This is a genomic window from Arthrobacter sp. E70 (assembly GCF_058266945.1).
This window is the reverse complement of record NZ_JBYQFR010000016.1, coordinates 1-56,192: the sequence shown is the minus strand read 5'-3', so window position 1 is coordinate 56,192 and position 56,192 is coordinate 1. Positions and strand designations below refer to the sequence as shown.

Sequence of the window (56,192 nt, the reverse complement as noted above, 5' to 3'; positions counted from 1 at the left end):
GCCAGGGCCGGCTGGTGATGGAAGGCCAGGACCCGTACCGGGTGGGCATCTCCACTCTGAGCAACTGGTTCTCACTCGGGGCCGATCCCGCCTGGGCCGAAGCCCGGACGCCGTACGGGCCGTACTTCCTCTGGCTGGCCAGGGCGGTGGTCGGGATCACCGGCGCCCAGCCTGATGCTTCCGTGCTGCTGTTCCGCCTCCTGGCCGGAATCGGCGTCGTACTCTGCATCATCTTTATCCCCAAGCTGGCGGAGCTGCATGGCATCAACGGCGCACGGGCGCTGTGGATCTCCGTGGCCAACCCGCTGTTCCTGATCAGCTTCATCGCCAGCGCGCACAACGACGCACTCATGGTGGGACTCGCCGTCGCCGGTGTCTACGCTGCGGCCACGCGCCGGCATCTGCTGGGCATCCTCCTGGTGACGGCGTCCATCGGCATCAAACCCATCACCGTGCTGCTGCTGCCGTTCATCGGCCTCATGTGGGCCGGCCCGTCGGCCTCCTGGCTGCGGAGGTTCCTGATGTGGGGTGCGACGGCGGGCATCAGCTTTGGCGTCCTGGCGCTCAGCGGAGTGCCATACAACCTGGGCATGGGCTGGACCTGGGCGATCATGGACCCGACCCCCGGCTACACGGGCTACTCGCCGTCGGGTTTCCTGGGCCAGCAGGTGGAGGTCCTGGCCAACGTCCTGGGCCTGCCCGGCGGGACCCTTGCCACGTGGCTGCGCACCGGCATGAAGTGGACGGCCATCGGGCTGGTGCTGCTGCTGATGTTCCGCGGCGACTACTCCCGCGTGGTGCGCCGCATGGCGTTGGCGTTCACCGCCGTCGTGATGCTTTCACCGATCATCCAGCCCTGGTACATCCTGTGGTTCCTGCCGTTCCTGGCCGTAACCGGGATCCGGGACGACTGGCAGATCCGTTCCCTGTACGTGGGGGTGACGTTCTTCGTGGTGTTCGGAGCCCAGGACCAGCTCTCCGTCTGGTCCTTTGTGGAACTGCCGGTGGACGCGTCCTCCTTGGCGTTCTTCACCGCCCTGGCGTTCACGTTCTACCTGCTGGTCCTTGACGTGCACACCCGCAAGCTGCTCATCGAGGGCAAGCCGCTGGACCTGGCCCGCAGGGGCTGGCGCTGGGCGGCGGAACACGCCGCGGCCCGCCGGGCAGATGCGGCGCGCCGCGCTGATGCCGCGCCGTCCGCCGTCGACCGCTCCGACAGCCGCTAGGCTCCCGCCGGAACCTGCGCCGGCGCCTTCCGGCCCAGCTCCGCCGTTCGCTTCACCGACCACCAGAGCAGCACCACCAGCAGGACATTGCGGGTGGTCAGGATGGCGGCCATGACCGGGTGGGCATGGATGAGCGGGGTGTAGAACAGCGGGTAGATCACGAACGTGGTCATCGCGATGCCCATCAGCAGGGCCGCCGGGACCTTCCAGCGTTCCCAGTCGTGCGTGAGGCCGGCGATAATCACCGGCGCAAGCCAGATAATGAACTGCGGCGAGCCCACCTTGTTGAACACGATGAACGCGGTGACCATCATCAGGGCACCTTCGAGGAAGAGTTCCTCGCGCTCGGCTCCGCGGCGCATCGCCCGGAACAGCAGGAAGGCCGCAATGGCAGCGGCGAGGACCAGCAGCGGCTGCATCAGGAATGCGGCGGTGCTGGCGCCCGGACCGTACACCTCGGTGGAGTTGATGGCCGTGTTGTCCGCCATCTTCGAGCCCGCGATGTGGAACACGCTCAGCCACACCCAGGGGGTGGAGAACGTGGCCTCAAGCTGCATGCCGCGCTCGCCCTGGTTCAGCAGGAAGTCCATGATGTGCGGCAGGCCGCCGGACAGCCACGTGCCCAGGGCCACGACGGCGGTGACGGCCGCCCCAGCGAGCACCACCTGGATGCGCCGGTGGCTGGCAATGACGATGGGCACCAGGACCGCGGCGGGCCACACCTTGATCCAGGTGGCGATGCTCAGCAGGGTGCCGGCCACCACGGGCCGCTCGGCGGCGTACAGCAGCGCGATCAGTACGATCGGGGCGGTGATGCCCTCCACGCGGGCGAAGCTGAGGTAGCCCATGAAGACGGTGAAGAACAGCCACCACCAGGCCGGTGCAACGCCCGCTACCTTTCGCGGGCCCCGGGTCAGGTAGAGCAGGCCGACGGCGTTGAGCGCGGTAATGATCAGGAACCAGACCAGCAGGTAGAGGCTGGGCCCGGCGATGTTCGCGAGGAAGATGGGGATCTGCGCCAGCACCGGGTAGACCCAGGGGCTGATCTTGCCGGTCAGGTCCGCCGGGTTGTAGCCGGCCGTGGCCCACTGCCGGTACTGCTCGGTGTCGCTGAACGTGTCGCCGTTCAGGAAGAAGGAGGCCATCCAGCCCAGGAAGTACAGATGGACGACGGCGAAGCCCCACCAGACGCTGGACGGGCGGGCAAACCAGTCCACCACTTTTGCCGGGAGCAGTTTGGTACGGACCGTCACCAGGCGGTCAAAGAACCTCGTGGAAATCTCAGGACTCCTTGAGCGCGGGGGCGGGAGCGGCGGTCTTCTTGCCCAGCGAGTACAGGCGCCGGACGCTCCACAGGAACAGCACCACCAGCAGGACGTTGCGGATGGTCAGCACCAGCGCCATCCACGGGTTGTTGTGGCTGAGGGCGTCGTAGAACAGCGGGTAGATGAAGTACGTGGCCACGGCGATGGCGATCAGCATCAGCGCTGGTACGCGCCATTCACGCCAGCTGTGAGCCAGCCCCACGGCCACGGCGGGGCCAAGCCACACCATGAACTGGGGGGAGCCAACCTTGTTGAAGACCACGAACGCGGTGGCCAGGGTCAGGGCGCCGGCCAGGAGCAGCTCGGTGCGGTCCACGCCGCCGGCCACCTTGTGCTGCTTGCCGTTGTGCAGCGCCCAGAAGGTCAGCCCGGCCACCAGCAGGGCGGCCAGGACCAGCAGCGGCTGCATCAGGACCGACATGGTCGCCGTGCCGGGACCGTCCACCTGCATGGAGTTGATGTCCGTGTTCATGTACATCCGGGAGCCGCCCACGTTCAGGACGGAAAGCCAGAGCCAAGGGGTGGTGAAGGTAGCCTCAAGCTGCATGCCGCGGTCGCCCTGCTGCGTGAGGAAATTCAACAGCTTGGGGACGCTGCCCAGTGCCGCTGCCAGCGCGACGACGCCCGCCGTCGTCGCGATTCCTGCCAACACCACCAGCAGCCGGTTCTTCACGACGGCGAAGAGGGCCAGCATGATGGCCGCAGGCCAGACCTTCACCCAAGTGCCGATGGCGAGCAGGACGGAGGCGATGAAGGGGCGTCCCACGCCGTAGGCCAGGGCCACCAGGACCAGCGGGGCGGTCAGGCCGTCCACGCGGGCGAATCCCAGCCAGCCCATCAGGAAGGTGAAGGCAAGCCACCACCAGCCGGCGGGGATGGCGTTGGCGTTCCGGCCGCGTTCCGTCAGCTTCAGCAGCGCCCAGCCGTTGAGGAGCGTGGTCATGAGGACCCAGAGGAAGAAGAACGGTCCCGGGCCGGCCAGTCCCGCGATGGCCATCGGGATCAGCGCCAGGATGGGGTAGACCCAGGGGCTGGGGCCGCCCCGGAGGTTCGCATCATTGAAGCCGGCCATGGCCCAGTCGCGGTAGATGAACGTGTCGCTGAAGGCCTCGCCGCGCAGGGAGAGCGACGCCGCAAAAATGAGGAAGACGAGGTGCACCACGATGAAGCCGCCCAGCAGGCCGCGCCCGGTGTTCAGTGCGCCACGTACCTTGTTGGGGAGGATGACGTTGCGGATCCGGGTCAGATTGCCGAAGAAAGCGTCGGTGGAGATGGCGGAATCCTTGTCAGGTCGTTGCACAGTCAGCGGGCGCGCAAATGGCTCAGGTCATGCCGCGAAGCGGGTTTGCAGGGGCATTGGAGGGCCGGCATATCGGCTTCCGCTCCCTGTTCAACTCTAATTGACGGCGCCTAACCGCCCGTAATTGACAGGACAAAGTGAAGGCGCCCGACGCTGACCTGCGGTTTTTATCTAAAGTTGCTGGCCCTTAAATGCTCAGGCACCATGGTCCGAGGCACTGAAATGCCTTACCGCCTAAGCAGCCAGGGGGAGCGCGTGGCGGCGTACTGCCCACCCACCCCTGAAAGAAACAAGGCAAGACCATGAATTTTCCGCTGACCCTCACCGTATCCGATCGCCAAAGCATGGACAGCGAGCTCGACGCCGCCGTCTCCGCCGCCAAAGCCCACGCCCTGATCGGCAAGCGCCATGGCATCCTGGTGACCCGCCACGGCGCCAACAAGTTCACGGTGGACCTCAGCGACGCTGTGCCCTTCGGTCTCACCCGCGAACACCAGGCCTGGTAGGCCGCTGCTTCCGGCCTAACTGCCGGAGCTGTTACCTTCCCCGGACACCCGCCCGCTGCGCTGTTGCAGCCGGTCGATGTGCTTTGATGCCTCCGCCTTGCTGAGGTCCGCGGGAAGTTCCTCCCCTGCCTCCCGGGCCAGCGTGTCAAGGTAGCTGCGCTGCGCCGCCGTCATCGGCTCATCGCCGGTAACCCAGTCTTCCGGGTCGCGGTTGAGTCCTGCGTCCGGCTCAGGGGTAGGGCTGCCGAGTGTTTCCTGGTTGCTGTCGCTCATGGCACGAGTCTAGGACGGACCTCCGACATTCCGCAGGGGCTGTCCGGGCGGGGCCGCCCGCCCGGACAGCCCGGGCGTCACTTCATGGACTTCTCCGCGGCCGATGCCCCGTCATTGCTGCCTGCCTTGCGCCACAGGGGCTGCAGCGACTCGAGTTCCTCTGCGGTGGCATTCCGGAACGGCGGAACTGCGGGCGCCGGCACCTCGGGGCGGCTGCCCGCGCGCCGCGTGGCGAGGAGGCTCGCGCCGATGGAAATGCCCAGGATTGCGGTGATGACCGCGAGGGAAACCGGCGTCGGGATGTAGTAGACCTCAATCTTCAGGGCCATTTTCACGCCCACCCAGATCAGCACCAGCGCCAGGCCGGCTTTCAGGTACACGAACCGGTGGATGAGGTCCGCCAGCAGGAAGTACATGGCCCGCAGACCGAGGATCGCGAACGCGTTGGCGGTGAAGACCAGGAAGACCTCGTCCGTGACCGCAAAGATGGCAGGAATCGAGTCGACGGCAAAGATGATGTCCGTGACCTCCACCAGCACCAGGACCGCCAGCAGGGGAGTAGCCAGCAGCGCGCCGTTCTTCCGGACGAGGAAACGCTGGCCGTGGAAAGCGTCAGTCATGGGAACGTGCCGCCGGAACAGCCGCAGCGCCCGTGATTTCGCCGGGTCGATGTGCTCGTCCCGCTGCCTGAGCATCCGGTACCCGGTGAAAAGCAGGAACGCCGCGAACAGGTAAAGAACCCAGTCGGCGCTGGCGATGATGGCTGCGCCGGCCGCGATGAACAGGCCGCGGAACACCAGCGCCCCCAGTACGCCGAAGAAGAGGACCCTGTGCTGGTACTCGCGGGGAACGGCAAAGAACGTGAAGATGATGGCCCAGACAAAGACATTGTCCACGGCAAGCGACTTCTCAATGAGGTATCCGGCGAAGTACTGCTGCCCGAATTCAGCGCCGTAGAGGCTCCAGACAAGACCGCCGAAGGCGACTCCGAAGAGCACCCAGACTGCAGACCATGCTGCGGCCTCGCGTACGGTGATGACGTGTGCACGCCGGTGGGCGAGAAGGTCGAGGGTAAGCATCAGGAGGATGAATCCGATGACTGCGAACCACATCCAAAGGGGGACGTTCAAGGGGGCACCTGCTTCCAGTCAGTAACTACCAACTGGAGGTCTCTCCCGGCCATCGACTGGCCCGCCCACCGGAAGGCTCAGGGGCCTTCGTACTGACGATGGGCTGGAGTGGGGGATACTCCCCTCCGTATGACTAGGGTACAGAATCTTCCCTGCCCTGGGGAGGGGCACGTGAGTGCCAGCCTCCGGGATAGCGCTTGCCCATTGACGTAATGCACGTCACCTTCTATATTTGATGAATCGATTCAAGAGCTGACGCTCCCGGCCTGCCCCGGGCCATGTGGGCGCAGACGTAGCCTCGAACGCTGCTGAACCAGCGGTTCCGGTTCCTTGCCAATGAAGACGAAGGACACAAGCACATGAGCACCACCACACCCCGCATCCCGGCCCGCCGGGAAGCGGGCACCGGTTCGCGGGATCCGAGGAAGGCTGCGATGAGCGGCTGGATCGGCAGCGCCCTTGAGTACTACGACTTTGCGCTGTACTCGCTCGCCGCGACGCTGATCTTCCCCGCCATCTTCTTCCCGTCGGAGAACCCCACCGTCGGTATCATCGCCTCTCTGGCCACCTACGCCGTCGGCTACGTATCCCGGCCGGTCGGCGCCGTCGTCCTGGGTGCCTATGGTGACCGGCACGGGCGCAAGAAGGTGCTCGTGTTCGCCATGCTCCTCATGGGCTTTGCCACCTTCGCGGTCGGATTCCTGCCCACCTATGGGCAGGTGGGCATTCTCGCCCCCGCGCTCCTGGTGATCCTCCGCCTGATCCAGGGCTTCGCCGTTGCCGGCGAGCTTGGCGGCGCCAGCGCGATGATCGTTGAGCACTCGCCCGACGCCCGGCGCGGCTTCTTCGCGAGCTTCAGCCTGCAGGGCACCCAGGTGGGGTCGATCCTGGCCACCGCCGTCCTGCTCCCGCTCGCCGCCATTCTTCCGGCCGACCAGTTCGGCACCTGGGGATGGCGCATCCCGTTCCTGCTCAGCGCCGTCGTGATCTTGGCCGGGTACTTCATCCGGCGCCGTGTGCAGGAGCCGCCCGCCTACGTGGCACAGTCCGGGACCGCCCAAGCCACACGCCGCTTCCCGCTCGTCGACCTCCTCCGGACGCGTCCCGGCGTCCTGGTCCGCTGCATCCTGATGACCTTCACGAACGTCATCGGCATGGCGACCCTCATTTTCGGTGTCTCCTACGCCACCCAGAAGGGCTACGGCAACGGCTTCTCCAGCAGCGAGTTCCTCTGGGTCACCCTGGTGGCCAACATCGCGGCCGTCGTGACGATCCCCCTGTTCGGTGCGCTGTCCGACAGGATCGGCCGGCGCACGCTCATGGCTGGCGGCGGCGTCGTCGGCGGCCTGCTGGTAGGCGGGTACCTGTGGGCCATCGAGCAGGGGAGCCTGCCACTCGTCTTCGCCTGCGTCGTGGTCGTGCAGGGCATCTTCTTCCAGATGTGGAACGCCACCTTCGCCACGTTCTTCCAGGAGCAGTTCCCCATGCGCATCCGCGTGACCGGCTTCGCGGTGTCGCAAAACATCGGGCTCATGATCGCGTCGTTCTTCCCGAGCATCTTCACTGCGATCGCGCCTCCGGGCTCCAGCAACGTTCCACTGACCATTGGCCTGACCACGCTCGGCATCTGCCTCGTCTCGGCGGTGGCCACCTTGATGTCCCCGGACACCAAGGGCAAGTCGCTTGCGGACCTCGAGGTGCAGAAGGCGGGCGCTGGCGCCTAACAGGTTAGGGAGAGCCACAAAGGAACGGGACAGCATTGCTGTCCCGTTCCTTTGGTGCGTGCACGGTGGCTACCTGTATATATGTATACAAGTATGATGGCTCCGGAGGTACATCATGCCGGAAGCACGCACCCGGAACACGGGCGCACACGTTGTCTACGCCGAACTGAAGCGCAAGATCCTGAGCCTGGAACTGAAGCCGGGGGAGCGGATTTACGAACCTGCCATGGCGGCGGCGCTGCAGGTCAGCCGCACGCCGCTGCGCGAGGCCATCCGGCGTCTGATATCGGAGGGCCTCCTGGAGCAGCAGCCCACGGGCGGAGTGCTGGTACCCGGGCTGGATGAGGCAGCGATTTCAGAACTCTACGAGGTCCGCGCGGCGATGGAATCCCTCATGGCGCGCAGCGCCTGCATCAAAGCGACGCCGGCGGACATCGAAGCACTTGAAGGAATCCTCGAACGCAACACCGCCCTGGTCAAATTTGCCGACGAGGCCATGAGGCAGGGCATGGCGCTGCACGCAAAGGTCGCCGCGATCGCCGGAAACTCCTGGGCCCGCCGCTTCCACGAGCAGATTTCCAGCCACATGGAGCGGTACCGGCACTTCACCAACAGCACCCAGGAGCGCAGGGACCAGGCCCTGGCCCAGCACCGGTCCCTGGTCGAAGCCCTGGCCGCCGGCGACCCGGAAAGGGCCGCCAAACTGGCCTTCGACCACGTCATGGGCGCGCGCGATGCTGCGGTCCGTGCCATGTCCGGCAACACCGCGGACAGCAACAGCGTGGCCAGTTCATGATCGGTGAACTCGGGCGCCGCTCGGCCACGGCCCTCCTCATCCATTCCGCCCTGATACAGGCCGTCACCTTCCTGGTCCGGCCAGCCGCCACGTACCGCGCGCTCGAGCTGGACGTCCCGGGGTTCGCCCTCGGCCTGCTGGCGGCCAGCTACGCCGTCTTTCCCCTGTTGCTCGCCGTCCCCACGGGCGCCCTGGTGGACCGCCTGGGTGAGCGTCGGCTCATGGCCGCCGGGTCCGCCGTCGTCCTTGGCTGCTCCGCCTTCCTGCTGCTGTGGGGTTCATCGATCACCGCACTGGTCGTCGGCACCGCGCTGCTGGGCGCAGGGCAGCTGGCGTGCGTGGTGGGGCAGCAGGCGGTGGTGGCCAACAATGCGGCCTCATCCCGGATGGACTCCGCCTTCGGCTACCTGACCTTCGCCGCTTCCCTGGGGCAGGCGCTCGGGCCTCTGGCGATTTCGCTGGTGGGAGGGGCCTCGGTGCGTCCCGATACGCAGGCGATCTTCCTGCTCTCCGTCGTCATGGGCCTGGTGCTGTTTGCCACCACTTTCCTTGTGTCGGCCCAGGTCAGCGGTGGGCAGAAGAAGGCCGTGGCGGCTGTGGGCAAGGGCAGCGCCGTGTCACTGCTGAAGGCCCCCGGCGTCGCCCGGGCACTGGCCACCAGTGCTACCGTCCTGGCGGTGGTGGACCTGACCGTGGTCTACCTCCCCGCGCTCGGTGCTGACCGCGGGTACACCGCGGCAACGGTCGGCGCCATGCTGACCGTCCGCGCCGTCTTCTCCATGGTTTCCCGGCTCCTGCTGGGCCGGGTGTCCCGCAGGATCGGCCGGATGAGGCTGCTGGTGGTGAGCCTTGTCCTGTCCACCGTGGCGCTGGGCGTGGCAGCGATCCCCATGCCGGCGGGGCTGCTGTTCGTGGTCATGGCCGTACTTGGGCTGGGGCTCGGCATCGGCCAGCCCTTGACCATGTCCTGGCTATCCGCACAGGCCCCTGCCGGGCAGCGCGGGCGGGCGCTTGCCCTCCGGCTCGCGGGGAACCGGGTGGGCCAGGTGGTCCTGCCGAGCGCCATCGGTGGTGTCGCTGCCGGACTTGGTGCAGGGGGCGTCTTCCTCGCCTCGGCGGCCGTGGTGGGCGGTACGCTCCTGCTGCTTCGCGGCGTGCAGCTGGACTGAATCGCGTTTTCACGCCGAAGAGGTGGGGTCAGTAAACGGAGCCCTCGAGCAGTTCGGAGAGCCGGCTGGCGGCACGGCGCAGTTCCGGAACGTTGGCTTTGATTTTCTCCTCGGTCGTCGCCTCCGCCGGGCAGTTCAACGCCATTGATTCGTTGGCGCGGCCGGCTCTGTTCGTCAATGCCACCCCTACGGAGAGCACGCCAACCACGCGCTCATTCGCGGAATAGGCGTAGTCACAACCAGGCTCGGGCAGCCGGGACTTCAGTTCCTCAACCGTGAATCCGGGCTCCTCGTGACCGGAGGCGATAGCGGCCGCTACCACCTGCTGGAGTTCGGCATCAGGGGCGCCGGCGATCAGGATCTTTCCGGCCGCGCCACGCGTCAGCGGCAGGCGCTTACCCAGGGGCAGGTCATACTGCATGGGCGCTTTGCCTTGAACCCGTGCTACCAGGATCCGCTCAAACCCGAGGCGGGTGTGCAGGGAAACAGACATTCCGGTCTGGGCCGCGAGCTGCTGCAGAACCGGCCGTCCCGCGACCGCCAAGGGATCGTTTTCCAGGAAACTCTTTGCCGCCGGCAGGACTGCGGGACCGATCCGGTATGACTTGTCCGTCTGGCTTACCATCCCGAAATCCTGCAGCACCCGCAGGATCCGCAGCGTTGTGGGCAGGCTCATGCCGCAATTCCGCGCGAGGTCGCTGAGCCGCTGCGGCCGTTCCGCCCTCTGCAGTTCGGCAAAGACCTCCATTGCCCTTGAGAGGGAGCGCATGTTCGAGGACTTCACGCCCTCTTCTGCCGGACCGGGCGTGGTGGAAGTCGTCTTCGCCATCCTTTCATTCTATGTAAGTTCCTTGCGCTTGACAGCACCTGTGTCTCCTGTCACTATTTCTCAGTACGCAATATAGTTTCATTGTATGAAACGCAATGACGCGCAGTGAAAAGGAACCCCCAATGACAACGGAGTCAGTCGCGACGAAACCCGGGAGCACCGTACGGGTGGCCCCCACCGTGCTGGCAGGAATCGGCGCGTTTGCTGCCGTCGGCACCTACGTCCTGGTCAGTTCAGTCAGCCTCGGACTGTGGACGTCGCTCGGGCCGGGTCCGGGCTTGTTCCCCTTCGCCATGGGGGCCGTCCTCGTGGCCATGGCGCTCCTCTGGCTGCTCCAGGAACTCCGCAACCCCAGCGAAACCGCACCCGGAATCGACCGCGGATTGGTGGTCGGCGTCGTCGCCAGCCTCGTGATCCTTGCAGCCGTCATGGACCTGCTCGGCTTCCAGCTGAGCATGTTCGCGTTCCTGCTGTACCACCTGAAAATTCGCGGGCGCAGGACCTGGGTCTCCGCGCTGATCATCGCGGTGGCCGGAAGCTTCGGAGCGTTCTATGCCTTCAATTACGGCCTGAACGTCGCGCTGCCGGTGTCCGCCCTGCCCTTCCTTAACGCGATCGGACTCTAGACGTGGATACCCTCAACGAACTCCTCAACGGCTTCGCGGCCGCCATGACCTGGCAGAACCTGCTGTTCGCCTTCCTCGGCTGCCTGCTGGGCACCATCATCGGCGTGCTGCCCGGCATCGGGCCGGTTGCAGGCGTTGCCCTGCTCATCCCGCTCACCCTGAACATGGACGCCACCGGGGCGATCATCATGCTGTGTGCCATTTTCTACGGCACCGCCTACGGGGGAACCATCACCAGCGTGCTGCTGAACACCCCCGGAGAAGCGGCCTCCGCGATCACCACCATTGACGGCTACGCCATGACCAAGATCGGCAAGGCCGGCGCCGCCTTGACGATTGCCGCCGTCGGATCCTTTGTTGGTGGAACCATAGCCACCCTGGGCCTTGTGGCCGCAGCCAAACCGCTGGGTGAACTCGGCCTGCTGGTGGGGCCACCGGAGTTCTTCGCGCTGATGGTGGTGGGTATCTCGCTCCTGGTGGCGCTGGCCGGGAAATCGATGGTCAAGGCCGTCATCTCGGGTGCCCTGGGCCTGCTGATTTCCATGGTGGGCATCGACCCTGTGGCCGGCGCCCCGCGCTTCACCTTCGGAATGGACCGACTCCTGGACGGCGTCAGCTTCGTGGCCGTGATCGTGGGCGTCTTCGGCCTCTCCGAACTTTTGTCCTACCGCAAGGGCGACCAGCCGGCAGCGGTGCACGCGCCCAACCTGCGCTCGCTGCTGCCCACCGGCAGGGAATGGCTCCGCAGCGCCCCGGCGATGGCCCGCGGAACCGGCATCGGCTTCGGCCTGGGCCTCATCCCGGGCATGACCGGCTCCGTGTCCTCCCTGTTGTCCTACGGGGCGGAAAAGAAGTTCTCCCGCAACCGCCACGAACTGGGCAAGGGCGCCATCGAAGGCGTGGCAGGCCCCGAGACGGCCAACAACGCCCACGCCAACGCGGCCCTGATCCCGCTGTTCACCCTCGGCATCCCGGCCTCACCCACCATCGCCGTGCTGATGGGCGCCTTCCTGCAGCAGGGCCTCACCCCGGGACCCACCCTCTTCACCGAGAACTCCGAGATCGCCTGGGCAATCATCGCCAGCCTCTTCATCGGCAACCTGATCCTGCTGCTGCTCAATGTCCCGCTCGTGGGGCTCTGGACCTCCATCCTCCGCGTCCCGTCGTCGATCCTGACCGCCCTGATCCTGCTCTTCATGGTCATCGGCGCCTACACCATCAACTTCAGCGTCTTCGATGTCTTCGTGATGATCGGCTTCGGCCTCCTCGGCCTGGCCCTCCGGCACCTGGACATCCCGCTGGCACCCATGGTGCTCACGCTGGTCCTCGGCCCGCTGATGGAACGGTCCCTGCGCGAGTCCCTCGAGATATCCCAGGGCGACTTCAGCATCTTCACCAGCCGTCCCATCTCCGCGGTCCTGATCGGCCTGGGCCTGCTCATCGTCTTCAGCCCGCTGCTGAAGCTCCGCAAGCCCAAAGCCCTAAACGAAGACCCCGAAACCTAAACCCAACCCGGATCCCCACCTTCACATCCCCGCCTTCAAAGGAGAAGAACCATGAAAACCCGTATGCGCCTCGCCGCCGCCCTCGCCGCGGCATCCCTGATCGGACTGACCGGCTGCGGTGCCAACGCCGGAGCCACCGGAGCAGCCGGCGCGGCCGGCAGCGACTTCCCAAAGAAGGGCAAGTCGATCGACCTCATCGTGGCCTTCGGATCCGGCGGCGCCGTGGACACGGCAGCACGGCTCATCCAGCCGGTCCTCGAAAAGGAACTCGGCACCAATGTGGAGGTCATCAACAAGCCCGGCGCCGGCGGGCAGATCGGCTACACCCAGCTCACCAGTGCCAAGCCGGACGGCTACACGATTGGTGCCACCGGTTCGCCGTCCGTTGTGGTCTCGCCCCTGGATCCGTCCCGCGGCGCCAAGTACACCCGCGAAAGCTTCCAGCCCCTGGGCCGGCAGGTCATCGACCCCACCGTCATTGCCGTCCAGCCGGACAGCCCGTACCAGACGCTCAAGGACCTCCTCGACGCGGCCAAGGCCAATCCCAAGTCCATGACCGCCAGCACCACCGGGCTGCAGACCGGTGAACACTTCGCCCTGGCCCAGATCCAGGAAAAAACCGGTTCGGAGTTCGCGCCGGTCCACTTCTCGGAGGGGGCCTCACAAGCCACTACCGCCTTCCTGGGCAAGCACGTGGAGGTCCTGGTGGCCAACGTGAGTGACGTGAACGACCTCAACAAGCAGGGCAAGGCGCGGGTGCTGGGCGTCATGTCCGAGGAGCGTGCCCCCTCCCTGCCGGACGTCCCCACCTTCAAGGAGTCCGGCTACGACATGACGGCGGGAACAGCCCGCGGCTACTCCGCGCCGGCCGGCCTGCCCGACGACGTGGCCAAGAAGCTCGAAGCCGCCATCCAGAAGGCCATCGAGGACCCCGCCGTGGTGCAGAAGATGAAGGACCTTGGCCTGCAGACCAGCTACCTGAACAGCGCCGACTACCAGACCTTCTGGGCAGGCCAGGAAGGGGACTTCAAGAAGGTCCTTCCGCTGGTCCAGAAAAAAGACTGACCCCGCCCACCTGAACGGAAAGATTTATCATGACGACTCCAGCCCTTGACGCCACGGACGCGGACTTTGCACGTCCCCAACGGGACATCATCGAACGTCTTGCCAAGCTGCCCGCAGCCAACATCGGCGATGCCATGGACCGCCTCGGCGTCGCGGACTCCGCCATCCAGGCCGTCTGGCCCGGTGCAAAGTTGGCCGGGCCGGCGTTCACCGTGTGGACCCGCCCGGGCGACAACAAGGGCATCCACCAGGCCCTGCAGCAGGTCCGTCCCGGAGACGTCATCGTGGTGGCCGGCGGCGGCGATGAATCCCGCGCCCTCCTCGGCGAACTGATCGGCGAGCGTGCCATTAACCTCGGCGTGGCCGGCTTCGCCCTTGACGGAGCAGCGCGCGACGCCGAGGCGCTGGGCGAGATTGGTATGCCGGTCTTCGCGCGGGCTACTTCGCCCGCCGGTCCCTACAAGGACGGCCCGTTCAGGCTGGGAACGGCCGTCGCCTTCGGCGGGGTTCCCGTCCTGCCGGGCGATGTCATTGTCGGTGATTCGGACGGCGTGGTGGTCATCCCGCGGGAGCGGGCCGCCGCCGTCGCCGAGGCTGCCGAAGCAGTCTTCGAGGACGAGACAAACCGCCGCCAGGCCATCGTCGCCGCCCGCAATTGAACCTGAACAGTTCTAGAGAAGGAACAGAGCAAACCATGACAGCGTGCACCGTCATCGGCCTCGGCGAAGCCGGAGCCACCTACGCCGCCGCCCTGACCGCGGCAGGCCACACGGTCACCGGCTTCGACCCGGTGGCCCCCACCACCCCGGACGGTGTCGCCCGGGCAGCAACCGCAGCGGAAGCCTGTGAAGGCGCGGACATCGTCCTCGTCATGACCGGTGCTGCCGCCGCCCGCAGCGTGGCGGAGGAGTGCTTGCCGGTCCTCGGCGCCGGCAGCGTCTACGCCGACTTCACCTCGTCGTCGCCCGGCGTCATGCAGGAGCTCGGGCAGCTTCCCAGCAAAGCCGGCTTCGCCGACGTCGCCATCCTTGGCCCGGTGTCGGCTCTGGGGGAAAAGACGCCGCTGATGGTCAGCGGCCCGGGAGCGCAGGCTGTAGCAGATTTGCTGCGCCCGCTGGGTGTCGACGTCGAGATCACCGCAGGAGGGCCGGGCGCGGCCATGGCTCACAAGCTGCTCCGCAGTGTCCTGATGAAAGGCCTGGCAGCCGTGGTCGTCGAAGCCGTCAACGCCGGAAAAGCAGCAGGACTGGAAGAATGGATCCGCGGCCAGATCGCCAGCCAGCTCGCCGGCGACGGCCAGGCCGTCATCGACCGCTTCCTGACCGGCACCCCCAAGCACGCGCTCCGCCGGTCACGGGAGATGCAGGAGACTGCCGCCTACCTTTCCGAGCTCGGGGTGCACTCGGAAATGACCGCAGCGTCTGCCGCCGCACATGCGCGCATCGCTGAGCAGGACTCCGCGCCGGTGTTGCGCTGACCGCAAGGTCGGACAGAATCAATGAAGAGGACTGTTTTGGCTAACCGCGCAAAGAACCGCACCGCAACGTCAGGAGCATGGACATGACCGGCGTCTGGGCCCTGGGGGCATACCTGGCCGCCATCCTGCTCTGGACTACTCTGATCAAGCGCAGCGTGGGGGAAGCCATGATCCTGGGATTCCTGGTGGTGCTCCCGTTCACGGGTGCCGCCGCCGCCCAGGTCGGCTGGTCGGCGCTCTATTCGGCGGCGACCGACGAAATTGTGTACGCCACCATGGCATTCGTGTTCATGGGCTACCTGCTGGACAAGGGCGGCGTCCTGGACCGGCTGATCGACCTGCTGAACTCGCTCATCGGCGGGGTCAAAGGGGGCCCGGCCTGGGTTTCCACGGTGGCCTCCGCAGGCCTCGGCGGTGTGGTGCACAACCAGGCCGCCATCGCCGCCACAGTGGGCTCGGTGACCATCCCGTGGATGGAAAAGTCCAAACTGGACAAGCCGGCCGCGGCCACCCTGGTGGCTGGCAACGCCGGGATGGGCATCACGTTCCCGTTCAGCGCCTCCATGTTCGTCCTGGTGGGCTCCGCCACGGTGGGGCCCCTGCTGGACATCAACGCGCTGGTGCTCCCCCTGTTGTTCGGCGGCCTCTGGTGCTTCCTGCACCGCCTCATCATCACCTGGCTGCTGATCCGCAAGAGCGGGATGTCGCCGCTCGATCCGGCCCACCGGCTCTCTGTCCGGGCCGCCTTTGGGCAGGGCTGGGCCACACTCCTGCTGTTCGTCGTCGTCGCCATCCCCCTGGTCATCACCTCCGGCTTCCTCACGCCGGTACTCTCGGACTGGACCGGCGGCGACGTCAGCAAGTCCGTCAGCGTGATCGTCTGGATTCCCGTGGTCCTTCTCATCACAGGCGCGCTGCTGGGCCGGAAGCAACTGCCGCGCACCGGCCGCGACTGGGGCAACCTGCTGCAGGGCTCGGCCCCGCGGTTCGGAATCGTCGGCGTCACGGTGCTCTTTGCCTTCGCCGGAGCCAACGCCCTCGCCGCCACGGGCCTCCCCAAGCAAATGACGGCCCTGCTGAACGGGATGAACCTCCCCCTCTGGCTGCTCGCCATCCTCATCGGGCTGATCGTCATCGCCGTTGCAGCCCCCCTTTCGGCCACGGCAACCATGGCTGCCGTTGGCACGGTCGGCGTAGCAGCCCTTGTCGCGGCCGGCGTTCCGGCCACCACCGCCGCCGTCGCCGTCCTGGTCTTTTCTTCCTGCGAGGCAGCGGTCCCACCCGGCGGTGCACCGCTGTATGTGGCCTGCGGCATCGCGGACGTCAATCCCATCAAGACCTTTGCCCGCCTGCTCACGCATTACGCCCTGCCCCTGCTGGTCATCGGCGTGCTGATCATTCTTGGCATCCTGCCAATCTAAGGAATCACCCATGAACACACTTCGACGGGTTACCGAACACGTCTTCGTGATCACCCTCGGGGCACTTCTCCTCGGCGGCGTGCTGTTTGTTGCCGGACAGGCCGTCGGCCTCGTGGCCGGTCGGGGCGAGTGGCTCCAGTTCTTCAACGAAGTCATCAAACCGCCCGTCTGCATCGCGGCCTCGATCTGCGCTGTGGCCGGGTTCCTGCTCAGCTACAAGCGCCCACAAAAACAGGCGACGCAGCACCAGGAAGCCACCACGCGATGACCGGGCACGCACCGTTTCCGAGCTTCGCCGATCTACTGACGCGCGACGGCGCCCTGGCGGGAACATCCTGGGGGCTGTTTCCGGAACCCGAACGCGGCATGCCGTCCTTCATCACGCCCGCTGCCATCCTGGAAGCCAGGAACAGCATCCGGACGGGGACTGTCTTCGGCCTCGACTACCCCGCGGACGCATTCGACCCCGGGATGTCCCTCAAACGAAGCGCCCCACGGCACACCATCTACTCCTCCCACCCGGCCCACCGCGATGACTACCTTGACGGGTACTACCTGCAGGGCTCCACGCAGATTGACGGACTCAGGCACCGGAGGGCGGATGACGTCGGGTTTTACAACGGCACCGCGGATGACCGGATCACTGAAGGCACTCCGGACCTGGGGATCCAGGAATGGGCGGAACACCCCATCGCGGGCCGGGGCGTCCTGGTGGACCTGGACGGCTTCCGGAACAGCCTGGGGGAGCCCATCGACCACGCAGCCGGGGAACCCCTGACCCTGGACCTGGTCCAGGCCGCCATGGAATCCCAGTCCCTCACTGCCCTCCCCGGAGACATCCTTATGCTCCACACCGGGTGGTGCGAGTGGTTCCTTGCCCTTGATCCCGCGGAGAAGCAACGCATCCGCGAGAGCCGCAAGGCATCGGGCGTGGCCCAGTCGCGGGATTTTGTCGGCTGGGCATGGGACAACCGGTTTGCGGTGGTCGCGGCCGACAACTTCGCCTTTGAATGCCTCCCGGCCACTCCCGAAAGCCCCTACCAGAGTTCGGCTCCCAACGACCACGGGATGATGCACCAGCAACTCCTGGCGAAACTCGGCCTGCCCCTTGGGGAATTGTGGAAACTTGGGCCCCTTGCGCGGCACATGCGGACAACCGGCAGCTGGGATTCTTTCGTCACCATCAAGCCGCTGAACATCACCGGAGGCACCGGCTCCCCGGCCAACGCCACCGCCGTCGTTTGAAGGAGCACAGGATGACCAAGGTAATTGTCGTAGGAGTGGACGGCACCGAGAGTGCCCAGCGTGCTGCGGAAACAGCTGCGGACCTGGCCTCGGCCCTGGGAACCACGCTGCATGTGGTGACCGCGTTCCCAGGGGACCGCGCCGAAGTCCTCGGCCTGGGCAATGACGACAGGGCGTTTTCGGAAGAGCGGTACGCGGAAAAGGTGGCACGGGAGTCGGCAGATGGCATCCGGTCGGGCCAGCTTCAAGTGGAGCACTTCGCGGTCCGCGGCGCGGCAGCCAAAGCCTTGATCCAGCACGCGGAGGAACACAACGCCCATATGATCGTCGTGGGCAGCCGGCGTATGAGCGGGATCGGCCGGGTCCTGGGCAGTGTTGCGAACAGCGTGGCGCACAGTGCACCGTGCGAAGTTTATATAGCCAAGACTGATTAGCGGCGGCCGAGCTACGGCAGCCTCGACGGCCGGAGCAGGCTCGGCTCTCCCGCCCGGGCGGGGTCCAGCAGCACCGGGCTGACCAGCACGGCCGGCCCGTGGTGCAGGACGCCGCTGGAGAGGGCCCGGCAGCGGATGCCGCCCCGGCCGCGCATCGCGGGGTGCGCGCCGGGGGCAAGCATCTCGTTCATCCACGCACACGGCTGGGCGTGCCGGCCGCCATGGAATTCCACCAGCGAGCCGCGGGACTCCAGCGAAAAGTCCTGCCCCAGCAGAGGGGCCAGCTGGGCCCCGCGGAGCACCACGTTCCGCCGCGTCAGCAGCGGATCGAAGGGCGCGGCGCCCAGCTCGGCCGCGATGGCCTCGAGGGATTCGACGGCGAACAGGGTCACCGCCGCGTCCATATGCGCCGCCTTGCCGAAGAACCGGTCGCCCACGATGCCTTTGCCCGCCACCACCTCCGCCTGTTCTGCATCGGTTGTGGGAACGTCGGCGGCACCGTCCCGGGCGCGGCCGAAGTAGGCGTGCGCCGGGGAGACCAGCAGGTGCAGGATCTCGACGTCGTACCGGTAGTTTTCGGGCATACCCCTACAGTAAGCGCGGACTCAGGCGCCCACATATGCCGCCAGGTGCTGCCCGGTGAGCGTGGACCGCCCCGCCACCAGCTCAGCCGGCGTGCCCTCGAAAACGATGCTGCCGCCGTCGTGCCCTGCCCCCGGGCCGATGTCGATGATCCAGTCGCCGTGCGCCATCACCGCCTGGTGGTGCTCGATGACGATGACCGACTTCCCGGAGTCAACCAGCCGGTCCAGCAGGCCCAGCAGCTGTTCGACGTCGGCCAGGTGCAGGCCAACGGTGGGCTCGTCCAGGATGTAGACGTCCCCGGCCTCGGCCATCTGGGTGGCCAGCTTGAGCCGCTGGCGCTCGCCGCCGGACAGCGTGGTCAGCGGCTGGCCCAGGGTGATGTAGCCGAGCCCCACGTCCGCCAGGCGTTCGAGGACCTTGTGCGCCGCGGGCGTCTTGGCCTCGCCTTCGGCAAAGTAGGCCAGCGCCGCTTCCACCGACATGTCCAGGACATCGGCGATGTTCTGGCCGCCCAGGGTGTACTCGAGAACGGCGGCCTGGAACCGGCGCCCCTCGCAGTCCTCGCAGGTGGACTCGACCGTGGCCATAACGCCGAGCTCGGTGAAAATCACGCCCGCCCCGTTGCAGGTGGGGCAGGCGCCCTCGGAGTTGGAGCTGAAAAGGGCCGGCTTGACGCCGTTGGCCTTGGCAAAAGCTTTCCGGATAGGCTCCAGCAGCCCGGTGTAGGTGGCCGGGTTGCTGCGCCGGGACCCTTTGATGGCGCCCTGGTCGATCACGATCACGCCCTCCCGGCTGGCCAGCGAGCCATGGATCAGGGAGCTCTTTCCGGAGCCGGCCACGCCGGTGACGACGCAGAGCACGCCCAGCGGCACATCCACGTCCACGTCGCGCAGGTTGTTGGTCGACGCCCCGCGGACCTCCAGCGCCCCGGTGGCCTTGCGGACGGAGTCCTTCAGCCGCGCCCGGTCGTCCAGGTGGCGTCCGGTGATGGTGCCGCTGGAACGCAGCCCGTCGACGTCGCCCTCAAAGACAATCTCGCCGCCGCCGGTTCCGGCGCCCGGGCCCAGGTCGACGACGTGGTCCGCAATGGCGATCATCTCCGGCTTGTGCTCCACCACGAGGACGGTGTTGCCTTTGTCCCGCAGCTGCAGCAGGAGCGTGTTCATCCGCTCGATGTCGTGCGGGTGCAGGCCGATGCTGGGCTCATCGAAGACATAGGTGACATCGGTGAGGGAGGAGCCCAGGTGCCGGATCATCTTGGTCCGCTGCGCCTCGCCGCCGGACAGGGTGCCGGCCGGGCGGTCCAGGGAGAGGTAGCCGAGGCCGATTTCGGCAAAGGAATCCAGCAGGTCCCGCAGCCCGGCGAGCAGCGGACGGACGGAGGGCTCGTCGAGGTCGCGGATCCACTGCGCCAGGTCGGAAATCTGCATGGTGCACAGGTCCGCGATGTTCTTACCGTTGATCCGCGAGTTGAGCACCTCCGGCGTGAGCCGGGTTCCGCCGCAGTCCGGGCAAACGGCGAACGTGACGGCGCGCTCCACGAAACGCTTCACGTGCGGCTGCATCGCCTCCACGTCCTTGGACAGCATGGACTTCTGGATCTTCGGGATGATGCCCTCGAACGTCAGGTTGACGCCCTCCACCTTGATCTTGGTGGGCTCGGCGTAGAGCATCGTGTCCAGCTGCTTCGCCGTGAAGTTGGCGATCGGCTTGTCCATCGGCAGGCCCATCCCCTCGAAGAGGCGGCCGTACCAGCCGTCCATGGAATAGCCGGGGACGGTGAGGGCGCCCTCGTTCAGGGATTTCGAGTCGTCATACAGCGCCGCCCGGTCGATGTCGCTGATGTTGCCCATGCCCTCGCAGCGCGGGCACATGCCGCCCAGGTACGTCACCTGCCGGACCACGTTCTTCTCCACCCGGCCGCCCTTTTCCGTGCTCATGATGCCGCTGGCTTTGCGGGTGGGTACGTTGAAGGAGAAGGCGGTGGGCGGACCCACATACGGCTTGCCCAGGCGGCTGAACAGGATCCGCAGCATGGCGTTGGCATCAGTGGCGGTGCCCACCGTGGAGCGCGGGTTGGCCCCCATCCGTTCCTGGTCCACGATGATGGCCGTGGTCAGGCCCTCCAGCCGGTCCACGTCCGGGCGGGCCAGGCTGGGCATGAAGCCCTGGACAAAGGCACTGTAGGTTTCGTTGATCATGCGCTGCGACTCGGCGGCGATGGTGGCGAACACCAGGGAGCTCTTGCCGGAGCCGGACACGCCCGTGAAGGCGGTGAGACGGCGCTTGGGCAGCTCCAGGCTGATGTCCTTGAGGTTGTTCTCGCGCGCGCCCTGGACCCGGATCAGGTCATGGCTATCGGCAATGTGCACCTGCGTGGTCTCAATGTCTGCGTCCGTGCTCATGAAACTCCCCCTCCTGGTGGCGGCACCTAAGGCGGGCTGCGCTCGCAGCCTGCCGTCGGCGTCGTCCGTTATATACGTTGCTGTTTATATGCCTACGGCTGCTGGTTGATGCGGACGGTGTTGCCGGCCGGGTCGCGGAAGGCGCAGTCCCGGATGCCGTAGGGCTGGTCGATGGGCTCCTGGACCACGTCTGCCCCGGTGGCCTCCACCTTGGCAAACGCGGCGTCGACGTCGGGGGAGGAAAGGACGATGGTGGCGTAGGTGCCCTTGGCCATCATTTCGGTGATGGTGCGGCGCTCGTCCTCCGTGATTCCGGGGTCCACGGCGGGCGGGTGCAGGACGATGGAAACGTCCTTCTGACCGGCGGGCCCGACGGTGATCCACCGCATGGTGCCGCGGCCCACGTCGTTGCGGATCTCGAAGCCGAGGGCGTCACGGTAGAACGCCAGCGAGGCGTCCGGATCGGTGGCGGGGAGGAAGGTTGAGGAGATGGTGATGTTGTTCATGCCAGTCATGCTAGTAACGGCTCATGGGCGGGCGCTTCTCGATTCCTGACCGGTCTGGTGATCTGCTTCGCCACGCACGCCGGGATCCCCGCCGTGGCCTCCGCGGCTTCCTGTTTGTAGACGCTCGGCGGCATGCCCACCAGTTCGCTGAAGCGGGTGCTGAAGGTGCCCAGCGAGGAACAGCCGACGGCGAAGCACACCTCCGTGACGCTGAGGTCGCCTTTGCGGAGGAGCGCCATGGCGCGTTCGATGCGGCGGGTCATGAGGTAGCTGTAGGGGGATTCGCCATAGGCGAGTTTGAACCGCCGGCTGAAGTGGCCGGCGGACATGTGAACGTCCCTGGCCAGCGACTCGACGTCCAGCGGCTGGGCGTACTCCCGGTCCATCCGGTCCTTGACGCGCCGGAGCTCGGTGAGCTCGCGCAGGTAGGGGTCTGGAGCTGTCGTGGAAGTCACATCTCAGATCGTGCTACGCGGCGAAGGTGATGTCCAGAGCGCGATATGATTGGCCTGCCGGACAGCAGTCCTCGCCCGAACAGGGCTCGAGTAAACGCAGCATCCGGCACACCAACTCTTAAATCACCTGCAAAACCCCTGCCCAATTGCTGTGCGCGGGTAACACCTTGAAAGGACGCCATGGAACTGCTGTGGGAAATCGCCGGCTGGGCTGGAGCGGTTGCGATTCTCAGTGCATACCTGGCCGTTTCCATGGGGTGGCTGAAGGCTGGGAAGGGCTTCCAGGCGGCCAACCTGTTCGGCTCCGTGGCGTTCATCATCAACGGAACCCTGCACCACGCCTGGCCGTCTGTGGTTACCAATGTCGCCTGGTTCCTCATCTCGGCTGTTGCGCTGGTGCGCATGCGTTCCGAGGAGACGCCCGCACAGCCTGCTGTCGAAACCACGCACGTACAGTACCCGGGTGTTCCTGACTCCACCGGCCAGCTTGCCGTCGTCGAGGCACTGACCGACGCCATGCCTGTCGTGGCGTCTGCGCCTTCCCTGGCGGATACGCACAGCCTCGCGGTTTAGCGCACCTTCGCCGGAGTTACTGATACTCCCGGTGCTCTGCTGACGACGCGCTGTTTATCCTATTGACAGGACAAAGTGCCGCCCGTACCTTTTTTAGAGCGCTCCACTTCTTGTTCGGGGCCTTTTCAAAGGAGAGAACTGCATGCGGCTGGGCGTCTACAACGCAATCCTGCACGACCGTCCCCTGGCGGAAGCCCTGAAAGTCATTGCCGATCTCGGCCTGGCCGGCATTGAGATCAACACAGGTGGCTTCCTTCCCGCCGTGCACGTGCCGAACTTTGACGAGATCCTGACCAGCGACGCTGCACGGGATGAGTACCTCGCTCTGTTCGAGGGCACTGGAGTTTCCATTGCCGGCCTGAACTGCAATGGCAACCCGTTGCACCCCAACCGGGAGATCGGGGAAAAGCACGCCGAGGACATTCGACGCTCACTCCGGCTGGCGCACCGACTGGGCCAAGATCGCGTGGTCACCATGTCCGGACTGCCGGGCGGTGAACCCGGCGCCACCGTGCCCAACTGGATCGTCAATGCCTGGAACTCGGCCGCCCTGGACGTCTTGGACTACCAGTGGGAAATCGCCGCAAAGTTCTGGAAGGAGATCGACCAGCTGGCCCGGGAACTGGACGTCAAGGTGGCCTTGGAGCTGCACCCGCAGAACCTGGTCTTCAATACCGCAGACGTGCGGAAGCTGATCGAGCTCACCGGCGCCACCCATGTGGGCGTGGAACTGGACGCTTCCCACCTGTTCTGGCAGCAGATGGACCCGGTGGCCGTGGTCCGCGAGCTCGGCCCGCTGGTGTTCCAGGCCGCTGCCAAGGACGTGCGCATCAACAAGGCGAACGCCGCGCTCTACGGCGTGCTGGACAACAGCTTCCGCCGCCTCTCCCAGGACGAGGACCGCACCAACCTGGGCGGCGACGAATGGGTCAACGAATGGCCCAAGGATTCCGCCTGGGACTTCGTGGCCTTGGGCCGCGGCCACGACACCGCGTACTGGACGGAGTTCCTGCGGGCCCTGTACGAGGTGGATCCGGAAATGCTGGTCAACATCGAGCACGAGGACGTTTCCCTGGGCCGGATCGAGGGCCTGCAGGTGGCGGCGAAGGTGCTCCGTGATGCTGACTCGGCGCTGCGCGCATCCCTTGTGGGGCGATAGCAGCAGGTCCCCCGGCCCTTTGTAGTCTGTAGGGGTGACCGAGAGCCCTGAGCGGATGAACCTTGCGCAGCACGGGGATGTCAGCTTCGCCACCGCCGAGGACGGAACCGAGTTGGCGTGGCGGTCGGAAGGTGCGGGGGAGCCATTGCTCCTCCTCGCCGGGCAGGCCACGGGAATGGCCGGATGGGGGCCGACGGCTGACGCGCTCGCCGCGCATTTCCGGGTAATCCGCTTCGATCACCGAGGCATTGGGGCCAGTGGCAAAGGGCTGGCGGAGCGGTACACCACCAGGCTCCTGGCTGCCGACGCGCGGAGCGTGCTGCAGGCGGCGGGCGTGGACTCGGCGCACGTCTACGGCCACTCCATGGGTGGCCGCGTCGGGCAATGGCTCGCCATCGACCATCCCGGCAGTGTCCGGGCCCTGGTCCTGGCTGGGACCAGCCCCGGCAGGTCGGGCCAGGGCGCGGACGCGGACGCCATCAGCGCGCTGCTCAGCGGAGACCCGGCGTGCCTGTCCCCGTTCTTCTTCGACGCCGCGTGGGCGGAGCAGCACCCTGAAGCGGTGCAGGCCTTCTTCGCTTCGAAGTCTTCCGCCTGGGCCAAGTCGCGCCACTTCGCGGCCAGCAACGACCACGACGCACTGGCGCACCTGCCGTCCATCACTGCGCCGACGTTGATCCTTCACGGAACCGGGGACCGGTTGTCCCCCCTCGATAATGCCCGGATGCTGCAGCGAAACATCCCGCATTCCACGCTGGTCAAGGTCCCGGGCGCCGGCCACGGACTGCATCTGGACCATCCGGCAACAGTCCAGTGGATTCTGGATTTCATCCAGAAACGTGTCATAACCGGAAAAGCGCTTCAGTGACTCTTCATTACGCGGCTGCCGTGTTGCCCTCGTCACATCCATTTGCTTCTGCGGGCCACTCCTGACCAACCTTGCATCACATCTTTTTTCAGCGCTTGTCAGCGCGTGCCCAATGGAGGGACACCACCTATGACTGACGTTCTCTGGTTTTCTGACCTCGGCCTGTCCGACCTTGACCAGGTTGGCGGCAAGAACGCATCGCTCGGAGAAATGGTCCGGAATCTTGCCTCAGCAGGGGTTAAAGTACCGGGCGGTTTCGCCACCACAGCAGACGCTTACCGACGGTTCCTTGGCGAGTCCGGCCTCGACAGCCGGATTGAAGGAATCCTCGACGGCCTGGACAGCGGCGATGTGGCCGCTTTGACCGTGGCAGGTAAGCAGATCCGCGACCTGATCCGCGACACCCCCTTCCAGCCCGGCTTCGAGGAGCAGATCCGGTCCGCCTATGAGCGGCTGACTGCCGAGCATGGCGGGGACGTGTCCTGGGCGGTGCGCTCCAGCGCCACGGCCGAGGACCTGCCTGATGCTTCCTTCGCGGGGCAGCAGGAGACGTTCCTGAACATCCGCGGCGTGGAGAACATCCTGTTCGCCATCAAGGATGTCTTTGCCTCGCTCTACAACGACCGGGCCATCGCCTACCGCGTGCACCACGGGTTCACCCACTCGGAAGTTGCACTCTCGGCGGGCATCCAGCGCATGGTGCGCTCCGACGTCGGCGCTTCCGGTGTCATGTTCACCATGGACACCGAATCCGGCTTCAACGACGCCGTCTTCATCACCTCGTCCTACGGCCTCGGCGAGGCCGTGGTCCAGGGCGCCGTGAACCCGGACGAGTTCTACGTGCACAAGCCGGCCTTGGCGGCCGGCCGTCCCGCCGTGCTCAAGCGCGGCCTGGGCGAGAAGGCCGTCCAGATGACCTACACGGACTCCAGCGAGGTGGGCAGGACCGTGGACTTCGTCCCCGTCCCGCAGGACCTGCGCCGCCGCTTCAGCCTGACCGACGCCGAAGTCGAGCAGCTTGCCCGCCACGCGCTGGCCATCGAGGCGCACTACGGCCGTCCGATGGACATCGAATGGGGCAAGGACGGCGTGGACGGGGAGCTGTACATCCTGCAGGCCCGTCCCGAGACCGTGGAGTCGCGGAAGGTGTCCGGCAAGATCTCCCGCTACACCCTCAGCGAGCGTTCGGCCGTCCTGGCCGAGGGTCGTGCCATTGGCCAGCGCATCGGCGCCGGGCAGGTTCGCGTGCTCACCTCAATCGACCAGATGGCCTCGTTCCAGACCGGCGACGTCCTGGTGGCGAACATGACGGACCCGGACTGGGAACCGATCATGAAGAAGGCCGCTGCGATCGTGACCGACCGCGGCGGACGCACCTGCCACGCGGCGATCATTGCCCGCGAGCTTGGCATCCCGGCCGTCGTGGGCACCGGCAACGCATCCCGAGTGCTGGCTGACGGCACCCCGGTCACGGTCTCCTGCGCCGAGGGCGAGGCGGGCTTCGTCTACGAAGGCCTGCTGGACTACACGCTGCAGGAGACCAGCCTGGACACCATGCCGCCGGCACCGGTGAAGATCATGATGAACGTGGGGACGCCGGAGCAGGCCTTCAGCTTCGCCAAGCTGCCGCACCACGGTGTTGGCCTGGCCCGCCTGGAGTTCATCATCAACCGCCAAATCGGCATCCATCCCAACGCCCTGCTGGCCGTGGCTGGCGAGATCGAACGCCCCGCGTCCCTCTCCGACTACACGGTGCGCCAGATCCGGGAGAAGACCGCAGCCTACGACGGGCCGCGGGACTACTACGTGAAGCGCCTGGCCGAGGGCATTTCCACCATCGCCGCAGCCTTCGCCCCGGAGCCGGTCATCATCCGGATGTCCGACTTCAAGTCCAACGAGTACGCCAACCTGCTGGGCGGGCCGGCGTTCGAACCTTCCGAGGAGAACCCGATGATCGGATACCGGGGCGCCTCCCGGTATCTTTCGGATTCGTTCCGGCAGGCGTTCGAGCTGGAGTGCGAAGCCCTCAAGTACGTGCGTAACGAGATGGGCCTGACCAACATCAAGCTCATGGTCCCGTTCGTCCGCACCCTGGACGAGGCCCGCGGCGTCACCGAGCTGCTCGCGGCCAACGGGCTGCGCCGGGGCGAGAACGGGTTGGAAATCGTAATGATGTGTGAGCTCCCCGCCAACGCGCTGCTCGCCGACGAGTTCCTGGAGTACTTCGACGGCTTCTCGATCGGATCCAACGACCTGACTCAGCTCACCCTGGGCCTGGACCGTGACTCGGCGCTGGTGGCCGAGGGCTTCGACGAGCGGAACCCGGCCGTCATCAAGCTCCTCGAGATGGCCATTTCCGCATGCCGGGCCAAGGGCCGGTACGTGGGGATCTGCGGCCAGGGCCCCAGCGACCACCCGGACTTCGCCGAGTGGCTGCTGGAACAGGGCATCAGCTCCATCTCGCTGAACCCCGACGCCGTCACCGACACCTGGCTGCGCTTGGCCCGCGCCGGCAACCGGTCCGCCGTCTAAGTGGCAGACGCCCACTTGAGTGACGCTGTGGGGGCGGGCAACCCGTCCGCCCCCACGGTGTTCTTTCTTTCCGACAGCACCGGCATCACGGCCGAGACGCTCGGCAACACCCTGCTGACCCAGTTCCCCGCCGGGCGGCTGGAACGCCGGACGATCCCGTTCATCACCACGGTGGAGCAGGCGCAAGAGGTGGTGGCCGTGATCGACGAGCTCGCGGCCGCGGGGCCGAGGCCGATCATCTTCTCCACCACGGTCGGGCAGGACATCCGGGCCGTGCTGTCCCGGAGCCGGGGGCACTTCTTCGACCTGTTCGGCGCGCACATCGGCCAGCTGGAGCAGGTCCTCCATGCCTCGGCCAGCGGCGTGCCCGGCCAGGCGCACGGCGTGGGCGACGCGGTGCGCTACCAGTCGCGCATGGCCGCCGTCGAATACGCCATAGAGCACGACGACGGGCAGTCACTGCGTGCGCTGGAACGCGCCGAGCTGATCCTCATCGCGCCGTCGCGCTGCGGCAAGACGCCGACCACCATGTACCTGGCGCTGCAGCACGGCATCCTCGCCGCCAACTTCCCGCTGGTTGAGGAAGACTTCGCCAGCATGTCCCTGCCCAAACCCCTGCAGCCGTTCGTGCACAAGTGTTTCGGGCTGACTTCCCTGCCTGTCAGACTGAGCCAGATCCGCCAGGAACGCCGCCCGGGCAGCGACTACGCATCCCTCTCCCAGTGCACGTATGAGCTGCGGAATGCCGAAGACATGTACCGGGTGAACAACGTGCCGTACGTGAACTCCGCGTCGATGTCGGTTGAGGAGATCTCCGCAACCGTTCTCCAGCGGATGCAGCTGCACCACTGAGATTGGGTTGCCGCCCCGGTGTGTCAGATTGGGCTCTAGGACTGTGTCCTTCGGGTGTCTGCGAATGGCGAATCTGACCCCAATCTGACGCTTCTTTCGCTGTTTCCTGACGTCAGGTTGGGGTGTACGTAAACGTTACGGCTGCGACGGCCGACCGTCCAGACGAGGAGTAACTCCCGTTCACACCGAACGACGAAAAGGTAGCCCTTGCTATTGATTTCCCTCGCCAAAATGTCCACGCAGTGGCGCCTAGGGCGACAGTCTGGCGACGCACGGACGTAAGGGTAAGACGGAATCCCGCGCCGAAGCATTGTCAGAACCAATCCTTGCAAAGCGTGAAGTATGCCGCCTGGCCAGGAGGCCAATGGCAGCGAAGGTACCTCCGAATGGTGCACACAATAGGGGCCTCGCGGCACCACTTTGTGATACTTATAGTACTCATTCGCGCAACATAGGGAGAGCATATGGGCCAATGTGTCATCATCAACGTCGAAGCCCCCGCACTAGCGGATGCCTACAGCGCCCCAGGAATAGCTGGTCAGCCATGTCAGGCGTCCGGTCAGTTGCCTATGAATGTTGAGTCAGGCGTCATCGAGGCAACAACGATCGGAGAGCAGACTGTCTCATCCCCTGCTACTCAGCTTGGCCTGGGAGATTGGGTGGAAATGGACGGGCTGGCGGTTTGCGCCCCATGAGTTATCCGGCATCCATACAGTGGAAGCGGCTGCTCCCAGAAGCCCTCGGCCTTATCCGTGAGCACCTTGCGTGTACGCCACTTGTGAAAGTTTCGCTAAAAGGCTTCGATGCACCCGCGTATCTCAAGCTGGAAACTTTGCAGCCCACAGGTTCTTTCAAGGTCAGAGGGGCTCTTGCAGCTGTGGCGGCCGCCAAGCGCAGCGGACTTTCCGTAGTTTCTGCATCGGCCGGCAATCACGGTCTCGGCATCGCATTCGCCGCGGACAGACTGGGGGCAAAGGCAACCGTCGTTGTTCCGGAGAACGCGTCTACTGCCAAGGTGAACGCTCTGCGGGGTTACGACATTGACCTACGGCTCATTGGGAACAGCTACGACGCCGCAGAAGAGGCGGCCCTCTGCATAGCCGAAGAAACGGGCGGCAGGTTCGTCTCGGGTTATAGCGACCCTGAAGTCATCGCGGGGCAAGCCTCCGTTATCACGGAAGTACTGGCACAGCTCGATGGTGAATTTCGTATCGTTGTGCCCGTTGGCGGAGGCGGTCTGGCCTCGGGCATCGCCCTGGGTGCTTCCGATCGGGTCACCGTCGTTGGCGTCGAATCAGAATACTCGCACGCCGTCTCAGTCGCGATGGCCCAGGGACGAAATGTTCAAGTGGCCATTGGGGCCACAATCACCGACGGTACCGCGGGAAACATCGCTCAAGATGCCTTCACCCCGCAAATTCTGCGCGAACACGCGGTTGTGATGGTCCGGGCAGAAGAGCCGGCCGTCAGATGTGCCGTCCGCGACTTGGCCTTGCACCATGGCGTCGTCGGAGAAGGAGCGGCAGTGATGGGTGTGGCTGCGGCAGTTACCGGTTACATACCAACAGACCTGCCCACAGTCTTTGTCATCACAGGCCGGAATATAGCGACCGACCGATTCTTGGACCTGGTAGGCGCATAAAACGCACCAAAATCCCTGCGCAGTAGACCAAGTCGGCAAGGCAACGCGGCTTTTCGTCGTCACTGCGAACAGCAGGGCCGTCGGCGGACTGCCGTTCGAACCCGCGAGTACCGCGATACCGCCTGGTCCCGAGGGTGCTTCACCTGCGTCTCGCCCCGGAGGCGCCGAACTTCGGTTGAGAATTAGCATTGCACCTCGTGAGTGAAATATTGCTCTTTTTCCTTGCCCTATTCGAGTGGGCGTAGTCTAATGGGTGTTATATTGCTCACACCGAGTAATCGGGACGTCATGGTGACGTCAAGATACACGCCCCGGCTACCCGGGCAAGACCATGGAGTAGACATGCGAATGTTGCCGAACCCCACTGCCATTCTGCGCACAGCAGCTGTTGGTGCTTTAACTTTTGCCGTGTCTGCGGTTGCGCTGACCGGTTGTGCTAATCCTTCGGTGAATGCTGCCGGGAGCACCGCAGCTCCCCCGTCTGCAGCCATTCCCACGGCGGCCAAGGACGAAACCCTTGCTGCCCTGGTTCCGGAAAAGCTGCGGAATGCCGGCACAGTCCGGGTCGCCACCAACGCCCCGTTTGCGCCGTACCAGATGTTCGCCGGCCCGGGCAGCCAGGAATTGATTGGTCTGGAAATTGACCTGGGCCATGCCATTGGAGAGACCCTTGGTGTCCCTTTCGAATTCTCACAGCAGCCGTATGACGGCCTCATCCCGGGGCTGCAGGCGGGCAAGTATGACGTGCTAATGGCTACGCTCTTCGACACGGCAGAGCGTGAAAAGCAGCTGGACTTCGTGAACTACGCCCGGTCAGGTTCCGGCATCCTGGTGAAGAAGACGAACACTGACATCAAGACGTTGGATGACTTGTGCGGCAAGGGCGTGGCAGTTCAGAACGGTTCCCTCCAGGCGGACCTCGTTTCTTCGCAGAGCGGGAAGTGCACCGCTGCGGGTAAGGCTGCCATTGACATCAAGGCTCTCCCGGCCTTTTCGGATGAGCAGCTCGCTTTGAACAGTGGTTCCATCACCGCAATCGTGGGGGACCTGCCTGCGTTGGCCTACGCGGCTACGCAGGATTCGACCGTGCAGGTTCTCAACGACCCGGCGGCACCGGGCGGCTATGAGAGCTCACTCATTGGCATCGGAATCCCCAAGACAGAGAAGCAGTTTTCCGATGCCGTGGAAAAGGCGGTGCAGAAATTGATGGACAACGGAACATACCGGGCCATCCTCGATAAGTACGGCGTGGGCCAGACCGCTCTGGATAAGGCAACAACTAACCAGCACGGAGGCTGATCATGTCGGTAAGCGTGCAAACTGAGCGCAGGGTGGACGATTTCGAAGTCCGCAGACTGCGCCATCCCTGGCGGACTGTCGCAGCGGTGGTTATCGGCCTCGCGGCGCTGGGAATTGCCTGGGTCTTCGCGGCCAACCCCAACCTGGACTGGCCCACCGTGGGTGCCTACCTGTTCGCGGAACTGACCATCCGTGGGTTGTTGGTCACCCTCTACCTGACAGTGATCAGCATGGTCATCGGTTTGGTGGGCGGAACGATCGTGGCGATCATGACCCTGTCACACAACTGGGTGCTCCGGGCCGTGGCAGGAGCCTACGTCACGTTGTTCCGCGGGATTCCGGTCCTGGTGCAGATCATCTTCTGGGGCTTCATCGGGGCATTCTTTCCTTCCATCACTATCGGCATCCCCTTCACCGACACGGTCTTTTTCTCATCCCCGACTTCAGCGCTGATCAACTCCACCACCGCGGCGATCCTCGCCCTGGGCCTTAATGAGGCTGCCTACGCTTCAGAAATCGTCCGCGCCGGCATCCAGTCGGTTGATGGCGGACAGCGTGAGGCAGCGTCAGCGCTGGGAATGAACAGGGCCGTGACGATGCGTCGGATCATCCTGCCCCAGGCCATGCGAGTTGTCGTACCGCCGATGGGCAATGAAGTGATCTCCCTGCTGAAAACCTCGGCCCTGGTGTCCGTGATCGCCGGCAATGACCTGATGACGAACCTCCAGCAGGTTTACGCACAGAACTACAAGGTCATTCCCCTGTTGGTGGTCGCGTCCATCTGGTACCTGATCGTCACCACTTTGCTCTCGCTGGGGCAGAGCCAGCTGGAGAAGAGGTTCGGCCGCGGTGTCCGTCCCTCTTCAACCCCCCGTCTGAAACGAGGAGCACGATGAACGACATCATGGTGCTGGCGGATAACGTCGGCAAGAAATTCGGACACCACGAAGTCCTTCGGGGAGTCGACCTGACCGTCAATCGCGGCGACGTGACCTGCCTGCTCGGTCCAAGCGGTTCAGGCAAAAGTACACTCCTGCGGTGCATCAACCACCTCGAACGCATCGACTCCGGTCGCCTCTACGTCGACGGAGACCTGGTCGGCTATCGCGAAGAGGGGAGGATTCTGCACGAACTGGATGAACGCGCCATTGCCCGGCAGCGGTCAAAGATCGGCATGGTCTTCCAGCGGTTCAATCTTTTCCCCCACATGACCGCCATCGAAAATGTCATGGAAGCACCCCGGAGGGTACTCAAGGAGTCGGCCTCCAGTGCCAGTGCAAGGGCCACGGCCCTCTTGGAGCAGGTAGGACTGGGCAACAAGGCGCACCATTTCCCCGCTCAGCTTTCCGGTGGTCAGCAGCAGCGCGTCGCGATCGCCAGGGCGTTGGCGATGAAACCGGAGCTGATGCTCTTCGACGAGCCCACCTCTGCCTTGGATCCTGAACTGGTGGGCGAAGTTCTCAAGGTGATGAGGGACCTGGCAGCTTCCGGAATGACGATGGTCGTCGTGACCCATGAGATGGGGTTCGCCCGCGAAGCGGCAGATCAGGTCGTCTTCCTCGACGGTGGGGTCATCGTCGAGCAAGGGACACCGGACGAGGTTCTGCTCAGCCCCCAGCACGAGCGGACCCAGTCGTTCCTGTCACGGGTACTGTGAACACCATCAACGCAACCCCGCCGACGCCGCGGGCCCAGCCGGGTTCGGCTGGGCCCGCGGATCGGCAGGTGGGTTCCGGCTTCGAGGAAGTCGTGGAGATCTGTCGGGATCTCATACGGATCGACAGTTCCAACTATGGGGACGGGTCAGGCCCGGGGGAGAGGGCAGCAGCCGAGTACGTGGCCGCCAAGCTCGCTGAGGTGGGCATTGCGTCCACACTCCTGGAACCCGAAGTCCGGCGTACCAACCTGGTGGCACGGGTTCCCGGCCGGACCGGCCCTGCGCTGCTCGTCCATGGACACCTGGACGTAGTACCAGCCGACCGGGCGGTGTGGGCGGTGGATCCGTTCGCCGGTGAAGTGATCGACGGGTTCCTTTGGGGGCGGGGCTCCATCGATATGAAACACATGGTCGCAATGATCCTCACGGCCACCAGGGAAATGCAGCGGCGGAGGGTGCAGCCTCAGCGCGAGCTTGTTCTGGCATTCCTTGCCGATGAGGAGAACGCCTTCACCCTGGGTTCCCGGTGGCTGGTGAACAACCACCGGGACCTTATCGCTGACTGCACCGAAGCCATCAGCGAAGTGGGCGGCTTTTCAGTACAGATCCGGCCGGACCAAAGGATCTACCTGCTGGAATCCGGGCGAAAAGGTGTCGCGTGGCTGCGCCTGACAGCCCGGGGGACCGCAGGCCACGGCTCCATCACCAACCCCCGCAACAGCATCGGCATCCTATCGGCAGCCGTGGCACGCATCGCGGGCCACCAGTGGCCCCTGCGGCTCACCGACGTGTCCGGGCAGATGACAGAAGCCCTCGCAAAACTTGGCGCACCTGACCTGTCGGGTGATCCTGACACGCTCCAGGACAGTGTCCTCGCGCCAGTTGCCGGCATGCTGACCTCATCCCTGCGCCACGTGGCCAACCCTACGGTCCTGAAGGCAGGGCACTCACTGAACGTAGTGCCAGGCAGCGCCGAAGCGTATGTGGATGGCCGTTTCGTCCCGGGGTACCAGGAAGAGTTTCTGGAGGAACTGGCCTTCCTCGCCGGCCCCGACGTCGCGATGGACGTTATCGATCTGACAGCAGCAGACCAAGCCGATCCAGGAGCCTCACTGGTCGCCGCGATGCAGGCATCCCTCGCGGCCGAGGATCCCGGATGCAAAGTTGTTCCGTATACATCCTCGGCGTCCACCGACAATGCCTCCTTTGCCGACATCGGCATCCAGGGCTACGGGTTCGCACCCTTGAAACTTCCTCCGGGGTATTCCTTCTCATCCATGTTCCACGGTACCGATGAACGTGTTCCGGTCGAGGCGCTCATCTTCGGCGCCCGCGTCCTGTACCGCCTGCTCACCGGTGAAGACCCGTCCTTTCCCCGGACAGTTCCGTCGGATGGATGAACCCAAAAATGGGTGGCCGCCTTACATGGCAGCCACCCATTTTCCGAGCTCAAGGTCCTAGGGCCTTCACCAGCCTCGCTCGGCGAGGCGGTGCGGTTGGGGGATCTCGTCGACGTTGATGCCCACCATGGCTTCGCCCAGCCCGCGGGAGGCCTTGGCGATGACGTCGGGGTCGTCGAAGAAGGTGGTGGCCTTCACGACGGCGGCAGCGCGCTGGGCGGGGTTGCCGGACTTGAAGATGCCGGAACCGACGAAGACACCGTCCGCGCCGAGCTGCATCATCATGGCAGCGTCAGCCGGGGTGGCAATGCCGCCTGCGGTGAACAGCACCACGGGGAGCTTGCCGGCCGCAGCCACTTCCTTCACGAGTTCGTAGGGGGCCTGCAGTTCCTTGGCCGCGACGTACAGTTCGTCCTCGGGCAGGGAGGAGAGCCTGGCGATCTCGGAGCGGATCTTGCGCATGTGGCCGGTGGCGTTGGAAACGTCGCCGGTGCCGGCCTCGCCCTTGGACCGGATCATGGCCGCGCCCTCGTTGATGCGGCGCAGGGCCTCACCGAGGTTGGTGGCGCCGCAGACGAAGGGAACCTTGAAGTTCCACTTGTCGATGTGGTTGATGTAGTCGGCCGGGGTCAGGACCTCGGACTCGTCGATGTAGTCCACGCCGAGGGACTGCAGGACCTGGGCCTCGACGAAGTGGCCGATGCGGGCCTTGGCCATGACCGGGATGGACACGGCGTCGATGATCTGGTCGATCATGTCCGGATCGGACATCCGGGACACACCGCCCTGGGCGCGGATGTCGGCAGGAACGCGCTCCAGCGCCATGACAGCCACGGCACCGGCGTCTTCGGCGATGCGGGCCTGCTCGACGTTGACGACGTCCATGATGACGCCGCCCTTGAGCATCTCGGCCATGCCACGCTTTACGCGGCTGCTGCCCGTGACGCTGTTCGGCTCGGCTGGAGGGGTGGTGGAATCGTGCGGTACTGGCATGGTGGGTCCTTGCTTGATCGGGGGACGGGTTGGGGCGGGAGTTGGAGTCAGTGGCTAAGGATGCACAGGGGTTCAGTACGCGTATCGCTCACGAGTCAGCCCGTAGGGAACTTCATCACTGAGGCGGATGCTGAAATCCCCTGGCGCGTGCCGGGTCACGAGAATGCCGCGGGAAGTATTGCCGGGAGCGGCTTCGCGCACACGTTCAATCGCAGCGGACAGGGCGTCCGGGACTACGTCGGCGCTGTCGACGGTGACGGTAACAACGGCCGGGTCAAGCATCGAGGAAAGCATGTTCTGCTCCTTGGCGTGTGGGGAAAATGCTCCTCCACTACGGCCGGATGAGGCAGCGCCTAACCGGCCGGCTGGCAGGAAGAGGGAAGAGCCAACATGAGCAATAAAATACTCACAAGAGCAGTATAGGGTTAGGGATGCGGCCAAACAAGAACGCTTTTGCAAAATGAGCAACTGAGATGTGACACCAGCTGATACGCTCCAAGTGAGCACTTTATCACTCACTGTGACACAGGGGAGCAGGAACATGACCGAGGTCGACGCAGCGGGACAGTCGCTGATAGCACTCGTTGGCGGCACGATTAAAAAGCTGCGAACTGCTCAAAGGGTGTCGGTTACGGACCTGGCAAAGCGTTCGGACGTCAGCCGGCGGATGCTGACGGCTATCGAAGCGGGCACCGCCAATGCCTCTCTGGTGACACTTGACAAGGTCGCCCGCGCCCTGGGCGTGGAATTTTCCGCTCTGGTCCGTTCAAGGACCGACAGCCCGGTTGAGCTAATTCCCAAAGATGAGGCCACCGTCGTGTGGCGGGGAGGCGAAGGAAATCAGGGCCGCGTTTTTACCACGACAAAAAGCCAGGGACCCGCCGAGATGTGGGACTGGACCTTGGCGCCCGGCGGCCATTACGACGCTGAGCCGGACCCTCAGGGTTCTGAAGAAATGCTGGCGGTTATCCGCGGCACCCTCAGTCTTGCTGTAGACGGAGAAACCTATGCCGTCCCTGCCGGTGGCGTAGCCCGCATCGCGACTGACCGCACCTATTCCTACAGAAACGATTCCAGTGATGAGGTCAGCTTCGTAAGAATCGTGGTTATCAACACTCCTTAATACAGCCCGGGTAACAGTGCCTCGGTTACCGCGCAGGAACCAGAGGCTTAAAAGACAGCGAGCTCAGGGTTCTCGAACCTGACATCCGGGATTCCCGTCCAGAGCGCTCTGGACATAGTGGGCCACTTATTGATCCAGGTAATGGGCCCGCGCATGGAAAGTGTCAGGGCATCCCCGGGCTCAAGAACATACTCGGATCCTTGGGTATTTAGGAGCGAATGGCCCTCTGCTTGCACTGCAACGAGTGCTCCAGGTCCGTGAACAGCGCAACTGCCCCCGCCACGCAGCACGGCGTTGACCACCAGCAGGGAGGGGCTGGCCTGTTGAGCCACAGTCTGGATCGAGAGTCCGGCCGGCCCCCGCTCGTCAAAAAGGGGACCGGTGGCCGACACAACTCTGGCAGCAGGTTCCTCCAAGGGGTCGAGCACGTCCTCTACGCGAAGCCGCAAAACCGCACACAGCGCAACAAGCCTTGGCAGGCTTGCCACCCTTTCCCCGTTTTCCATTCTGCTGAGGGACCCGACGCTTACCCCGACTGAATGGGCGAGCACGGCAAGGGTCATCCCCAGCTCCGTCCGACGCTTTCTGACCCGCCGTCCGATCAGCTGCTGCGTTGCCACCTCGTCCGTTATCAGTGCTTTGTCCCGCGGCGACCTAATCAACTCCTCACCAATTCACGCCATTAGAAGTGAGAACCAAAGTTATTGATTGTCCCAGATCTGTGCAGTATATTGCTCTCTAGGTACATTGTACGGCCCATCAGCGGGCCTATGCGCCTCCCTGACAACCCCTGATACAGACGAAGGAACGACACTTATGGAACAGCGAATCATCGATACGGCTGCCGCCCCGGCCGCCGTCGGCTCCTATAGCCAGGGAAAGCAGATAGGTCGGTTTCTGCAGCTCTCAGGGCAGCTTGCCATCGACCCGGTCAAGGGCGGGATTCTTGTCGGTGGCATCGAAGCCCAAACCGAGCAAAGTCTGAGTCAGATCACTATCCTGCTGGCCGAGGCGGGCGCTTCCTGGGCCGACGTGCTAATCAGCCGTGTTTACCTCGCCTCGGACGACGACTTCGATGAGTTTGACCGGGCCTACAGCAGGATCGTTCCGCAACCTTTTCCGGCACGAGTGACAGTGGGCGCCCAACTGGCCCCCGGCGCCCTTGTCGAAATCGACGTACTGGCCGTCGTGGCGGATTAAGTACTGCAGAAAGATCGCCGCGTCTGAAGTTGCAGGGAAGGAATCCTGCAGCTTCCGTCCAAGGAAGGGCAATCATGGAAGCGCCTATCAGTACCGTCAGGACCCAAGCCAAGGGATGGGACAGGTTGGAAGTAGGTCAGGAAGTGGTTCTGGTCCACCCCGGGCTGACGCCGGTCGCCGGCACCGTTGATGCCATGACTGACGACCGGGAAATCATCTGGGTCATATCCGTGCCACGGCGGCGGCGAATCATTCACATCGACGATGGCTACCGCGTCCTCCACGAGGGCCTCTGAGGCTCATACAGAACCGGGCCAATCCCGCGGACGCGCCCGGCGTCGCCGGGATCAACCGGAACACCAACAGAATCAAGGAACAGAACTAGCCATGCATCAAGAAACCTCTGACATCACGAGTCAGAATGTCCGCAACGGCGGTGACCTTGTCGTCGAGACCCTCGAAGCACTGGGAGCCAAGACCGTCTTCGGCATCCCGGGCCAGCATGCCCTGGGACTTTTCGACGCCATGGGACGGGGCAACCTGCACTTTGTCTCGTCCCGGGTGGAAAACAACAGTGCCTTTGCCGCGGATGGATACTCCCGTGCCACCGGCGAAGTGGGCGTGCTGTTTTTGTCCACCGGCCCCGGGGCGCTGACCTCGCTGGCCGGACTGCAGGAGGCGTACGCCACGGGAGTGCCCATGGTGGTGGTGGCAAGCCAGATTCCGCTGGAGGGCCTGGGTGCGCGGCGCAAGGGCATGTTGCACCAGCTCGATGACCAGAAGGCTTCGGCGGCAAACGTCACCAAGAGCCAGCGGCTGATCCAGCATGCGTCCGGCATTCCCTCGGCCATCCAGGACGCCTGGACCGAGGCCATCTCCTCGCCGCAGGGACCGGTCTGGGTCGAGATCCCCCAGAATGTCCTGCTGGATCCGATCATGGTTCCGCCGGTGGAAGATGCGCTGGCAGAGGCGGCGGACAACCCGCCGCGGATTGAGCTGGTGCGCGAAGCGGTCAAGTGGCTGGAAACAGCTAAGCGCCCCGCCATCATTGCCGGCGGCGGAACCCGCCGCGGCAAGGCGGAGAAGTCGCTGCTGTCGGTCGCAGAGAAGCTGCGCGCGCCGGTGATTTGCACGCCCGGCGGCAACGGGGCTTTCCCCTGGAACCATGAACTGTCCCTGCAGTCCTGGATCGAGGACCGGTACATGACCGACGTCCTCGAGGACGCCGACGTCCTGGTGGTGATCGGCTCGTCCCTGGGCGAGGTTACGTCCAACTACTTCACCTTCGAGCCGCGCGGCAGGATCATTCAGATCGACGCCGAGCCGCGCGTCCTGGAGTCCAACCGTCCGGGTCTTGGTATCCGGGCGGATGCCGGGAAGGCCCTGGCGGCATTGGACGCCGCGCTCATCCGGGAGCAGCCCACGGAGCCTAGCTGGCACGGGATGGCACCGGAAGAGCTGGTGAAGGAGTCCCTTGCCAAGGTCAAGGCACGCTTGGGGTCTCAGGATCTCGGCAAGGAACTGAAGTTCATGGCAGATATCCGTGAAGCAGTCCCGGCAGGTATGCAGACGTTCTGGGACATGACCATCGCCGCATACTGGGGCTGGTCCTGCTGGGATGCCCGTGATGGTCAGTTCCACTCAGCCCAAGGCGCCGGCGGTCTCGGCTACGGTTTCCCTGCGGCCATTGGTGCAGCTACGGGCCTTGCATCGCGCGGCGGGTCCGGGCGGGTACTGGCAGTTTCCGGCGACGGATCATCCATGTACTCCATCAGCGAACTGGCCACCGCGAAGCAGCACAACGTGCCCGTCACCTGGCTGATCGTTGATGATGGTGGTTACGGCATCCTGCGCGAGTACATGGTGGGCGCCTTTGGCAAGGCCACGGCCACCGAACTGGCCCGGCCCGACTTCGTGAAGCTTGCAGAGTCGTTCGGCGTGCCGGCTACCCGGGTGGCCCCGGAGGATGTGGGGGCCGCGCTCAAGGCCGGATTCGCCGCTGACGGGCCCAACGTCGTCGTCGTCGAAACGCTCCTGACGATGTTCGCACCCACCCATCTTGATGGGTGACCAGCGGTCAGACTCATGTCGAAAGGCCTCTTCGCGTTGATACTACGCAAAGAGGCCTTTCGTCATTCCTGTTCCAGACTGGCGTCCTCTTAAACTCGTGGCGCAGGGCGTGCTGAATTCCGAGGCGAATGCGAGCGGACGGAGCACGACTGGTTCACTGGCCCAATTATGGTGAGACATCAGTCCGTTTCGGGTCCTGCACAGTAATGGCAGTCCTCATCGCACTCGCGCATGTCTTCGCCGACGGATGACCCAGAGCGTGGCGCGGCTTCACGTCGCTGCGTCTCTTCGGTTTGTCTAAGCATCTAGTGCACCTTCCGGGCCTGTTCGGACCCATCGTCCTGCTGCATGGTCTGCAGATTCCTTAGGTCTGTCACTACAGCACTGATCCTGGCGTTTCGGGTCATTAGGTGGTGGGAGGGCCGTTTTCTTTGGCTTGGGGAGGTGGCAGCCGGGCGTTGGGGGAGAACCCGTCGTAGGGGATCGGCGGCGTCGGTGGCCCTGCCTTGCAACAGCTGGACCACCGGGTCAAAGAAAAGCGGAAGGTCCCCGGGGTCCTGGCCCTCGGTTGACCTCGGGCCCGAATACCGGCTTGCAGGTAATGGCATTAGGTACTGGCGCTCAGTGTCCAGGCGCGGCTTGGGCGGCGCCTTGTCGTCTCTCATGATTCCTCTTGCAATTGCAGGTGTCCTTGCAGAAATTCTCGAGCAGGGACGGGAATTCTCTTTCCCGTGCTTCCCTGTCCGGCCAGGGATGGCATGGCCCGGGATGGTGGTTAGCCAATGGTGCGGATGAGTTTCCTGTTGGCGAATTCATCGACACCGTACCGGCCCAGTTCCCGTCCAAACCCTGACCTTTTGACCCCGCCGAATGGGAGCTCGGCAGACTCGGCTCCGACGCCGTTGATAAAGACCATGCCGACCTCGAGCCGGTCCGCCACCCTCAGGGCCTGTTCGGAATCGGTGGTGAAAACGTAGGATCCAAGGCCGAAAGCGCTGTCATTGGCGGCCTTCACCGCCTCATCTTCGGAAGAGAATTTCTGGATAGAGGCAATGGGACCAAAAAATTCCTCGTAGTAGGCTGGGTTTTTCGGGTCCAGCCCGTCCAGGAGAGTTCCGGGAAAATAGGTGCCCGAACGGGTGCCCCCGGTCAGGACTGTCGCTCCCGAATCCACTGCCAGGTCGAGCTGTTCCTGGAGACGGTCTGCGGCCGCAGTCGAGGACACGGGTCCAAGAAAGGTGCCGGGCAGTGACGGATCGCCGGGGGATACCCTGCACAGCGCCTCCGCGAAACGAGCTTTAAACGGCTCGTAGAGGTCCTCTGCTACAAGGAACCGTTTGGCGGCATTGCAGGCCTGACCGTTATTGTCGAGCCTTGCCGTGACCGCGCATTCCACCGCGGCGTCGAGGTCCTCGGTGGACAGGAGGATGAAAGGATCTGATCCACCCAGTTCAAGGACAACCTTCTTGAGGTGGCGTCCCGCCACCTCGGCTACGGCAGCGCCTGCCCGCTCCGATCCGGTAAGGGACACGCCCTGAATCCGGATGTCTGCGATAATTTCGGCAATTTGTTCGTTGCTGGCGTAGATGTTTGTGTAGCCGCCTTCCGGGAGGCCTGCTTCGAGGAACAGGTCTTCGATGGCGGCTGAGGAAGTAGGGCACTGCGGTGCGTGTTTGAGCACCACCGTGTTGCCCAGCAGCAGATTGGGGGCGGCGAACCGGGCCACCTGGTAGTAGGGGTAGTTCCAGGGCATGATCCCCAGCAGGGCACCGATGGGGCTTCTGCGAACCAAGGCACTTCCGGTGCCTGAGATCAGCTCGATGGGCTCGTCCTGGAGGAATTCATCCCCGTGGGCGGCGTAGTAGTCGTAGATGTCGGCGGTGAAGTCCACCTCGCCCAAAGCCTGGGAACGGGTTTTGCCTACTTCCTCCACGGCGAGTTCGGCCAGATGCGAACGGCGTTCCCGGTGAAGGTCCCCGACACGTTTCAACAGCCCGGTGCGCTCCGCCACGGTGCTGGCGCGGCCCCAGCTGCGGTAGGCCGCATCGGCAGCGCTGATGACGTTCTCGAGGGCCTCGCCTGTGATGAGTGGGTACTGGGGGCCCCGATGACCCGTTGCAGGATTGATGACCTGGTATTCGGACATGACACTCGATTCTTTGCTGGTGCAGGATGCTGAAAAGCCGCGTGGAACGCGCCGTGGCGTTCCCCGCGGCTTCTGCTGGGGTGCGGGATCCGGACCGGGAGGAGTCGGGTCCGGTCCGGACGGGCTTAGGACTGTGCGCGCCGGGCGAAGAACTCGCTGACCTTGGCAAGTCCCGCACGGAGTACTTCCTCGTTGTTTGCGTAGCCGATGCGAAGGCAGCCTTCGAGGTCAAAAGCGCTGCCCGGGGTCATCAGGACCCCGACCTCTTCCATTAGTGCAGCTGCCAGTTCAGCGGAGGGCTCCCCGGTGTTGTATTCCAGGAGGGCAGTGGTTCCCCCAGCGGGCTTGACGTAGGTGATGGCCGGCTCCTGCTGAACCCATTCGTCGAGAATGGCGAGGTTAGTCCGGACAATGGACCGGGAACGTTCGAGGATCGTGTCCTTGTTTTCCAGTGCGATCCGGGCCAGAACATCATCAATCATGCCGACGCTGATGGTGTTGTAATCGCGCCGGATAGCGACCCGCTCAATGAGCTCGGTCGGGCCAGCCACCCAGCCCAGGCGCAGGCCAGCCAACGAGAAGGACTTGGACATGCTCGCGGTGCTGATGCCGCGGTCGTAAACGTCCGCGATGGAGGCCGTGAAACCGTCGCCATCTTGTGCCGTGCCCCGGTACACCTCATCACAAAGGACGTACGCCCCAACAGTCGCGGCGATGTCTGCGATGGACTGCAGCATCTGGCGGTCCATGACCGAACCGGTCGGATTGTTCGGGTTGTTCAGGACGATGAGCTTGGTGTTGGAACTCACCATAGCTTTGAGCTCGTCCAGGTCAGGCAGGTACCCGTTTTCGGGATGCAGCTTCAGCAGCTGGACGTCAGCTCCGTAGCTTTCCGGGATGGAGTAGTGCTGCTGGTAGGTCGGCAGCACAGAGATGACGCCGTCACCGGGTTCGACCAGGGTCTCGTGCACAAGGGCGTTGGCACCAATGGCACCGTGGGTCGTAATGGTGTTCTCCGGCTTGAGCGTCTCGTAGAGGCCGGCGATTAGTTCACGAAGCCGGTCCGAGCCTTCGATGGCGCCGTACGTGAGCTTCATGGGCAGGATCTCGGCCAGGAATGTCTCCTTGCGGCCTGCCATCGTCAGGAGCTGGTCCACGGTAAGGGACTCAACGCAGGTCTCGCCCAGGTTGTAGATACAGTCGTTTTCGTACCGGTTCATCCAGATTTCAACGCCGAAGTCTTTGATCTTCATGGCAGCTCCAAAAGTCGGTGGCACCCGTTGGCCACAGTGATCCAAAAGGCAGGTGAACAACCCGCCAATGCTGTTACTTATATTGCCCAACTGAGCATTCTCTGTCAAGGTCTCGTGAAGCTGTATTAGAGTGCGCTAAATATTGCTCTATAAGGCAATATATGCCTAGTCTTGGTCGCGGTGATCTACACCACCACCGCGCCACCGGCGCCGCGGGCAACGAGACTTCATCCCCGCGGGCCGCCCACATGTTAGGAACTTCCGGGATGTCCCCACTTCTTACAGACGCTTTTCGCAAGACCACGGTCGCCGCTCACGGCGATGGTTCGCCCGAGGGGAAGGGCAGCCTCCGCCGGACCATGGGGGTCTTCCAGCTGTCCACGCTTGGTATCGGCGCCACCGTGGGAACGGGTATTTTCATCGTTCTCACCGAGGCTGTGCCCGTAGCCGGACCAGCCGTCATCTGGTCTTTCGTCATCGCTGCAGTTGTAGCCGGGCTTACCGCACTGTGCTACGCGGAAATGGCCAGCGTCATGCCTGCGTCGGGTTCCTCGTACTCCTACGCCTACGCGACACTGGGGGAACTTCCCGCCGTTGGCGTGGGGGCGTGCCTCCTGCTGGAATACGGCGTGTCAGCAGCCGCCGTTTCCGTGGGATGGTCTGAGTACCTCAACCAGGCCCTGGAGAACCTGTTCGGGTTCCGCATCCCGGAAGCGCTCTCGAGCGCGCCTGAGGCCGGGGGAGTGGTCAACCTCCCGGCAATCGTCCTGGTCATACTGTGCTCGCTGTTATTGATCCGGGGAGCCAGCGAATCAGCCAAGGCCAACGCCGTCATGGTACTGATCAAGATCGCCGTCCTCATCATGTTCATCGTGGTCGGAATGACCGGCTGGAACTCGGACAACTTCTCGAACTTCGCGCCCATGGGGCTCGCAGGCATTACCGGGGCGGCAGGAATCATCTTCTTCTCCTACATCGGGCTCGATGCGGTCTCGACAGCCGGAAACGAAGCCAAAAACCCCTCCCGGAGCATGCCCCTGGCCATCCTGATCACCCTGGCTGTTGTCACCGCCCTCTACGTCGCCGTGGCACTGGTCGCCGTGGCGGCACAAGGAGCGGACAAATTTGAGGGCCAGGAAGCCGGCCTGGCCGCGATTCTGCAGGCGGTCACAGGATCAACTTGGGCAGGTACCGTCCTTGCCGTGGCGGCCGTGATCTCCATCTTCAGCGTCACCCTCGTCGTCCTCTACGGCCAAACCCGCATCTTCTACGCCATGAGCTGCGACGGACTCATCCCACCAGTCTTTGCCAAAGTCCACCCCAAAACCCGAACCCCCGTGGCCGGGACGATCATGACCTGCGTCGCCGTCTCGGTCCTGGCAGGGTTCCTGCCCATCAATTTCCTGGCGGAACTGACCAGCGTCGGTACTCTCGTCGCCTTCCTGGTTGTGGCCATCGCGGTCATGATCCGCAGACGGAACTCCCCGGGCGCCCCGGCCCCCTTCAAAGTCCCCCTCTATCCGGTCACGCCGATCCTCGCCATCGCCGGATGCCTCTGGATCATCAAGGACCTGCGCTCCGTTACCCTTATCGCCTTCCTGGTCTGGACCGGTCTTGCCTTGGTCTTCTACTTCACCTACTCCGTGCGCAACTCAAAGCTGAACCAGAACCACCGCGCACTCACCGAAACCCGTTCCAGCCGGTGAAAGGCCCTGTGGAAGGGCAAATGACCAACCGCTGAGCCATGTGCGCCAATGGAGGGGCTGCGTCCGGAAATGGAACCCGCATGACTATGAACCGCCGAGTAAAAGTCCCCGTCCCGCCGTGGGGAATGGCCATAACTGCAATTATTTTGATCCAGCTGGGCTCGGCCCTGTCCATACCTTTGGTCGAAGAAATCGGCCCCGCAGGGGCTGCGTGGCTCAGGCTCAGCATGGGAGCTGTCATTCTCTTGGCGTTAGCCCGCCCGCCACTGCGCTCCCTCAGACGAAGTGATGTGCTGCCTGTGCTAGGGCTGGGCATCACAACCGGCGTGATGACGATGGCGTTCCTCGCCGCAATCGAACAAATACCGCTGGGCACCGCCGTGGCTGTCGAGTTCCTCGGGCCTCTCACGGTCGCGGCAGTCCGCAGTCACACCCATAGGGCCCTCCTGTGGCCAACCTTGGCGCTCTTCGGCGTCATCCTGCTGACCGAACCCTGGCAGGGCAGCTTCAACCCGGCCGGGCTTGCATGGGCGGCCCTATCAGGCATCTCCTGGGGAGCCTACATCCTCCTCACGCAGAGAATCGGGGACCGCTTCACCGGCATCGGGGCACTGTCCATGACCATCCCCCTCGCCGCACTCACTGCAGCCATCGTCGGGATCCCCCAAGCCTCGGGGGAAATCAGCCTTGAGACTGTAGCGATCGCTGCCGGGCTCGCCATCTTGCTGCCCGTACTGCCATTCGCCCTCGAAATGTTGGCCCTGCGCGGAATGACAACCACCGCATTCGGCACCTTAATGGCTCTCGAACCCGCCGCTGGAGTCCTTCTGGGGCTAATCATCCTCAACCAACAACCCTCTGCAGCCCAGGTCGTGGGCATCTCACTTGTCGTCCTCGCCGGCGCGGCAGCGCAACGCGGCGGGCACCGGAATAAAGGTGCTGATGCAGAGAAGTCACCCCTGTCGACCTCGGTATCCGAAGCTGACCGGGTAGGAGACCGAATGCGCCCTTAGGAACTTGTCGCCCAGCCCGTGGCCACGGGCGCAACCCTGATCACACCATCCCGGCGAGTTGTTTCTGCATTTCGCTTCTGTAATTCTCCGCACGACTCAGCATCCAAAGGGTCCGGAGTTGCCCCGGCTTCTACGTGCCCCATGAAGAGCCGATAATGCAGATTCCGTCAAGCTGATGGTGAGGTGCTGGGGGAGAGGGCATATTCGCTCCTCCACGTCAGGGTGAGCGACTGGCAGCGGTCTTGCCCGCATCGCTGTCGTGGTACGGGTCCTCGGATCGGTCTTTCCCTAGTTTAGGGCTGACGTAAAGGGCCGCAGGGCACTCCGAAGATGCCAGCCAAATGTTCGATCCCATTACGGTGACGAACTCCAGTGGATCGAGGGGCTTGCCGAACAGATAGCCTTGTGCGCGGTGGCAGCCTACGGCGCGCAAGGCGTCGAAATGATTTAGTGTTTCGACTCCCTCCGCCACGACACGAATCCCCATTCCGTGACCGAGGCCGACGATTCCGGCAACGAAGGCGGATGCACTATCAGTACCGAGGTGCCGGGTGAATGGCCGGTCGATTTTGACCTCGGTGGCCGGTAAGCGGTGCAGCTGCGAGAGCGAGGAGTATCCGGTTCCGAAGTCGTCAATCGAAATGCCCACGCCGAGGGCGCGGAGCTTTCTAAGGTTGCGGATGTTCGTCGGAGCTTCTGTCATTGCCTGTGATTCTGTCAGTTCCAGGCATAGGGCTTGCGCAGGAAAGGCGCTTTGCATCAGGGTCTTTTGGACAGCCGAAGGGCGGTGAGGGCGGCTTCGATCACCCCGTGAGGTCGCTTGTCGGCAGGGTTTAGCGCCAGTGTTCTTAGGCGCAGGGCAGTGCGGTGGTGTCCCAGATAAACACCGCCACAGCCTCTCGAGTGCCTCCAGCAGTCTGGATAGGACCGAGCCGTCAAAGCCGGCATCAGATATGGCTCGTCCGGATTCATAAGACAAGCCGCCACTGGGACTGGGATTGTTGGGAGGCCTCCGTGCTGGCATGCCGTCGAAGTCTCGATACGGACAGAGATGACGGGGTGCGTGGCTGATCTGTCTAGGAGCGTTGATTGAAGCCGGGAATGTGCTGGAGTACGACCAGCATGAACCAGGTGGCAAGGATGAAGGGCCATGTGTAGACGGGGAGGGCTGTCAGGCCCATAATCCAGGCGAGGAAGGATGAAAGAACGACGCCTACTGTGGCTGCTGCCCATGGCTGCCAGGTGCCCCGCAGGAAGACTGCCGCCAGTGCTATGGCTGTCAGGACGCCGGAGTAGCCGAGGAGCCCGTGGGCCCATGCTTGGACGTCGGAGCCGGTGGCGAGGTCCATGCCGGCTTCCAGGGCGCTGCCGAGGAGCGCGGCAAGGCCTACCTTCCAGTGGGCGATGAAGAGTCCTATGAGGATGACGGCGCCGGCGGTGGCTGAATCGACCAACACCACTTCGGAAATGTTGCTCAGGATCGCTTGGCCGGTGTTGGCCAGGACGTTTTTCGGTACTTCGCCAAGGTCTGTGTGGGGGCCGTGGAGCGGGGTGTGGACGGCGAAGAGTACCCCGGCGACGATGCAGAACGGTGCTGTGGTGACCGGGAGGGCGTATTTGCGGATGGAGGGGTGGTAGAAGAGCCAGGCGAGGGCTACGGTGACCGGTCCGCAGGCGAGGCCGCCGAGGATGGCGAACGCGGCGGCGGGCCAGGTGAAGCCCAGGGCAGCGTATTGTGCCGCTCCGACCAGGGCGCCGCAGTAGCCATGCAGCCCGTTGCCCAGTTCAGCGAGCCTGCGTCGGCAGATCACGCCACTTAGGGTTGAAAATATGAGCCCGGCCACAGCGAGGGTGGCCATTCTCCAGTTAGCGATGGCAAACCCCGTGAGTACGGCGAGTCCGGTCCAGGCGTTTGTTTGGAAATAGATTTGGCTCAGGCCGCGTGTGGTGGCGGTGAACCAGTTGAGGCTTTTGACGGTTTCCGAGTGCAGGTATTGGGGGATCATAGTGGGCGCCTCCGCGCCAAGAGTGTGGCTACGGCCCATAGAACGGCGAAGCTGCATACCAGCGCAAGCCCGGCGTCCCCGAGGTCGATGTGGGCAAGCCAGGTGGTGGCAGGGTTATTCCAGCCCAGGATGTGGACCAGGCCGCTCAGGGTAAGGATGGCAACCAGCAGTGCGGAGAATGCCGACAGCCCGGTGATGATGGTATTGAAACCAAGCCGGCGTTGGGGATTTTCGATGGCTGACGTGTACATGCGCATCATGGCTATGCCGTTGAGGGAGTCGCACAGTGTCATGGCCGCGGCGAAAGCCAGTGGAATCGTCATCAGGGCGACTGGTGATACCCCTGCCAGTGTCGCGGCTGTTGTCATGACCAGCAGGCCGATCGTGGTTGCCGTATCAAATCCCAGGCCGAACAGGAAGCCGATGACGTAGATGTTCCGTGGCCGTTGGACCTTGGCCAGGGGCTTGCTCAGCAGGCGCGCCATGAATCCCTTGGGTTCCAGGTCTTCCTCGCTGATCCCGCCTCCCTTGGCGGCTTTTCGGTAGGCCTGCGCGGCCTTGAGGAAGGCCGAGCCGTTGAAGATGCCCATGAACAGCAGGAAGAGTCCTGAGACTGCACTGCCTGTCAGTTGCAGTACGAGATTGCCTGTGCTGCCGTCTTGCATTAGCCGGCCGGCGACGGACACCCCGGACACGATCAGCACGCCGGTCAGGACAACGACGGAACTGTGGCCCAGGCTGAAGGCAAATCCCACACTCAGTGGGTTTTTGTGCTGTGCTGCGAACTTGCGGGTGGAGTTGTCGATCGCCGCTACGTGGTCCCAGTCGTAGCTGTGCTTCACGCCGGCCAGGTAGGCGGTGACGACCAGGCCGAGGGCGATCGGGTGGGCAGCGGCGGAGCCAATCCACAGCATGACCATGGTGGCGCAGTGAAGCAGGAGTACGGCGGCGGCGACGCTGAGCAGGCGGCTCTTTGCCGGCAGGTGCTCGCGCCGGCGGTACAGGGAAGCGAGATTGCCGAGTGCTGTCATCAGTACTTCCTGAGGTCCAGCGTTTGCTGGCCGTACCAGCGCTGGCGGAGCAGACCGCTGCAGGCTCCCAAGAGGTGGTTGAGTTCTGCTGTGCTGTTGGACAGGGACCGCAGAACCAGGCCCCTGGTTCCTGAGCGTAACGCGGTCAGGGAGAGACCGCTGAGGGCATCGTAACCGGCGGCCAGGACGTGCAGTTCGTCCGCCAGGTTTTGGTCCACGCGTCGGTCAACGACGATCAGCGACCCGAGGTGGCTGTAGCCCTCCATGAATCCCATCCCGGTGATATCTGCCTGCGGCGGCCGGATCAGCAGGTTGTCCAACGCCAGCAGGTGCCGCCCGTCGGTACCGGAGACGTAAATCTCGTTCTTGAGCCGGAGTTCTTCGTACTTGAATGATGAACCGTCGGGGGACCAGCCGGGTGTGACCACTTCTGCCATGATGAGGCTCGACGTTGGGCTCACGGTTACGTGCGTCCGTTGCCGGTAGCTCGCCTCGCGGTAGGCGATCAGCTGGTCCGGTGCGAGCTCCAGCCGCGCACCGTCTCCCAGCCGCAGGGTCGTGATCTGCTCGGCAAACGACCCTGGAGTCCGGTAAATCTTGGTAGCCGACTGCGTGGTCAGCAGCAGTGAAGCGCCGGCTTCCACCTCGACGTCAACGGTGAACAGGTCGGCACCAAGGTAGGCGCCTCCGGGGTTGACCATGACGTAGCAGACCTGCCCGGAGTCATCGAGGTAGTGCGGCCGCAGCACACGCAGCGCGCCTTGATGGTACTGATGTACGGCCACTGAGCGCTGGCCGTGGGCGGCGACCCGAAGCTCCAGCACCCCCATCGGGATCCGGGGCGGGAGCTCCGACGGCGGCCCCGGAGTTATCACCTGGAGCGGTTCGGCGGTCCTGGTGCTCATTCGGCCAGATCGAGCATCAGGACGTCGCGGCGGATCCACTCGATTACCTTGTCGAGCCCTTCGTCGGTCTTCAGGTTGGTGAAGCAGAACGGCTTGTCGCCGCGGAATTCCTTGGAGTCCTGCTCCATCACTGACAGGTTGGCACCGACATGAGGGGCCAGGTCTGTTTTGTTGATGATGAACAGATCGGACTTGATCATGCCCTGCCCCGCTTTGCGGGGAATCTTCTCGCCCTGGGCCACGTCGATGATGTAGATGGAGAAGTCGACGAGCTCGGGACTGAACGTGGCCGAGAGGTTGTCGCCCCCGGACTCAACGAAAATGACCTTGAGGTCCGGGTGCCGCTTCTTGAGTTCCTCGATGGCGGCGGTGTTCATGGACGTGTCTTCCCGGATGGCGGTGTGCGGGCAGCCGCCGGTTTCAACGCCGAGGATCCTGTCCTGGGGGAGGATTCCGTTGGCGGCCAGGATTTTCGCATCTTCGATGGTGTAGATGTCGTTGGTGATGGCGGCCATGGAGATCGCACCGCTCATGTGGCGGGTGAGCCGCTCCACAAGCTGGGTTTTACCGGCTCCCACGGGGCCCCCGATACCGATAATGATGGGTTCAGTCATTCTTTCCTCCTGCTAACTCATAAACATGCGCGCACGCTGCCGTTCGTGCCGCATCTGCGAAATTTCCATACCGGGGCTCATGGCCCCAAAATCGTCCGGCGCAAGTTCCCCGATCCGCTGCACCGCGACGGCGACATCATTGGCAGCCACGCCCAGCAGCCGCTGGCCGGCGTTCTGGCCCAGCGGAACGGCCCGCACGGCGTTCTGCGTCAGGGACGTAACTGTGGCGAACAGGTACGCCGGCAGCGCCTCCGCCAGCGGGACCCCCAGGGAGCGGGCGACGACGGCGAACGCCAGCGGCTGATGGCCTTCGGCCCGGCCGCTGGTTACCAGGAGCTGGTAGCCGGCCAGCTCGGTCGACGGGAAGACCTGTGCGCCGATCTCCAGCAACCGGCCGCCCATCGTGATGCTCGCTTCACGTACCTGCCGCGGAAGGAGCTGGGCGCTGAGCACGGGATCCAGTTCCGCGACGGGAACCCCCTCGTACAGGAGCCGGATGGCCATCCCGTCGGAGTAGGTCAGCTGCTGCCCAATAAAAGCCGAGAGCCAGCGCCCGAACGTGCCTGCGTCGTGGATCAGCCCGCGCTCGATGTACGTCTCGAACCCCAGGGAGTGCGCAAAGGCCCCCGTTGGAAGCGCCGAGTCCGTCAGCTGCTGGAGCGCGAGCTGGTAGCTAGTGCGAGTGCTCGGCATGGCGGAAAGGAACCGGCATGATGCGTTCCTGACGGTCGTAGGGAACACCGACATGCTTCAGATAGTCCTCCACCGTGTGGTCATAAGCGCAGACCATCACGTCGGCACCATACTCGGAGGAGGCCTCAAAAAACTGTGCCTGCAGGTGCCTGTTGCCAAGCGAGTGCGCGACGATGCCCATCTCATGGATGGACTGCGGCGCGATCACCAGGACGTCGGTGGGCAGCACGGACACCACGATCATGTTGGTGCCCTCCACGTGCAGGATGTCGCCGTCGCGCAGGTCGGCCGAGCCGGCCGGAAGCCGGATGCCGATTTCCTTGCCATGGTCGGTGGTGACCCGCTGGATGCGTTTCACCAGTTCGGCGCTGGGCAGTACTACGTACTCCCGGTGCAGCCCGTCGTACTCGCCATCATGATCGGACAGCTCGTGCAGGTTGCCCAGGATCTTTTCGATAATCACAAACCGCTCCTAGAAGAGGAAGTAGCGCTGGGCCATGGGCAGCACATCCGATGGCTCGCAGGTGACGTCCTCGCCGTCGACCGTCACCTTGTAGGTTTCGGGGTCAACTTCGATGTCAGGGGTGGCATTGTTGTGCTTGAGATCGGCTTTGGTCAGGGAGCGGATGCCCGACACCGGGCGGATGACCCTTTCCAGACCCAATTCCTCCGGCACGCCGGCCTCGATCGCTGCCTTGGACAGGAAGGTGATGGAGGATCGCTGCAGGGATTTCCCCAACGTGGCGTACATGGGCCGCATCGTACGGGGCTGGGGAGTGGGAATGGAGCCGTTGGAGTCGCCCATCAGTGCGTAGGCGATCTGGCCGCCCTTGAGCACCACTTCGGGCTTGACGCCGAAGAACGCCGGGTCCCAGAGGACCAGGTCGGCGAACTTGCCCACTTCCACCGAACCGATCGAGTCCGCCATACCCTGTGCGATCGCAGGATTGATGGTGTACTTCGCGACGTAGCGCTTGAGCCGGAAGTTGTCACTCTCTGCCCCGGCGCCGTTGTCAGCGCCGTGGATGCCGCCAGCAGGGTCCTTGAGCACGCCGCGCTGCCGCTTCATCTTGTCCGCCACCTGCCAGGTCCGGGCCACCACTTCACCCACCCGGCCCATGGCCTGGGAGTCGGACGAGGTGATCGCGAAGATGCCAAGGTCCTGCAGGACGTCCTCGGCCGCGATGGTCTCGGCCCGGATGCGGGAATCGGCGAACGCCACGTCCTCGGGGATGGCAGGGCTGAGGTGGTGGCACACCATCAGCATGTCCAAGTGCTCCTCGATAGTGTTGCGCGTGTACGGCAGCGTCGGGTTGGTCGAGGCGGGCAGGACGTTGGGCATGCCCGCGATCTTGATGATGTCCGGCGCGTGCCCGCCGCCGGCGCCCTCGGTGTGGAACGTGTGGATGACGCGGCCATCGATGGCCCGGATGGTGTCCTCCACGAAGCCGCACTCATTGAGGGTGTCGGTGTGGATGGCCACCTGGACGTCGTACTCGTCAGCCACCTTGAGCGAGGTGTCGATCGAGGAGGTGGTGGCACCCCAGTCCTCGTGGACCTTCAGCCCGATGGCGCCTGCGCGGATCTGCTCGGCGAGGGGTTCGACGGCGGACGCATGGCCCTTGCCGAAGAGTCCGACGTTGATCGGGAGCCCTTCGATGGCCTGGAGCATGTTGGAGATATGCCATTTGCCCGGCGTGATGGTGGTTGCTTTCGTGCCCTCGGCGGGGCCGGTACCGCCTCCGACCATGGTGGTGACGCCGCTGCAGAGGGCGGTGGGCACCTGGTCGGGGGAGATGAAGTGGATATGGGTGTCGATGCCGCCGGCGGTGAGGATCTTCCGTTCCCCGGCGATGATCTCGGTGCTGGCGCCGATGACGATGTCCACGCCGTCGGTGATCTGGGGGTTGCCGGCCTTGCCGATCCGGAAGATATGCCCGTCTTTGAGGGCGACATCTGCTTTGTAAATGCCGGTGTAGTCCAGGATGATCGCATTGGTGATAACGGTGTCCGGGACATCTTCATCCCTCGTGACTTGACCGTTCTGGCCCATACCGTCGCGGATCACCTTGCCCCCGCCGAAGACCACTTCCTCGCCGTAGACGGTGAGGTCGTTTTCGATCTCGAGGAAAAGGTCTGTGTCCGCCAGACGGATGGCGTCCCCAGTGGTGGGGCCGTAGAGGTCCGCGTACTGCTTACGGGAAATTTCGAGACTCATTTGGTTGCTCCTTCAGCAGTCGTGAGCGGCCCATTGACGGCGTTGCTCAGCCCATAGACTTCGCGGTTTCCTGCCAGTTCGATCAGCCGGACGGGCCTGCTGTCTCCGGGTTCGAACCGGGCGGCGGTGCCGGCGGGAATGTCCAGGCGCCGGCCGTATGCCGCCTTCCGGTCGAAATCCAGGGCCGTGTTGGCTTCGGCAAAATGGAAATGCGACCCTACCTGTATCGGCCTGTCGCCGGTGTTGGTGACCTGGACGTCGATCGCATCGCGTCCGGCATTCAGCGTGACGGGCTCGGACCTCAGTGCGTATTCTCCGGGAATCATACGGTGCTCCTAACGGATGGGATCGTGAACGGTGACGAGCTTCGTGCCATCGGGAAAGGTCGCCTCGATCTGCACATCGTGGACCATCTCCGGCACGCCCTCCATGACGTCGTCGCGTGTCAGGAGAGTGGTCCCGTAGCTCATCAGGTCCGCCACGGACCGGCCGTCGCGAGCACCTTCGATCAGTTCGTAGCTGATCAGGGCCACGGCCTCCGGGAAATTCAGCTTCAAGCCCCGGGCCTGTCGTCGGCGCGCAAGGTCGGCGGCGACGACGATCATGAGTTTTTCCTGCTCGCGGGGCAAAAGATGCATCACTTCTCCTTAATAAGGTCGGAGCCGCGAAGCCGGACGTCAGATCACCAAATGCTTGGAACAGCCGGGGACGTGCGGGGCAGCTAATTCGTTATATGCCCTTCCTCGGCAATCCTGCAACGGTGGAAAAACGATTCGTGGGACCCCGGGCGGCCCGCAACCAGCGGACAAAAGGGGCGCAAACTAGTTGCCTGAGGCTATTTTCCGGGCTTTTCAAGCGGCCCGACAGAAGCGCTCCCCATTAAAAAAAGCCGCTGCCGAAGTTCCCGTGAGAATACTCACATCCCCTTCCAGTGCGGGACCGTGCCGGAATAGGGCTAAAGTTCTCCGATGCAGAACGAAACTTCATGCTCGCGGGTTGTGCCATGGGTCATGCTTCAGTGCAGCAGTACCACTGAGGGCCGAGGATCCGAGGAGCGGAGGCAGCGCCTTTCGGCCAACATTCTGCACAGCAAAATCTTGCTCGGCCTAGGATGCCAGCCTGTGCAGGATGGCGGGCTGCTTCGATTATGTTCTCTCGGCGCGCGGGGTAAGGGTTAAGGCCCCACAGCCGGTTCCTGTCCTGCGGTAGGTTCGGCCGACCTTAAGAAGGCTGCGCAGTGAGGCCGAGCGGGCCGAAGTCCTGTAGCCGGAGGCGTGTAGCAAGGAGAATTGCAGTGGGGACGAAGCGGGTCTCGGTTGTCCTCAATGATGACGCCGACGTCCGAGGTCTGCTCAAACGAGTCTGCAAACGGGCGGACATCACCGCCCACGTCGCTGTAGACGGAGCTGCGGGGATTGATGCGATGGGCACTCAATCTCCATCAGTGACTACTTTGGACTACCGAACTCCCCGACATGAATAGGCTGGAAGGGGCCCGGCGCCTGCGCTCGTTCACTGATTCGCCCATCCTTATGGTCACTGCTGCCATAGACGATACATTCGCTTGTGCGTTCTAACCCCGACGTCGGACTCGTTGACTTGGATCGCGGGCGTAGCGTGCTGACGCCGGCCAAATGACCTGATGCTGATCGGCGTCGCTGTCGCGAAGACCAGTGCTTACACCTGCTTCTACTCCCGCGCTTTGAAAGCCGCTAATGGGTATTCCGTCAAGCTTGGGCGAGGACGGGCTGGGGAGGGTGCTATTCACTCTTCCACGTCAGGCCGAGCGTCCGGAGGGCGTCCTTGATTGCATCGCTGGCGTGGTGCAGGTCCTCGGAACTGGCGTGGGTTAGCTTGGGGCTGATGTGCGGGTCGCCGGGGGGTCGAAGATGGCCCAGAGTCGTAGGTCGTCGCCATGGCGGGATGCGAAGGTGACCTCGTCGAGGTCTGTTGTCTCGTAGATCCAAGCGGCGATTGCTTGGGTTAGTCGGCGCGGCCTGGCGCCCTTTAGGGCTGCGGCGTCTAAGTCTAAGAGTCCGAGGCTGAGAGCCCTGCCGACGAAGTACGGATGAAGGACGGCGATGGACCGCGAGTGCGTCACCGCGCAATAGGTGCCGGTAAGTTCGGCTGATGTCGCTGCGCGGGCGTCGAGCCACTCCCGAGGCACCTGCCCGGATACCAGTGTCGGGTGCAGCACGGCATCTTCGTCATCCTCGATGATCTCGTCCAGCTCCGCGGCTAGGCGGGCATCGCGCCGGAAGCCGGCGAGTACCTCGAGCAGGCATGCGCTGAGGCTGGAGCCGGCGTAGACGGTCCGGAAGTTTCCGTGCAGGTCATCCCAGCGTCCTGGGAATCTGCCGTCGGTTGCCCATTCCCAGCCACTCCACGCCCATGGATCGGGGCGGAAACCAATGCGCCATACCCGGGTGTCCGCAGTAGCTGTTGCCAGTTGCTGTTCGGGATCCACCCGTCAGCCTGCTGCCGCAAATGCCCGGGCAGCGGCAAGGACCGCCTGTGCCGCGTCGTCGATCTGGCCTTCGCGCAGCAGACGCGCTGGCGGCACGTCGTCCAGCTGGGGGTTCATCCCCTGGAACCAGGCTTGGACCACGGACCGGGAGTCGTGCTCAGCCAATAGAGCCGCAACGTGGTAGGCATGACGCAGTCGGGTCATGACCTCGGCTGATGGTTTCCGTTCACCGTCGGCCCATTGACGTACAGCCCGGGTTTCTTTGACCGAGCCGATGTAGGCAACGAGCTTGGCGCCAAGGATGTCCCGCAGGTCCCGGACCAGTTCAGGCTCGGGAAGTCGGATGGAATCGTGGTGTGCTTTCAGCCCTCCACGGGCTCCTGCAACTGCTGTCATACCATCATCCTGTCATGAAACAACAGCACGGTTCAATGCCTCAATCACGCCCTAGATCACAAGTGAGTGGATCGCCGAGGGCGCGTTCCCATATCCAGGTCCAGGCATTGGCGTCAGAATGGGGTGAAATCCCGATTTACTGGCAGTCGCGGATGATGGTCTTAAATCCCACCCTGACAATTGGGAGTGTCGGGGAACCGCTGCGGCAGGCCGAGAATCACCCAAAGTAGTCCAAAGAATCCGAACTTGGTGGAAATTGCTTGCGCCCGAGCTGGCGAAGTCACCCCTTCGTCTTGTCCGTGTCGTGGGAACAAGTCACAGCTGCAGCGACAGGCTAATCCTCCCTGGTCAGGCGGCCCAGATGTCAGGTTTGG

Annotated in this window: 56 protein-coding genes (1 of these 56 running past the window's edge); 30 read left to right on the top strand and 26 right to left on the bottom strand. The window is 64.1% G+C overall.

Annotated elements, in window-relative coordinates; all coding sequences use genetic code 11:
- Positions 1-1,226, top strand: the 3' portion of a protein-coding gene (gene mptB, locus AC3IMC_RS17780; RefSeq protein WP_490920028.1) for a polyprenol phosphomannose-dependent alpha 1,6 mannosyltransferase MptB. 412 nt of this gene lie to the left of the window's left edge; 1,226 of the gene's 1,638 nt are visible here — the last part of the coding sequence; its start codon lies off the left edge, out of view; the stop codon is at positions 1,224-1,226.
- Here the strand turns inward: mptB and AC3IMC_RS17775 are convergent.
- A complete protein-coding gene (locus tag AC3IMC_RS17775; protein ID WP_490920026.1) occupies positions 1,223-2,479 on the bottom strand; it encodes a glycosyltransferase 87 family protein in 1,257 nt (418 codons plus the stop codon). The two genes, mptB and AC3IMC_RS17775, sit on opposite strands and share 4 nt — an antisense overlap.
- Positions 2,480-2,507: 28 nt before the next feature.
- Entirely contained in the window at positions 2,508-3,851 is a 1,344-nt protein-coding gene (locus tag AC3IMC_RS17770; protein WP_490920024.1) for a glycosyltransferase family 87 protein, read from the bottom strand.
- A gap of 302 nt (positions 3,852-4,153) precedes the next feature.
- Here AC3IMC_RS17770 and AC3IMC_RS17765 point away from each other — a divergent pair, with 302 nt between their 5' ends.
- Complete coding sequence (locus AC3IMC_RS17765; protein ID WP_454483552.1) at positions 4,154-4,357, top strand: hypothetical protein; 204 nt, start codon at positions 4,154-4,156, stop codon at positions 4,355-4,357.
- A gap of 15 nt (positions 4,358-4,372) precedes the next feature.
- Here the strand turns inward: AC3IMC_RS17765 and AC3IMC_RS17760 are convergent, their stop codons facing one another.
- Entirely contained in the window at positions 4,373-4,630 is a 258-nt protein-coding gene (locus tag AC3IMC_RS17760) for a DUF3072 domain-containing protein (RefSeq protein WP_490920023.1), read from the bottom strand.
- Between the two features lie 77 nt (positions 4,631-4,707).
- On the bottom strand, positions 4,708-5,760 hold the full coding sequence (locus tag AC3IMC_RS17755; protein ID WP_490920022.1) for a TerC family protein: 1,053 nt from the start codon (positions 5,758-5,760) through the stop codon (positions 4,708-4,710).
- A 359-nt stretch (positions 5,761-6,119) separates the two neighbouring features.
- On the opposite strand from AC3IMC_RS17755, the gene AC3IMC_RS17750 reads away from it, so the two are divergent.
- The 3 genes from AC3IMC_RS17750 (at position 6,120) to AC3IMC_RS17740 (ending at position 9,449) form a co-directional block, all read left to right on the top strand.
- Complete coding sequence (locus tag AC3IMC_RS17750) at positions 6,120-7,484, top strand: MFS transporter (protein ID WP_490920021.1); 1,365 nt, start codon at positions 6,120-6,122, stop codon at positions 7,482-7,484.
- A gap of 115 nt (positions 7,485-7,599) precedes the next feature.
- Positions 7,600-8,280, top strand: a complete 681-nt coding sequence (locus AC3IMC_RS17745; RefSeq protein ID WP_490920020.1) for a GntR family transcriptional regulator — start codon at positions 7,600-7,602, stop codon at positions 8,278-8,280.
- Entirely contained in the window at positions 8,277-9,449 is a 1,173-nt protein-coding gene (locus tag AC3IMC_RS17740; RefSeq protein WP_490920019.1) for an MFS transporter, read from the top strand. Before AC3IMC_RS17745 ends, AC3IMC_RS17740 begins: the two co-directional genes overlap by 4 nt.
- Before the next feature lie 28 nt (positions 9,450-9,477).
- On the opposite strand, the gene AC3IMC_RS17735 is transcribed toward AC3IMC_RS17740, so the two are convergent.
- Positions 9,478-10,278 (bottom strand): IclR family transcriptional regulator, encoded by an 801-nt coding sequence (locus AC3IMC_RS17735; RefSeq protein ID WP_490920017.1) that lies wholly within the window; start codon positions 10,276-10,278, stop codon positions 9,478-9,480.
- A gap of 122 nt (positions 10,279-10,400) precedes the next feature.
- Between AC3IMC_RS17735 and AC3IMC_RS17730 the strand changes: the two genes are divergently transcribed.
- The 9 genes from AC3IMC_RS17730 to AC3IMC_RS17690 all read left to right on the top strand — a co-directional run bounded on the left by AC3IMC_RS17730 (position 10,401) and on the right by AC3IMC_RS17690 (position 18,051).
- Complete coding sequence (locus AC3IMC_RS17730; RefSeq protein WP_490920016.1) at positions 10,401-10,904, top strand: tripartite tricarboxylate transporter TctB family protein; 504 nt, start codon at positions 10,401-10,403, stop codon at positions 10,902-10,904.
- Positions 10,905-10,906: 2 nt separating this feature from the next.
- Entirely contained in the window at positions 10,907-12,409 is a 1,503-nt protein-coding gene (locus AC3IMC_RS17725; RefSeq protein WP_490920015.1) for a tripartite tricarboxylate transporter permease, read from the top strand.
- A 51-nt stretch (positions 12,410-12,460) separates the two neighbouring features.
- A complete protein-coding gene (locus tag AC3IMC_RS17720; RefSeq protein WP_490920014.1) occupies positions 12,461-13,474 on the top strand; it encodes a tripartite tricarboxylate transporter substrate binding protein in 1,014 nt (337 codons plus the stop codon).
- 29 nt (positions 13,475-13,503) lie between these two features.
- Positions 13,504-14,133 carry an RraA family protein gene (locus AC3IMC_RS17715; protein WP_490920013.1) on the top strand — a complete coding sequence of 210 codons (630 nt, stop codon included), beginning with the start codon at positions 13,504-13,506 and terminating at the stop codon, positions 14,131-14,133.
- Between the two features lie 35 nt (positions 14,134-14,168).
- Complete coding sequence (locus tag AC3IMC_RS17710; RefSeq protein WP_490920011.1) at positions 14,169-14,951, top strand: NAD(P)-dependent oxidoreductase; 783 nt, start codon at positions 14,169-14,171, stop codon at positions 14,949-14,951.
- An 83-nt stretch (positions 14,952-15,034) separates the two neighbouring features.
- A complete protein-coding gene (locus AC3IMC_RS17705; protein ID WP_490920010.1) occupies positions 15,035-16,372 on the top strand; it encodes a TRAP transporter large permease subunit in 1,338 nt (445 codons plus the stop codon).
- 10 nt (positions 16,373-16,382) lie between these two features.
- The gene (locus tag AC3IMC_RS17700; protein ID WP_490920009.1) at positions 16,383-16,640 is read left to right on the top strand and encodes a hypothetical protein; all 258 of its coding nucleotides are present in this window, start codon (positions 16,383-16,385) and stop codon (positions 16,638-16,640) included.
- Complete coding sequence (locus AC3IMC_RS17695) at positions 16,637-17,617, top strand: cyclase family protein (protein ID WP_490920008.1); 981 nt, start codon at positions 16,637-16,639, stop codon at positions 17,615-17,617. The genes AC3IMC_RS17700 and AC3IMC_RS17695 overlap by 4 nt, the downstream gene beginning before the upstream one ends.
- An 11-nt stretch (positions 17,618-17,628) precedes the next feature.
- The gene (locus AC3IMC_RS17690; protein ID WP_490920007.1) at positions 17,629-18,051 is read left to right on the top strand and encodes a universal stress protein; all 423 of its coding nucleotides are present in this window, start codon (positions 17,629-17,631) and stop codon (positions 18,049-18,051) included.
- Positions 18,052-18,062: 11 nt separating this feature from the next.
- Here AC3IMC_RS17690 and AC3IMC_RS17685 read toward each other — a convergent pair whose 3' ends face one another.
- The 4 genes from AC3IMC_RS17685 to AC3IMC_RS17670 all read right to left on the bottom strand — a co-directional run bounded on the left by AC3IMC_RS17685 (position 18,063) and on the right by AC3IMC_RS17670 (position 22,002).
- On the bottom strand, positions 18,063-18,635 hold the full coding sequence (locus AC3IMC_RS17685) for an MOSC domain-containing protein (RefSeq protein ID WP_490920006.1): 573 nt from the start codon (positions 18,633-18,635) through the stop codon (positions 18,063-18,065).
- 21 nt (positions 18,636-18,656) lie between these two features.
- Entirely contained in the window at positions 18,657-21,041 is a 2,385-nt protein-coding gene (locus tag AC3IMC_RS17680) for an ATP-binding cassette domain-containing protein (RefSeq protein ID WP_490920005.1), read from the bottom strand.
- Positions 21,042-21,133: 92 nt separating this feature from the next.
- The gene (locus AC3IMC_RS17675) at positions 21,134-21,556 is read right to left on the bottom strand and encodes a VOC family protein (protein WP_490920003.1); all 423 of its coding nucleotides are present in this window, start codon (positions 21,554-21,556) and stop codon (positions 21,134-21,136) included.
- The gene (locus AC3IMC_RS17670) at positions 21,553-22,002 is read right to left on the bottom strand and encodes a helix-turn-helix transcriptional regulator (RefSeq protein ID WP_490920001.1); all 450 of its coding nucleotides are present in this window, start codon (positions 22,000-22,002) and stop codon (positions 21,553-21,555) included. The genes AC3IMC_RS17675 and AC3IMC_RS17670 overlap by 4 nt, the downstream gene beginning before the upstream one ends.
- Positions 22,003-22,182: 180 nt before the next feature.
- Between AC3IMC_RS17670 and AC3IMC_RS17665 the strand changes: the two genes are divergently transcribed.
- The 10 genes from AC3IMC_RS17665 to AC3IMC_RS17620 all read left to right on the top strand — a co-directional run bounded on the left by AC3IMC_RS17665 (position 22,183) and on the right by AC3IMC_RS17620 (position 33,984).
- Complete coding sequence (locus AC3IMC_RS17665) at positions 22,183-22,575, top strand: CBU_0592 family membrane protein (protein ID WP_490920000.1); 393 nt, start codon at positions 22,183-22,185, stop codon at positions 22,573-22,575.
- 142 nt (positions 22,576-22,717) lie between these two features.
- Entirely contained in the window at positions 22,718-23,734 is a 1,017-nt protein-coding gene (locus AC3IMC_RS17660) for a sugar phosphate isomerase/epimerase family protein (protein WP_490919998.1), read from the top strand.
- 34 nt (positions 23,735-23,768) lie between these two features.
- Positions 23,769-24,602: an alpha/beta fold hydrolase gene (locus tag AC3IMC_RS17655; RefSeq protein WP_490919997.1), complete on the top strand. Its 834-nt coding sequence runs from the start codon at positions 23,769-23,771 to the stop codon at positions 24,600-24,602.
- A gap of 129 nt (positions 24,603-24,731) precedes the next feature.
- Positions 24,732-27,134, top strand: coding sequence for a phosphoenolpyruvate synthase (gene ppsA, locus AC3IMC_RS17650; RefSeq protein ID WP_490919996.1), 2,403 nt, complete (start codon positions 24,732-24,734; stop codon positions 27,132-27,134).
- A gap of 15 nt (positions 27,135-27,149) precedes the next feature.
- Positions 27,150-27,986: a pyruvate, water dikinase regulatory protein gene (locus AC3IMC_RS17645; RefSeq protein WP_490919995.1), complete on the top strand. Its 837-nt coding sequence runs from the start codon at positions 27,150-27,152 to the stop codon at positions 27,984-27,986.
- A gap of 691 nt (positions 27,987-28,677) precedes the next feature.
- Positions 28,678-29,628 (top strand): threonine ammonia-lyase, encoded by a 951-nt coding sequence (locus AC3IMC_RS17640; RefSeq protein WP_490919994.1) that lies wholly within the window; start codon positions 28,678-28,680, stop codon positions 29,626-29,628.
- Positions 29,629-29,877: 249 nt separating this feature from the next.
- Positions 29,878-30,927 (top strand): ABC transporter substrate-binding protein, encoded by a 1,050-nt coding sequence (locus tag AC3IMC_RS17635; protein WP_490919993.1) that lies wholly within the window; start codon positions 29,878-29,880, stop codon positions 30,925-30,927.
- Between the two features lie 2 nt (positions 30,928-30,929).
- Positions 30,930-31,823, top strand: coding sequence for an amino acid ABC transporter permease (locus tag AC3IMC_RS17630; protein WP_490919992.1), 894 nt, complete (start codon positions 30,930-30,932; stop codon positions 31,821-31,823).
- A complete protein-coding gene (locus AC3IMC_RS17625) occupies positions 31,820-32,584 on the top strand; it encodes an amino acid ABC transporter ATP-binding protein (RefSeq protein ID WP_490919990.1) in 765 nt (254 codons plus the stop codon). Before AC3IMC_RS17630 ends, AC3IMC_RS17625 begins: the two co-directional genes overlap by 4 nt.
- Before the next feature lie 68 nt (positions 32,585-32,652).
- Entirely contained in the window at positions 32,653-33,984 is a 1,332-nt protein-coding gene (locus AC3IMC_RS17620; RefSeq protein ID WP_490919989.1) for a M20/M25/M40 family metallo-hydrolase, read from the top strand.
- A gap of 66 nt (positions 33,985-34,050) precedes the next feature.
- Here AC3IMC_RS17620 and pdxS read toward each other — a convergent pair whose 3' ends face one another.
- Together pdxS and AC3IMC_RS17610 are read right to left on the bottom strand one after the other, a co-directional pair.
- A complete protein-coding gene (pdxS, locus tag AC3IMC_RS17615) occupies positions 34,051-34,977 on the bottom strand; it encodes a pyridoxal 5'-phosphate synthase lyase subunit PdxS (protein WP_490919988.1) in 927 nt (308 codons plus the stop codon).
- Between the two features lie 72 nt (positions 34,978-35,049).
- A complete protein-coding gene (locus AC3IMC_RS17610; RefSeq protein ID WP_490919987.1) occupies positions 35,050-35,271 on the bottom strand; it encodes a hypothetical protein in 222 nt (73 codons plus the stop codon).
- Between the two features lie 247 nt (positions 35,272-35,518).
- On the opposite strand from AC3IMC_RS17610, the gene AC3IMC_RS17605 reads away from it, so the two are divergent.
- Positions 35,519-36,100, top strand: coding sequence for a helix-turn-helix domain-containing protein (locus tag AC3IMC_RS17605; RefSeq protein ID WP_490919986.1), 582 nt, complete (start codon positions 35,519-35,521; stop codon positions 36,098-36,100).
- 47 nt (positions 36,101-36,147) lie between these two features.
- Here AC3IMC_RS17605 and AC3IMC_RS17600 read toward each other — a convergent pair whose 3' ends face one another.
- Positions 36,148-36,720: a helix-turn-helix domain-containing protein gene (locus AC3IMC_RS17600; protein WP_490920078.1), complete on the bottom strand. Its 573-nt coding sequence runs from the start codon at positions 36,718-36,720 to the stop codon at positions 36,148-36,150.
- 196 nt (positions 36,721-36,916) lie between these two features.
- Between AC3IMC_RS17600 and AC3IMC_RS17595 the strand changes: the two genes are divergently transcribed.
- From AC3IMC_RS17595 to AC3IMC_RS17585, 3 genes are all read left to right on the top strand, one after another.
- Positions 36,917-37,300 (top strand): RidA family protein, encoded by a 384-nt coding sequence (locus AC3IMC_RS17595; protein WP_490919985.1) that lies wholly within the window; start codon positions 36,917-36,919, stop codon positions 37,298-37,300.
- A gap of 74 nt (positions 37,301-37,374) precedes the next feature.
- Positions 37,375-37,596, top strand: a complete 222-nt coding sequence (locus AC3IMC_RS17590) for a hypothetical protein (protein WP_490919984.1) — start codon at positions 37,375-37,377, stop codon at positions 37,594-37,596.
- 91 nt (positions 37,597-37,687) lie between these two features.
- Complete coding sequence (locus tag AC3IMC_RS17585) at positions 37,688-39,370, top strand: thiamine pyrophosphate-binding protein (protein ID WP_490919983.1); 1,683 nt, start codon at positions 37,688-37,690, stop codon at positions 39,368-39,370.
- 775 nt (positions 39,371-40,145) lie between these two features.
- Here the strand turns inward: AC3IMC_RS17585 and AC3IMC_RS17580 are convergent.
- Both AC3IMC_RS17580 and AC3IMC_RS17575 read right to left on the bottom strand, forming a co-directional pair.
- On the bottom strand, positions 40,146-41,516 hold the full coding sequence (locus AC3IMC_RS17580; RefSeq protein ID WP_490919982.1) for an NAD-dependent succinate-semialdehyde dehydrogenase: 1,371 nt from the start codon (positions 41,514-41,516) through the stop codon (positions 40,146-40,148).
- A 125-nt stretch (positions 41,517-41,641) separates the two neighbouring features.
- Positions 41,642-42,769 carry an aminotransferase gene (locus AC3IMC_RS17575; RefSeq protein WP_490919980.1) on the bottom strand — a complete coding sequence of 376 codons (1,128 nt, stop codon included), beginning with the start codon at positions 42,767-42,769 and terminating at the stop codon, positions 41,642-41,644.
- Between the two features lie 266 nt (positions 42,770-43,035).
- Here AC3IMC_RS17575 and AC3IMC_RS17570 point away from each other — a divergent pair, with 266 nt between their 5' ends.
- Positions 43,036-44,475, top strand: coding sequence for an amino acid permease (locus tag AC3IMC_RS17570; protein WP_490919978.1), 1,440 nt, complete (start codon positions 43,036-43,038; stop codon positions 44,473-44,475).
- An 86-nt stretch (positions 44,476-44,561) separates the two neighbouring features.
- On the top strand, positions 44,562-45,488 hold the full coding sequence (locus tag AC3IMC_RS17565) for an EamA family transporter (protein ID WP_490920077.1): 927 nt from the start codon (positions 44,562-44,564) through the stop codon (positions 45,486-45,488).
- Positions 45,489-45,705: 217 nt separating this feature from the next.
- Here AC3IMC_RS17565 and AC3IMC_RS17560 read toward each other — a convergent pair whose 3' ends face one another.
- From AC3IMC_RS17560 to AC3IMC_RS17505, 12 genes are all read right to left on the bottom strand, one after another.
- A complete protein-coding gene (locus AC3IMC_RS17560; protein WP_490919977.1) occupies positions 45,706-46,512 on the bottom strand; it encodes an EAL domain-containing protein in 807 nt (268 codons plus the stop codon).
- A gap of 52 nt (positions 46,513-46,564) precedes the next feature.
- On the bottom strand, positions 46,565-47,494 hold the full coding sequence (locus AC3IMC_RS17555; RefSeq protein ID WP_490919976.1) for an urea transporter: 930 nt from the start codon (positions 47,492-47,494) through the stop codon (positions 46,565-46,567).
- Positions 47,491-48,525, bottom strand: coding sequence for a HoxN/HupN/NixA family nickel/cobalt transporter (locus tag AC3IMC_RS17550; RefSeq protein ID WP_490919975.1), 1,035 nt, complete (start codon positions 48,523-48,525; stop codon positions 47,491-47,493). The genes AC3IMC_RS17555 and AC3IMC_RS17550 overlap by 4 nt, the downstream gene beginning before the upstream one ends.
- On the bottom strand, positions 48,525-49,430 hold the full coding sequence (locus AC3IMC_RS17545) for an urease accessory protein UreD (protein WP_490919974.1): 906 nt from the start codon (positions 49,428-49,430) through the stop codon (positions 48,525-48,527). Before AC3IMC_RS17545 ends, AC3IMC_RS17550 begins: the two co-directional genes overlap by 1 nt.
- On the bottom strand, positions 49,427-50,044 hold the full coding sequence (gene ureG, locus AC3IMC_RS17540; protein WP_490919973.1) for an urease accessory protein UreG: 618 nt from the start codon (positions 50,042-50,044) through the stop codon (positions 49,427-49,429). Before ureG ends, AC3IMC_RS17545 begins: the two co-directional genes overlap by 4 nt.
- A gap of 12 nt (positions 50,045-50,056) precedes the next feature.
- Positions 50,057-50,737 carry an urease accessory protein UreF gene (locus tag AC3IMC_RS17535; protein ID WP_490919972.1) on the bottom strand — a complete coding sequence of 227 codons (681 nt, stop codon included), beginning with the start codon at positions 50,735-50,737 and terminating at the stop codon, positions 50,057-50,059.
- The gene (gene ureE / locus AC3IMC_RS17530) at positions 50,718-51,200 is read right to left on the bottom strand and encodes an urease accessory protein UreE (protein ID WP_490919971.1); all 483 of its coding nucleotides are present in this window, start codon (positions 51,198-51,200) and stop codon (positions 50,718-50,720) included. Before ureE ends, AC3IMC_RS17535 begins: the two co-directional genes overlap by 20 nt.
- Before the next feature lie 9 nt (positions 51,201-51,209).
- A complete protein-coding gene (gene ureC, locus AC3IMC_RS17525) occupies positions 51,210-52,955 on the bottom strand; it encodes an urease subunit alpha (protein ID WP_490919970.1) in 1,746 nt (581 codons plus the stop codon).
- Positions 52,952-53,281 carry an urease subunit beta gene (locus tag AC3IMC_RS17520; protein ID WP_490919969.1) on the bottom strand — a complete coding sequence of 110 codons (330 nt, stop codon included), beginning with the start codon at positions 53,279-53,281 and terminating at the stop codon, positions 52,952-52,954. Before AC3IMC_RS17520 ends, ureC begins: the two co-directional genes overlap by 4 nt.
- A gap of 9 nt (positions 53,282-53,290) precedes the next feature.
- Positions 53,291-53,593 (bottom strand): urease subunit gamma, encoded by a 303-nt coding sequence (locus tag AC3IMC_RS17515; protein WP_490919968.1) that lies wholly within the window; start codon positions 53,591-53,593, stop codon positions 53,291-53,293.
- A 1,211-nt stretch (positions 53,594-54,804) separates the two neighbouring features.
- Positions 54,805-55,422: an RES domain-containing protein gene (locus tag AC3IMC_RS17510; protein ID WP_490919967.1), complete on the bottom strand. Its 618-nt coding sequence runs from the start codon at positions 55,420-55,422 to the stop codon at positions 54,805-54,807.
- Between the two features lie 3 nt (positions 55,423-55,425).
- On the bottom strand, positions 55,426-55,818 hold the full coding sequence (locus AC3IMC_RS17505; RefSeq protein ID WP_490919966.1) for a hypothetical protein: 393 nt from the start codon (positions 55,816-55,818) through the stop codon (positions 55,426-55,428).
- Positions 55,819-56,192 lie beyond the last annotated feature (374 nt).

Bases quoted from the DNA above. Each gene is read 5' to 3' on its own strand.
- AC3IMC_RS17765 (WP_454483552.1), top strand. From the start codon at position 4,154: ATGAATTTTCCGCTGACCCTCACCGTATCCGATCGCCAAAGCATGGAC.
- AC3IMC_RS17760 (WP_490920023.1), bottom strand. From the start codon at position 4,630: ATGAGCGACAGCAACCAGGAAACACTCGGCAGCCCTACCCCTGAGCCG.
- AC3IMC_RS17750 (WP_490920021.1), top strand. From the start codon at position 6,120: ATGAGCACCACCACACCCCGCATCCCGGCCCGCCGGGAAGCGGGCACC.
- AC3IMC_RS17745 (WP_490920020.1), top strand. From the start codon at position 7,600: ATGCCGGAAGCACGCACCCGGAACACGGGCGCACACGTTGTCTACGCC.
- AC3IMC_RS17740 (WP_490920019.1), top strand. From the start codon at position 8,277: ATGATCGGTGAACTCGGGCGCCGCTCGGCCACGGCCCTCCTCATCCAT.
- AC3IMC_RS17735 (WP_490920017.1), bottom strand. From the start codon at position 10,278: ATGGCGAAGACGACTTCCACCACGCCCGGTCCGGCAGAAGAGGGCGTG.
- AC3IMC_RS17730 (WP_490920016.1), top strand. From the start codon at position 10,401: ATGACAACGGAGTCAGTCGCGACGAAACCCGGGAGCACCGTACGGGTG.
- AC3IMC_RS17720 (WP_490920014.1), top strand. From the start codon at position 12,461: ATGAAAACCCGTATGCGCCTCGCCGCCGCCCTCGCCGCGGCATCCCTG.
- AC3IMC_RS17715 (WP_490920013.1), top strand. From the start codon at position 13,504: ATGACGACTCCAGCCCTTGACGCCACGGACGCGGACTTTGCACGTCCC.
- AC3IMC_RS17710 (WP_490920011.1), top strand. From the start codon at position 14,169: ATGACAGCGTGCACCGTCATCGGCCTCGGCGAAGCCGGAGCCACCTAC.
- AC3IMC_RS17705 (WP_490920010.1), top strand. From the start codon at position 15,035: ATGACCGGCGTCTGGGCCCTGGGGGCATACCTGGCCGCCATCCTGCTC.
- AC3IMC_RS17700 (WP_490920009.1), top strand. From the start codon at position 16,383: ATGAACACACTTCGACGGGTTACCGAACACGTCTTCGTGATCACCCTC.
- AC3IMC_RS17695 (WP_490920008.1), top strand. From the start codon at position 16,637: ATGACCGGGCACGCACCGTTTCCGAGCTTCGCCGATCTACTGACGCGC.
- AC3IMC_RS17690 (WP_490920007.1), top strand. From the start codon at position 17,629: ATGACCAAGGTAATTGTCGTAGGAGTGGACGGCACCGAGAGTGCCCAG.
- AC3IMC_RS17685 (WP_490920006.1), bottom strand. From the start codon at position 18,635: ATGCCCGAAAACTACCGGTACGACGTCGAGATCCTGCACCTGCTGGTC.
- AC3IMC_RS17680 (WP_490920005.1), bottom strand. From the start codon at position 21,041: ATGAGCACGGACGCAGACATTGAGACCACGCAGGTGCACATTGCCGAT.
- AC3IMC_RS17675 (WP_490920003.1), bottom strand. From the start codon at position 21,556: ATGACTGGCATGAACAACATCACCATCTCCTCAACCTTCCTCCCCGCC.
- AC3IMC_RS17665 (WP_490920000.1), top strand. From the start codon at position 22,183: ATGGAACTGCTGTGGGAAATCGCCGGCTGGGCTGGAGCGGTTGCGATT.
- AC3IMC_RS17660 (WP_490919998.1), top strand. From the start codon at position 22,718: ATGCGGCTGGGCGTCTACAACGCAATCCTGCACGACCGTCCCCTGGCG.
- ppsA (WP_490919996.1), top strand. From the start codon at position 24,732: ATGACTGACGTTCTCTGGTTTTCTGACCTCGGCCTGTCCGACCTTGAC.
- AC3IMC_RS17640 (WP_490919994.1), top strand. From the start codon at position 28,678: ATGAGTTATCCGGCATCCATACAGTGGAAGCGGCTGCTCCCAGAAGCC.
- AC3IMC_RS17635 (WP_490919993.1), top strand. From the start codon at position 29,878: ATGGGTGTTATATTGCTCACACCGAGTAATCGGGACGTCATGGTGACG.
- AC3IMC_RS17630 (WP_490919992.1), top strand. From the start codon at position 30,930: ATGTCGGTAAGCGTGCAAACTGAGCGCAGGGTGGACGATTTCGAAGTC.
- AC3IMC_RS17625 (WP_490919990.1), top strand. From the start codon at position 31,820: ATGAACGACATCATGGTGCTGGCGGATAACGTCGGCAAGAAATTCGGA.
- pdxS (WP_490919988.1), bottom strand. From the start codon at position 34,977: ATGCCAGTACCGCACGATTCCACCACCCCTCCAGCCGAGCCGAACAGC.
- AC3IMC_RS17610 (WP_490919987.1), bottom strand. From the start codon at position 35,271: ATGCTTTCCTCGATGCTTGACCCGGCCGTTGTTACCGTCACCGTCGAC.
- AC3IMC_RS17605 (WP_490919986.1), top strand. From the start codon at position 35,519: ATGACCGAGGTCGACGCAGCGGGACAGTCGCTGATAGCACTCGTTGGC.
- AC3IMC_RS17595 (WP_490919985.1), top strand. From the start codon at position 36,917: ATGGAACAGCGAATCATCGATACGGCTGCCGCCCCGGCCGCCGTCGGC.
- AC3IMC_RS17590 (WP_490919984.1), top strand. From the start codon at position 37,375: ATGGAAGCGCCTATCAGTACCGTCAGGACCCAAGCCAAGGGATGGGAC.
- AC3IMC_RS17585 (WP_490919983.1), top strand. From the start codon at position 37,688: ATGCATCAAGAAACCTCTGACATCACGAGTCAGAATGTCCGCAACGGC.
- AC3IMC_RS17580 (WP_490919982.1), bottom strand. From the start codon at position 41,516: ATGTCCGAATACCAGGTCATCAATCCTGCAACGGGTCATCGGGGCCCC.
- AC3IMC_RS17575 (WP_490919980.1), bottom strand. From the start codon at position 42,769: ATGAAGATCAAAGACTTCGGCGTTGAAATCTGGATGAACCGGTACGAA.
- AC3IMC_RS17570 (WP_490919978.1), top strand. From the start codon at position 43,036: ATGTCCCCACTTCTTACAGACGCTTTTCGCAAGACCACGGTCGCCGCT.
- AC3IMC_RS17565 (WP_490920077.1), top strand. From the start codon at position 44,562: ATGAACCGCCGAGTAAAAGTCCCCGTCCCGCCGTGGGGAATGGCCATA.
- AC3IMC_RS17560 (WP_490919977.1), bottom strand. From the start codon at position 46,512: ATGCCAGCACGGAGGCCTCCCAACAATCCCAGTCCCAGTGGCGGCTTG.
- AC3IMC_RS17555 (WP_490919976.1), bottom strand. From the start codon at position 47,494: ATGATCCCCCAATACCTGCACTCGGAAACCGTCAAAAGCCTCAACTGG.
- AC3IMC_RS17550 (WP_490919975.1), bottom strand. From the start codon at position 48,525: ATGACAGCACTCGGCAATCTCGCTTCCCTGTACCGCCGGCGCGAGCAC.
- AC3IMC_RS17545 (WP_490919974.1), bottom strand. From the start codon at position 49,430: ATGAGCACCAGGACCGCCGAACCGCTCCAGGTGATAACTCCGGGGCCG.
- ureG (WP_490919973.1), bottom strand. From the start codon at position 50,044: ATGACTGAACCCATCATTATCGGTATCGGGGGCCCCGTGGGAGCCGGT.
- AC3IMC_RS17535 (WP_490919972.1), bottom strand. From the start codon at position 50,737: ATGCCGAGCACTCGCACTAGCTACCAGCTCGCGCTCCAGCAGCTGACG.
- ureC (WP_490919970.1), bottom strand. From the start codon at position 52,955: ATGAGTCTCGAAATTTCCCGTAAGCAGTACGCGGACCTCTACGGCCCC.
- AC3IMC_RS17520 (WP_490919969.1), bottom strand. From the start codon at position 53,281: ATGATTCCCGGAGAATACGCACTGAGGTCCGAGCCCGTCACGCTGAAT.
- AC3IMC_RS17515 (WP_490919968.1), bottom strand. From the start codon at position 53,593: ATGCATCTTTTGCCCCGCGAGCAGGAAAAACTCATGATCGTCGTCGCC.
- AC3IMC_RS17505 (WP_490919966.1), bottom strand. From the start codon at position 55,818: ATGACAGCAGTTGCAGGAGCCCGTGGAGGGCTGAAAGCACACCACGAT.